This window comes from Colwellia sp. MB3u-41 (assembly GCF_014076845.1).
GTDB lineage: Bacteria > Pseudomonadota > Gammaproteobacteria > Enterobacterales > Alteromonadaceae > Colwellia_A.
The window spans coordinates 173,015-230,685 of record NZ_JACGUT010000084.1; the positions used below are offsets into that span (position 1 = coordinate 173,015).

A 57,671-nucleotide genomic window follows, 5' to 3' on the forward strand; every position below is an offset into this window, starting at 1 on the left:
GATCGCGATATAGCCCAAAAGCTTGTTGGTTCAGAAATATTTGTTAACGAAAGCGCACTAGCAGAATTGCCCGACGGGGAGTTTTACTGGCGCGATTTAATCGGCATGTCTGTTGTTACTGACAAAGGTTACGACCTTGGTCAAGTTTCTGAAATTTTAGAAACTGGCGCTAACGATGTACTGGTTGTAAAAGCTAATCGTAATGACGGTTTTGGTCAAAAAGAGCGTTTAATTCCGTATCTTTTTGAACAAGTTGTAAAATCGATTAGTGCTGAAAATAAACAAATTTGTGTTGACTGGGACCCAGGTTTCTAACTTGAGTAATAGCGTTTCAACAAACAAACGATGGTATGGGGTGATAAGCCTTTTCCCTGAGATGTTTGACGCCATTACAGAGTATGGGGTGACAGGCCGAGCGATCCGTAACGGGTTAATTGAATTTCATAAGTGGAATCCAAGAGACTTTACACACGATAAGCATAGAACCGTTGACGACCGTCCTTATGGTGGTGGTCCGGGCATGTTAATGATGGTGCAACCGCTACGTGATGCTATTAAAACCGCAAAAGCTGCTGCGAATATCGCAACAGATTCTGCAACAGGTGATGATAGTAGTTCTGATAAAGAACAAGTTAAGGTTATATATTTGTCGCCGCAGGGACGTAAACTCGACCAAGCTGGTGTACGTGAATTAGCACAACATAATAAACTGTTATTTATAGCAGGGCGTTATGAAGGCATAGACGAACGATTAATTGAGTCGGAAATCGACGAAGAATGGTCTGTTGGTGATTATGTTTTGAGTGGAGGAGAACTCCCCGCAATGAATATGATCGATGCTATAGCACGTTTTGTGCCGGGTGTATTAGGACATAATCAATCTGCTGAGCAAGATTCTTTCTCAGAGGGGTTGTTAGATTGTCCTCATTACACAAGGCCAGAAGTACTCGACACTTCAACAGAAGCTATGTCGGTACCTAAAGTGTTATTAAGTGGTAATCACGAGCACATAAAGCAATGGCGTATGTTTAAGTCACTAGAAAGAACATGGACCAGAAGACCAGAATTATTAACTAACCTAGCTCTGACAGCGGAACAACAGAAAATGTTAGCTTCTATTAAAGATGATAACAAATAACGTTGTTGATGCCTGTGAACTCTAGGAAGAAGGTATTATGAGTAACATTATTGATATGCTCGAAAAAGAGCAGATGAAAACAGATTTACCAGCATTCGCACCAGGCGACACTGTTGTTGTACAAGTAAAAGTTACAGAAGGTGATAAATCACGTCTTCAAGCATTTGAAGGCGTCGTTATTGCAATAAAAAGCCGTGGCATCAATTCTGCATTCACTGTTCGTAAAATCTCGAACGGTGTTGGTGTAGAACGTGTATTCCAGACACATAGCCCTATTGTTGACTCTATTGAAGTCAAACGTCGCGGTGATGTACGTCAAGCTAAACTTTACTACTTGCGCGAGCTATCTGGCCGTAAAGCACGTATTAAAGAAAAATTGGCAAAAAGATAAGCTCTTTTTAAGCCCGTTTTGCTTTAGCAACACGCATAAAAAAAGCCTGGATAATTCGTTATTCAGGCTTTTTTTGTTTTTGAAGGACTGTTTACGACAAAATAGACATGCCCTGAGTAGAAGAATAATATCAGCAGTTTTTTAATCAAATATTAGATCAATCCCTTCATTCACATAAAGTCCTTACTCTTCAATTGATGCTTTTGTAATTTTCTATATAACGTTCTCACACTTATTTTTAAGCTATCCGCTAGTATTTTTGGTCGGTTACTATATTGAATAAGTAATTCGATGATATATTTTTTTCGTTAAATATCAGATAAGGCGATATATTTTTTACCTGTTTAAGCTAATAATACTGTTAGGCAAGTGCAACGATTGCAAATAGCACAGCGATTACTTCGCTCAGCGAGTGTGCTTACTCTCGATGAACCCACTAAAGGACATTGTAACAATGGAAATACCTATCAAATCAATAAGTATTAATGTGTTAATTGCGAGTATCTTCACGTTTTTACCTTTACTTGCGAATGCACAAGAAAAAGTAGCTAATCAAGATATTCAGCAAGCTCGTGCTTTAGTTAACGCGTTCGGTACTGATTTAAAACAGGTATTAATAACAGCAATAAAGTCAGAAGGACCCATAAAAGCATTAATGGTTTGTAATATTGAAGCGGAACCTATCGCTACAAAACATGCGTCTTTATCAGGTTGGAGCATAGCACGGACTTCAATGAGAGTTCGAAACGAAAAGAACACACCAGATGAGTGGGAATTGGCAGTTTTACAGCAATTTGAAAAACGTAAAATTGCCGGAGAAAATTTAAAAACGATGGAATATGCTGAAACAGTAAAAGAGGGTGATCAATTAGTTTACCGTTATATGAAACCAATACCGATTGTAGGTGCATGTCTAACCTGTCATGGAATTAATTTAGGCGACGAAATTACTGATAAAGTGAAATCGCTATACCCTAACGATCAGGCTATAGGCTTTAAGATGGGTGATATTCGTGGTGCATTTACCTTACAAAAAATAATGAACTAAATTTTTATGATATTAACTTTTGACGTATAAAACTTTAGAGAAGTAAACGTAAATTTTATAGGATAAACAAAGCCTGAATCATTGGTTATTCAGGCTTTGTTTTAGCGTATTAACTTTTTGTTAGTTGTTTTATTTTTGCTTTAGAAAAGAAGCGATATAAAACAGGCAAAACAAATAAGGTTAAAAAAGTCGCTGTCACTAGGCCTCCAACAATAACACTGGCAAGTGGGCGTTGTATTTCTGCGCCAACCCCATCAGACATCATTATGGGGATTAAACCTAATGCAGAAGTCATTGCCGTCATTAAAACTGGGCGCAGTCGAGACGCCGCACCATCAAAGACCGCACTTGACGTTGTAAGACCTTCTTTAATACGTTGATTTATACTTTCGACCATCACCACACCATTGAGCACAGCAACACCAAATAGAGTAATAAAACCAACAGAGCTCGGTACAGATAAGTATTGCTCAGTTAGATAAAGTGAGAAAATACCACCAATAATAGCTAAGGGGACATTAACCAAAATAAGCATCGCTTGACCAACTGAGCCAAAAGCAACATAAAGTAATAAAGCAATTAATGCCAGCGATAAAGGTACAACAAGTAACAGCCTTTGCTGTGCTCGTTGTTGATTCTTAAACTGACCACCAATAACGACCGAATAACCTGCAGGCAAATCCACTTTGTTTGCAATTGTTTTACGAATGTCAGCAACAACGCTGCCCATATCTCGGTCTTGTACATTTGCTTGAATAACAACACGACGTTGAACATCATCTCTGCGAACCTGTGGAGGGCCTGATTCAAATGCGATAGTGGCGATATCTCCCAAGCGCACCCAAGCTCCACTAGGTGACTGTATACGAAGATCTGCAATGGCTTCTGGGCTATTTCTATATTTTTCTGCTAGTCGCACGTAAATATCATATCGCTCGTTACCATTAATAATTTGTCCCGCACTTACCCCCCCAATGCCATTTTTAACGACATCCATTACATCGCCAACAGATAAGCCAAAACGAGAGAGTTGCTGTCTTTTGGGTTTTATTACCAATTGGGCTTCACCAGCAATTTGCTCTAAGGCCACATCTCTCGCTCCATTAACCTGTTTGATTGCTGCTTCAATTTCTTGCCCTTTTTTAGCAAGTGTGGCTAATTCAGGGCCAAATAACTTAATCGCTAATTGTGCTTTTACACCCGACAGTAGTTCGTCGACACGTGTTGCTATTGGCTGTGAAAAGTTAAGCAGTAAGCCGGGTAATTGTGCCAGTTTCTCTGCCATTAAATTTTGCAGTTCAAAGCGATTTTCAGCACTGCTCCATTGTAATAGTGGTTTTAAACCGATATATATTTCGATGTTATTGACCGGCTCGGGATCGCCGCCTATTTCAGCACGGCCGATACGACTTAGTGCATATTCTACCTCAGGAAATTCCATTAGCTTTTTTTCCAGAATAGGCGCAACGGTTAATGCGGTTTCTAAACTTGAAGATGGTGCAAGTGTTACTCTAAGATTAATGGTGCCTTCTTCAAGTTCAGGTACAAACTCGGTACCTATTTGAGGCACTATTGATAAAGCCCACAAAAATAAGAGTATTGAAGTAACAACCACTGTTTTAGTGTGTCTCATTGCCACTTTTAGGCATTGGCGATACCCTTTGTCTATCGGTTTTAAAATAAAGCTCTCCCTTTGCTTTATGCCATTTCTAAACATAAAGCTTGCAAGGGCTGGTACCACTAAAATCGCCACCAAAATTGCTGAAATAACCGCTAAAATAATACTAATAGCCATAGGCTGAAAAAGCTTAGCTTCAACACCTTCAAAGCTAAAGAGGGGAGCAAATACCACCAAAATAATAGCAGCAGCAAAAAATACTGGACGGGCAACCTCTTTTCCTGCCTCTTTTAATCGCAGAGGTACCTCTTGTTCTGCACTATTCTTATTGAGTAAGGGATCTGCGCGGTTTAAATGTTTAAACATATTTTCAACCATCACCACAGACCCATCAACTAACATACCTATTGCCACCGCAATACCGCCGAGAGACATTAAATTAGCCGATAATCCCGTCCAAGACATCACCATAAGCGTGATACCTACAGAAATGGGAATTGACATTAATACTAAAAACGTTGCAGTTAAATTCATTAAAAATAAGGCGAGTATCACCGCAATAAAGATAAAGGCTAAGGCAAGTGCTGCAACTACCGTATCAACCGCCTTTGTAATTAAATCTGCTTGGTCATAGAAAGGTTCAAAACGAACACCATTGGGCAGGGCTTGATTGATCATTGGAATGCGATCATTAATACCGTCAATCGTTGCTTTGGTATTTGCGCCAATACGTTTTAATACAATACCGGATACAACCTCACCTAAGCTTTCAATATTTCCTTGTTTATTTCTTCGCGTCATGGTGGCAGCGCCTTGACGAATTTCACTGCCTAAAGAAACCGTAGCAATATCTTCTATAGTGACCACAGTGCCTAACACCGTTTTAACTGGAACTTGTTTAATATCAGCTAAACCGGCTTCATCACTATTAAACCAACCTGTACCACGAATAACTAACTGCTCTTGCCCTCGGTTCATATACCAACCCCCAACATTAGCATTATTTCTATCGAGTGCTGTGACAATATCATCTTGTGTTAACTGGTAAGAAAGTAACTTACGGGGTTCTATATTTACCTGATACTGCCTAACGCTGCCACCAAAAGATAATACGTCGGTAACACCGTCAACGGGCATAACCAATAATTTAACTAACCAGTCGTTTAAACTTCTTAAGGTCATTGAGTCGTAACCTGAATCTTTATCTCCAATGAGCAAATACTGAAAGACCTGACCCAAGCCTGAAGTATTAGGCCCCATTGCAGGAGTACCTAAACCTTGTGGTATGAGCGCTTTAGCAGCTTGGAGTCGTTCAAAGACGAGTTGGCGAGCAAAATAGATATCGGTACCTTCTTTGAAAACAACGGTAACGCCAGAAAGACCTGTTTTTGAAATGGATCTTACTTGTTCTACATCAGGCAGTGCATACATTACTGCCTCAATAGGGTAGGTTATTAACTGCTCTACTTGTTCTGCGGCTAAGCCTGGAGCCTCGGTATTTACTGCGACCTGAACGTTGGTTACCTCTGGAAACGCATCAAGGTTTAGGTTTGGGATCACTATAATAGATCCTACCATCGTGGTGATGAGCGCGATGATCACCAGTAGTCGATTATCTATCGACCAATCAATTATTTTATTAAACATGGTCATACCCCTAATTAGTGGTTATGCGGATCAAATCCGCCTTTAGCTATTTCAGAAGCAACAAAAAATGCACCTTGAGTAACCACCCGTGTATTGGGGGCAATACCAATGATTTGACGGTAATTGCCTAAAGGTTGACCTAATTCAACTTCAACAGCCTCAAATTCACCGGGATTGTCTTCAACAAATACAGTCCAATCGCCATCAGCTCCCCGCATTAATGCGGTTTCTGGCACCGCTATTACGGGGGTTAGCGTATCAAACTGGAAATTAACATTAACAAACATGCCTGAATGCAAAGTGTCATCTTTATTTTCGACCGACAGTCTGACAATCCTGGTTCGGGTACTTGGGTCGATAGTGTGAGCTTCTTGGATCACTCGAGCATCATAACTTTGGCCAGCAAACTCTATTTCAGCAGATGTTCCTGCGGGTAAATTCAGCTTTTTGTTTGGCGAAACACGTGCTTCTACCCATAAGTTTTCTTCGTTAGCCAAAATCATAATTTTTTCACCGGAAGAAACTCGCTGTCCCTGTGCAAAATCATCACTTAATACGGCGCCAGCACGCTTTGCCACTAAGGTATATTCACCCAAATTTGATGAGTTATTTTTAGCAATATCTTCAATAGCTGTTTTCGTTAACCCAAATGCGGTTAAACGGCCGAAAGCTGCGATGTAATCAGTTTCACTTTTCAGTAAAAGACTTTCACTTACCGTACCTTTACCTAACTTACTATTACGTTGCCATTCGCTATAGGTAACACGATAGTTTGCTTGCGCTTGTGCTACCGATTCACTAAATAAAGTGACCAATGGTTGGTCTTTTTCAACATGCTCACCCAAGATGGCATGACGACTTATGACGACCGACTCTGTTCGAGGCGATACAATATAGCTGGTGTAACCATTCGCTTTTACTTCGCCAGGTGCATAGACGCTTCGAGCAAAAATTCTTGGGTTTAGGGTTGATACTTTAATATTCGCTAATGTTAACTGTTCAATGCTAAAACTAACTCCTTCTGTATGTGCCTCTTTGGTGCTATTAAACGCAAGTGCATTGTTTGAAAAAGTTATCAAGCCATAAAATACAGTGCCCAGCAGGCTGAGCTTTATGACGTTATTAATAGAGTTGGTCATGGTTATCTCTTTATTTAAAAGTAAACGTTGCAACAAAACTAAATTTATTATTTAGTTCAAAAAAAATTGTTGCGGAAAATTTAGTACATTTAAATTAAGCGATGGGGGGGCGTATAGGTTGCTCTGTAAGACTTTTATCTACATGAACAAGATAAAAGTATTGATTAGGGATTAATAGTTTAATGCTTTTAGAGAGTATTCTATTGGTTAATAACCACTGAGTATGTGAACCTTGGCAATGCCCACAGTGATGACAATCTTTGACGTTATGCTTGTTTTCAGCCGTTTCTTGCAATGATTCGAGATAGTCAACTTCATGAGAATGTTTAGTTTGCAAATGTTGAGCGTCAAGTTGATGATTATTGTCTGAATTAGCCACAGCAACAAACGATTGCAATGCAATCGATAGTACTATTAAAAAGCCAAGCCAAATGTTTTTCATTTTTACTGCATTCTTCAATTTACAAATAGAGACCGGCGAATGCTAAGCTAAATCAAACTCTTAGTCAATAAATAGCGAATGGTCGGTAGGTGTTCAATCAGGTTTTATTATACCAAGGTAGCAATATTTAGTGGCAATAGGACTATTTTAAAATAAAAGCATAAATAAGAATATTATTGTGCGGTATCCTTTGGAATTACAATTAGAGAGCGTTTTTAGCCGCTAACTAGACCAATAAAGATCACCGAGGCGTTAACCAATTAAATATCTATAAAGGTAATTATAACGGCGGTGATACAAAAATTGAAAAAGTGATGTCGGTTACTTTAGAACGTAGTGATGACTGGTTAGGTTACTAATATTCATTCGTTTTTATTTATTTTAGCCCATAAAGGCAGGGAATAATTAAGAACCTGCCTTTATGAGTTTTTATGAATTTTTATGCGGTTTTATGCGGTTTTATGCAGTTTTATGAAGTATTTATGTCACAAGCTGCAGCTAAAATAGCAACAGCTAAACCGCTATTTGAAAACCTAAAGTTAGGCGCTTACACCCGCAATGACAAAAATATTAATCAAGATATCGAAATGATCTATAACTATCTTAATCGCTTAAAAGAACGTACTGGATTAGCAGGTTATTTTTCAGGAGGCGAGCAACAAATGTTAGCGAGAGGGCGAGCATTAATAGCGCGTCCTAAAATGATCTGTTTTGATGAACCTTCCATGGGCTTGTCACCACTTTTAGTGAAAGAAGTGTTCGATATTATTGGCAAAATTAATCGTGACCAAGGTATTAGTATGCTGGTGGTTGAGCAAAATTCCAATTACGTGATCAAAGCAGCAGACTATGGCTACATTATGAAGTCAGGAAAAATAGTGCTTGATGGCACGCAAGGTCAATTGCTAAATAATGAAGATGTAAAACAATTCTACTTAGGCGGTGGTAATGAAAATTAGCGATTGCAGTGAAAATGCTAAATTTTATACCCTAGGCGTTAATCTTGGTACTTTTTGTAGTATATCTTTGGTAGGCATTGGAAGAAATATTCACCGCAAAGATGCCACGGAATTAGCGTTAACAGTCGATCTTTTTTTAGTAGCAGACGCGGTACGTTTTGGTTTAATTAATCGTGCAGTACCTACTGATTTTCTATTGGAAGAAACAGAAAAGCTGGCACAAAAAATTGCTAGTAAATTAGCCATCTGCATAAAATTGGGTAAATAAGCTTTTATCAGCAATTAGAAATGCCAATTGAAACTGCTTTCGCTCATGCTGGGCCAGCATGGTTGCAGCGATGCTTTTAGAGAAATGTGTTTGTGCTTTTTTTGATAAACGTGAACCACAATGGGGAGATTTCTGAAATGCACATGTCAATGCGTGAAGAAATAATATATTTTTATTGAATATTTGTTGCTTGTTTATTGAACAGTCATGATTAATAAGCAGTTTAATCGTATAAATATTATCATTTAACTCATCGTGCTTTTAGAGTGTCATTCTCCACTCAATACCGGTTGTATTAATTGATAGAAGTAACCCTTTTTATGCTTATATCAACAACGTGGTCCAAGCTAGTTTTAAGCTATTGTCACGACAAAAGTACTTACATATATTTTTAGTGACTTTACTGGTTTTTTCTATATTAGCCTATGAAATTATTGGTTTTAATTTAAATTAACCTCATTAGAATAATCTCTTGATCTATTTATTTACTCCCTTATATTCTATTAAAATGAGACTATTATTTCTCCGTTATTCTGGCTGAATTATTTACTTATTAAATAATTGCGACGAATTACTGATGTAACTTGTTATTAATAATGTTGAACAGCTATTTTACAATTTAGTGCAAATAAAGCTGTACACCAATAATGAATATTATGGTTATGCCTCATATATAAAGCGTCTTATGCTTTATTGGCATGGAACAGTTTTTTTCGTAATAAACTTGAAAAATTAATTTTTTCGGGTAAGAATGCTGTGAATTGTTATTTTTGTGTAACGATTCGCCGAATTAATTCGGATTATTTAAAATAAATAAATAAATAAATAAATTTATAAATAATAATAAATACTAATACATACTGGAGATAAACATAATAATGAAAAATTCTACTATCAAGCGAAGCTTTAATCGCTCATTAGCTGCTGTTGCAGTAGGGGCATGTTTAGCGACATCTCCTATGACATTTGCTGCTAGTAATACTGTTGGTTCTATTTACGGTGAAGCAAAAGTTGGCGCTACCATTACATTTAAAAGTAATGCTACAGGTTTAAGTCGTACATTAACTGCTGATGAAAACGGCAAGTTTAGCTTTAAAAATGTACCTCCAGGACGTTACACGGTTAAAAGTAGTAACGGTGGCACTTCAACGGTAATGGTAACTATTGGTACTGGTTCATCTGTTATATTTTCAGGTGACAATACTGAAATAATTCAAGTAAGAGGTTCTGCAATCTCTGCAATTGATACTAGCTCTGTTGAGTCTTCAGTTGTATTTACTAACGAACAAATTGAATTGCTTCCTGTTGGTCGTAACAGTACAGCAATTGCTTTATTAACTCCTGGTACAGTGCCAGGTGATGACGATTTCGGTAATTTACCTTCATTTGGTGGTTCATCAGTTGCTGAAAATGGTTATTACATTGATGGTTTTGATGTAACTAACATTCGTTCATTCTTAAGTTTTGCAACATTACCGTTTGACGCTATTTCTCAAACAGAAGTTAAAACCGGTGGTTACGGTGCTGAATACGGTCGTTCTTTAGGCGGTGTTACTAACACAGTAACGAAAAGTGGTACTAACGAATGGAAATTTGCTGCAGCAGCTTATTACACGCCAGACTCTTTAAGAACTGATGGTAAAAATACTATCGATTTAGAAGAACCTGATGGCTCATTATTTACGGGCTACAGAGCAGACGATTACAGTGAATCGTTATCTTATAATATCGGTGTTGGCGGTCCAATTATTGAAGATACGCTATTCATTTATGCCAATCTTGAATTTCAAGATAACAAGCGTGACAGTTACAATCGTACTGAAAGTAATGAACGTAGCACAACCAATCCAAATGGCCTAATTAAGCTTGATTGGTATATCAACGATGATCATTTAGTTTCTGGTACATATATTCAGAACGAAGAAGATATCGACCGCGTTTTCTACACTAACGCTGATGACGAATACTACACTGGTAAGCACGGTGAAGAGTCAACTCGATATACCGAAGAAAATGGTGGCGACATCATGATTTTCAACTACTCAGGTCAAATTACTGACGATTTAAGCGTTAGTCTTATGTATGGTGAGTTGGAAAACAGAAACTCGAATAAGAACCCGCGTAACCCTGACGAAGCCGCTGCATTATGTCCAAGAGTTTTTGACACTCGAGGTGATAAATCTTGGGGCGCTAGAGAAGTTTTAGGTTGTTGGAACACAGCACAATCTACAATTCTTGATATAGAACCAAAGTCAGATCGCGACGAACGTACAAGCTATAAAATTGATGTTAGCTACACGTTAGGCGATCACGAGTTCCGTATGGGTTACAACAATGAAGAATTTACTTCATATACCCTTGGTTCACAGTACACTGGTGGTGTTTACTACCGTTACTTTGAGTCAAACGCTGCTACAAGTACAAGTATCAACGGTGTAGAGCAACCAATAGGCACTCAAGCTGTTCGTGTTATTTATAATGATCAAAAATCAGGTAGCTTTAAAGTAGAAAACACAGCTTTCTACATTGAAGACAACTGGCAAATCACTGACGACATTTTGTTATACCTTGGTGTTCGTAATGAAACTTTCACTAACTATGCTGCAAATGGCGAAGTGTTTGTTGAAGCTGACGAGTTAATGGCACCACGCCTTGGTTTTTCTTGGGATGTTGATGGCGATTCAACGAAGAAATTTTACGGTACCTTTGGTCGTTCATACATTCCAATTGCATCAAACACTAACATCCGTGCAACTCGTGAAGAAGCCGGTTCTCAGTACTACTACAAATATGACGATATAGATGCTGCTACCGGTGCTCCAATTGGTTTAGGCGAGAAAATTGGTGGTGGTTACACTGATGATCAAATACCTGATCCTCGTGTAATTGCTGTTTCTGATTTAGATCCTATGTTCCAAGATGAATATATTCTAGGTTACCAACAAGAAGTTATGGAAAACTGGACTGCTGGCGTTAAGTTGATGTACCGTGAAATTCAAGACGGTATGGATGACATGTGTTCACATGATGGATTCTACAACTGGGGTGTTGATCAAGGCTTTGCTATGGCTAATGAAGGCAATGATTGGGAAACTCCAGAAGGTGGCTTCGACGTTCACTCAATGTCAGGTTGTTTATTAGTTAACCCAGGTAAAGATCTTAATTTATTCATTGATACTAATGGTGACGGCGACGTAACTGCTCAAACAGTATCAAATGATTACTTTGATATTCCTGAATATAAACGTACTTACAAAGGTCTTGAACTAACGTTAGAAAGAGCATTTGCTGACGGTTGGTACATGAACGCTTCTTATGTTTACTCTAAGAGTGAAGGTAACATCGAAGGTTATGTAAACTCTACTTTAGGCCAAGAAGATGCGGGCGCGACTCAAGATTTCGATCACAAACGCTTCCAAGATGGTTCTGATGGTTACTTACCTAACGATCGTCGTCATCAGTTTAAAGTTTATGGTGCTTACCAGTTTACTGAAGAGTTAACGGTAACCGCTAATGTTAACCTTATGTCAGGTACACCACAAAGTTGTAACGGTTTCTTACCAACAGATGCTAGAAATGGCGAAGCTGCTTTCTTAGTAGGTGATGGTTCTACATCATTCGATAAAGGTAACTTCGATCGTTACGGCGCTTCAAGTTTTTACTGTGTAAACGAAACTGGTGAATCTGAGCTATCTAGTCGTGGCGATTACGGCGATACTGATTGGACTTATATGGTTGATGCTGGTTTAAGCTACATCCCAAATTGGGCAGATGATCAGTTAACGTTAAAAATTGACGTATTTAACATCTTTGATTTTGATGAAGCTACAGAAGTTAATCAACAGAAAGATTATTCACGTGGTGGCAGCGAAATCAATCCAAACTTTTTAGCGCCTACAAGCTTCCAAGCACCTCGTAGTGTAAGGTTTACAGCTCGCTACAAGTTTTAATCGTTATTAACTCATCTGTAACACTTATGGTGTAACAGTAAAAGTTAACTAACATGTGCAAACGGCCTTGATTCAATGAAAATTGATTCAAGGCCGTTTTTTATGGGCTAATATATTTTATTGCGCTCTAGTTTCCACCGGGTTCACTTTAACGGCCACTTAACCGGTAAAGTATGTATAGATGAAAATATAAGAGGAATGGGCGGTGCATCAACACACTTTATATTTATTACGCCATGGCGAAATTGCTACTCCAGGTATTTTAGCTGGTAAAACTGACATGGCACTTTCTGAAAATGGCTTACAACAGCTATGGAAATCGAGCCAGCAATTACCTGAAATATCTTACTGTATAAGTTCGCCGCTGCAACGTTGCAGAATTTTTGCCGAAGGGTACTCATTAAAAAATAATATTCACCTTCAACTAGATAGTCAGCTTAAAGAAATGGATTTTGGTGATTGGGATGGAAAAAAATATGAAGATTTATGGAAAATAAAGCCAATGGGTAAACAACCTTCCATCGGTGATTTTTGGCAAGACCCTTGGAAAAATAATCCGCCTAATGGCGAAGCAATGATTGATTTTGTTCAACGCGTTGATGCTTGGTGGCAACAATGGTTAGTCACTGCGCCACATGGAAATACTCTAGTTGTCGCACACGGCGGTGTTATTAAACACCTTATTGCACGAATACTGAAACTGCCTATTCCTGGAACAACTCACATGAGTCATATTGATATTCCATATGCGGGCTTAGTGAAAGTTGAGGTTTATACCGATGAACAAGGTAGAGCTTGGCCAAGAATTGTTTGGTAAAAATGTTGACCGTTCGTCTATAATATCAGCTTTAATAGCAATTAAACCTTGCTATTTTTAGCTAGCTGACCATAATCGCGTGATAAAATTAAATAACTCATTTTTAATGTGGGAATGTGGTAAAAATCCACAACTGTACCCGCAACTGTAAAAGCCTTTTAGTGTTTGTTAAACACCATAAAGCTTGAGTCAGGATACCCATTAATTAAGAGTCACAAGTCTATCTAAAGGGTAGGCATAACCAACAAAGTCGAGCGGGTTTACTCGAACATTGTATGCTCGACTCTTGTCTTCTTTTCAAAGACTAAGAGATTGATTGTGCTCTGTTTGTCTGCTCCCAAAGTGCAAATGACGTGGAGTAGCAATTTTTTGAATAGTAGCAACGAGCAATTCTCATCAATACCTCCAGTTAACACTGAATTACTTTCTGTGCAGCATGTTTATTGGCATGCCGACGGCCAGTTAATCTTAGATGATATTTCTTTTGCTATAAATAAAGGCAGCTTTACCGGTATTCTTGGTCCCAATGGTGCGGGGAAATCAAGTCTGCTTCGTTGCTTATATCGCTACATAAAACCTGATTCAGGTTCGGTTAAATTTAAGCAACAAGATATTTGGCAACAATACGACGCTTATCAATATGCACAAGATATTGCTGTGGTCTTACAAGAAACTCCTACCCATTTTAATTTAACCGTGCACGACATTGTTGCGTTGGGTTTACTGCCACATAAAGGTTTATTTACCCGCGAACAACCTAGCGATAAACAAAAGATAGACTGTGCTATTAAGCAAGTGGGTTTAGTCGCTAAAACCTTACAAAGTTTTGAACATTTATCTGGTGGCGAGAAGCAACGTGCACTCATTGCTCGCGCGATTGTGCAATCGCCAAGCTTGCTAATCATGGACGAACCAACCAGTCATCTTGATGTTCGTTATCAAATACAGGTTATAGAGTTAGCAAAATCATTAGGTATAACTGTTATTGCCACTTTTCATGACTTAAATCTTGCGAGTGCGATGTGCGACCAACTTATTATATTAGACAAAGGTAAACTTGTTGAGCAAGGAACGCCACAAGAGGTGATCACCTCTGAGATGTTATCAAATGTTTTTGGTGTTTGCGCGCAAGTTTCAACACATACACAACACAAGGTTCCCCATATTTCTTATTTTTACGGCTACGACATTCAAGATATAACAGCACAGAGCAGTGAGTTAACGCATGATTAAAATGAATCATTCGTTGATTATTTTCCTTACCTTAAGTTTTGGCATTATCAGCTTTATTGCGTCGTTATCTTTAGGCGCAGCAGATATTAGTTTTAGTGATGTAACTTCAAGCTTATTAGCGAGCTTCTCAACAGATAAAGACGCACGAGACATCTTGTTTTTTGAACGTATTATTTGGGAATTACGTATGCCTAGGGCGATTTTGGCTTTTTTAGCGGGCAGTGGTTTGGCGGTATCGGGGCTTATTTTACAAACGGTAACGCGAAATCCTTTAGCTGATCCTTATCTTTTTGGTATTTCCTCTGGGGCTTCTTTAGGTGTAGTGATTTCGATTGTTTTACTGGGCAGTACTATTTCTTTGGTCACACCAGTTGCCGCTTTTGCAGGCAGTTTAATTGCGATGTTAATGTTGTTGATGATCGCTGGTCGCCGGCAAAGCCAACAAGTTGAATCGATGTTATTGGCAGGTGTCGCTTTGTCATTCCTGTTTAGCTCGTTTACCAGTTTATTGCTTTACCACACTGATCCCCAGGCGGTAACGGCTGTTTTATTCTGGACGATGGGAAGCTTTTCTCGTGCTGAATGGGCAACACTTTGGTTTCCAGCTGTCGTTATTATTAGCTGTGTGGTGATGATGTTAGCGTATCGACGCCAATTGAATGCCATGTTACTCGGTGATGAAAGCGCAACGACGTTGGGTATAAACGTTAATCGTTTTCGACTCGTTATGTTAGTGCTGAGCTCGTTGATCACCGCAACGTTAGTGTCTTTGTGCGGCGGCATTGGCTTTGTAGGGTTAATGATCCCACATATTGTGCGATTTTTTGTTTCTCAGGGCACTACTTTTGGCATTTTATTAACTGCACTTGTTGGTGGTATTTTCATGATTTGGGTTGATGTACTATCGCGTATTGTACTTGAGAATCAAGAGCTTCCGGTAGGCGTCATTACCTCTGCTGTGGGGAGTTTATTCTTTTTATCCTTGTTGTACTTCCGCAAAAATAAAGCATAAAGGGACGATTGATGAGCTTTGCTATTAAAAAAATAACTAATGAATTTGATGAACATATACAAACAACCCTTGATGGTAAAACTAAGCCACTTGGCGCGTTAGGGCAATTAGAAAATACAGCAAAAATAATAGCGCGTGTGCAGTACTCATCGTTAAATAGTGTTTCATCATCGCTTAAACTCAACAAACCCAGTTTATTGATCTTTGCCGGTGACCATGGTGTGGCAGCCGAAGGTGTTTCCATTGCGCCTAGTGACGTTACTTCACAAATGGTGGCTAATTTTGCTACGGGTGGCGCGGCAATTAATGTTTTTTGTAAACAACTTGGCTGGCAATTAAGCGTGGTTGATACCGGGATATTATCACCGCCAGAAAGTTATTTAGGTGTAATTGACCAGCGTTTAGGGACTATTACTGAGCCATTAAATGTATCGCCAGCAATGAGCGAAGCGCAAGTTGAATTAGGTTTTGAAAAAGCGACGACTTTAATCAAGAAAATGCATAAAAGTGGTTGTAATCTTATTGCTTTTGGCGAAATGGGCATTGGTAATACAACGTCTGCTTCGGCGATTATGTCAGCGGTAATGAATATCACCGCTCAAGAAAGTGTCGGGCGTGGCACCGGCGTAAGTGATGAAGTTATAAAACGAAAGCAGCAGGTTATTGAACAGGCATTAACGCTTCATAAAGATGAACTCAACAACGCTAAAGACATTTTACGGTGCTTAGGTGGTTTTGAAATTGTACAAATTACCGCAGCAATGTTAGCCGCTGCAGAGCAAAAAATGCTAGTTGTTGTTGACGGTTTTATTTGTACAGCAGCAGCCATGCTGGCCATAGCACTTAACAAAAATGTAAAAGACTATATGATATTTGCCCATTGCTCTGGCGAGCAAGGGCACCAAAGCATGCTCGATTATTTACAGGTTAAGCCGTTATTAAATTTAGGTTTACGTTTAGGCGAAGGTACGGGGGCAGCATTAGCTTTACCCTTAATTCAAGCTTCAGCCGCTTTTTATAATGATATGGCAAGCTTTGCTCAAGCTGAAGTCACTGATGTAACCGATATTAAAACGAGTGGGGTTGAACATTAAATGACTAAGCAATCACTTGGGCAACAATGCCAACAGCAATATTATTTATTGTTACTGGCATTGAGTTTTTTTACTCGTGTACCGGTACGTTTACCTGAGGTTGTTAAACCTGAGATGCTGCATCAAGCGAGTCGATATTTTGCCTTGATTGGTGTGTTTATTGGCGCGGTCACTGCCTTAATTTTAGTGCTGTTGGCGAGTTTCCTACCACTTTCTTTAGCGGTACTCATTTCAATGGCATGTAGTTTATTACTCACTGGGGCTTTTCACGAAGATGGTTGGGCTGATGTGTGGGATGGATTTGGCGGTGGCTGGACCGTCGAACAAAAACTCAATATTATGAAAGATAGCCGTTTAGGCACTTATGGTGCAGCAAGCCTGTTTTTTATTTTAATGACTAAATATCAAAGCTTAGTTTTATTAGGCACGCACAACGAAAACCCGGTGCTATCCCTCTCATTCGCATTAGTTTTAGCACATACCTTGAGTCGAACGGTAAGTACGAGTCTAATTTTTAGCATGTCTTATGTTAGCGAAGATGCACAGTCAAAGGTAAAACCTTTAGCGCAACATTTATCAATAAAGGGGTTAACTATTTTATTAATAACTGGCGCAGTTGTGCTATTTACCTTCTTACCGCTCTTACACGCCTTTGTGATGATTGTGTGCTTATGGATAATACGCATTTTACTTATCTTATGGTTTAATCGTCAGTTAGGCGGTTTTACCGGCGATTGTTTAGGGGCAGCGCAACAAATTTTAGAAGTTGCTGTTTATATTATCTTGTTGGTATTAGTTTTACCTTCAACAGTATTTTTAGCTGAGGTGCGCTAATGAGCAATACTAACTTTAGCTGCCCGCCTTTAAGCCATAACAACGAGAACAACCTGTATTTTATTTTAGGTGGCGCGCGCTCTGGAAAATCTCGCTTAGCTGAAAATATAGCGAAACAAGCTGAGTCACAAGGGCGAACTATTTGTTATATCGCTACAGCACAAGCTCATGATAAAGAAATGAGCCAGCGTATTTTACGCCACCAAGATGATCGTCCCGACCATTGGTCCTTACTTGAATCACCACTGTATTTAGCCCAAGCGCTTACACAAGCATTACAGGAAAGTGATTGTGTTTTAGTTGATTGTTTAACACTGTGGTTAAGTAATTGTTTGTGTCATCAAGATAATGACTTTTATAAACAACAAAAAGCAATGTTCATCGACTTTTTAAAAAACTTCCTTAGCGATAAAAGCCCTTATAAAGCGAAAAAGCTTATTTTTGTCAGTAATGAAGTGGGCCACGGTATAGTGCCTATGGGGGAATTGTCTCGAGAGTTTGTTGACCAAGCGGGTTGGTTGCATCAAGAGCTTGCCCAATTAGCCGATCAAGTTGATTTTGTTATGGCGGGATTACCCATGACATTGAAAGCTAACATTTCGCAGCATAACGTAGTGGATGAAAAAGACGTATGAAAACATTAATGGTGCAAGGCACAACGTCTGATGCAGGAAAGAGTACTTTAGTTGCGGGTTTATGCCGAGTATTTGTAAATTTAGGTTATAAAGTTGCACCGTTTAAGCCACAAAACATGGCGTTAAATAGTGCCGTTACTAGCGATGGTGGCGAAATTGGCCGTGCGCAAGCACTTCAAGCTATTGCGGCGAATGTTGCGCCACGTGTTGATTTTAATCCAATATTACTTAAACCCAATAGTGATACAGGTGCACAAGTTATTGTTCATGGGCGAGCAATATCGAATATGGAAGCCACTAGTTATCACGATTATAAAAAAGTAGCGATGGACGCGGTACTCGATTCTCATCATCGCTTAGCTAAAGAGTTTGAGCTGTTAATGGTTGAAGGTGCAGGTAGCCCCGCTGAGATAAATTTACGGGAAAATGATATTGCCAATATGGGCTATGCTGAAGCCGTTGATTGTCCTGTTATTCTTGTCGCTGATATTGACCGAGGGGGTGTTTTTGCGCACCTAGTGGGAACCTTAGAATTATTATCAGCTTCTGAACAAAATCGTGTTAAAGGCTTTATTATTAATCGCTTTCGTGGCGACATTACATTATTAACATCAGGGCTTGATTGGCTGGAAGAAAAAACCGGCAAACCCGTTCTGGGCGTATTACCTTATTTACATGACTTAGCCCTTGATGCTGAAGATGCTGTCGTGATTGAAAACAAGGTTGAACAAGCAAAAATAAACATTGTTGTGCCGTTATTGCCTCATATTAGTAACCATACTGATTTTGACACTTTGCGCTTAAACCCCGAAATAAATTTACGTTATGTCAAAATAGGCGAACGTATCACAGATTGTGACTTAGTTATTTTACCTGGCAGTAAAAATGTAATATCTGATCTTAAGTTTTTTAAAGAGCAAGGTTGGCAACGTGATGTTGAGCGTCACTTACGTTATGGTGGAAAGGTCTTTGGCATTTGTGGTGGTTATCAAATGTTAGGAAAAACCATCAGCGATCCCCACGGTATTGAGTCAAATATTAAGTCGATAACAGGGCTAGGTTTACTTGATCTTGTTACGGAGTTAACCCCCAAAAAAATATTAGCACAAATAACGGCTACCATGACGTTAGGTAATGATAGTTGCCTTGTTAAAGGTTATGAAATTCATTGTGGTATTTCTAAGGTTATGATAAATGAGGAGAAAATGGTGGTGCCACTCCTTGTTAATAAAAGTGATAATCAAGCAACTGATGGCTGTATTTCAGATGACAACAAAATAGCAGGCACCTACCTGCACGGTATTTTCGATGAAGGCGATGCAACACAATTATTAGTTAATTGGCTCGACAGTAATAATGACATTCAACAGACTATTCATCTTGATGAGCATCGAGAGCATCAGCTTGAACGGTTGGCTGATGTTTGCCAAAAACACTTAAAAATATCAGTCATCGAAGATATTATAAAAGACAGTAAAACGACCAAAGCATAGCATAGCGGTGAAAAACGCATATTCAACAAACATAAAAGGCTAAATAACATGACCAAAAGATTTTTATCGCTGACCCTGGTAAGTTTATTATTAATAGTAATAACCGCTAAAAGCTTTGCTGAAGAACCTAAGCAGCGCATAGTCGCCTTAGCGCCACACATCGTTGAAATGCTATTTGATATTGGCGCAGGTAAAAAAATTGTTGGTACTGTTTCTTACGCTGACTACCCAAAAGCGGCATTAGATATTCCACGTGTGGGTAGCTACCACGGCATGCAAATAGAAAAATTGTTGGCATTAAATCCTGATTTAGTGATTGTTTGGAAGTCAGGTAATTCGCAAAGTGATATTGATAAAATGCATCGTTTAGGCCTAAATGTCGTTTTTAGCAACCCTAAAGATATCGATGATGTTGCCACCGAACTGCGTTATTTTGGCAAATTAACGGGACACAAAGAGCAAGCGGAAACGGTCGCTTTAGCCTATGAACAACGGTTAAAAAAGTTACGTCTTGAAAATATAAACAAACAACCGATAACTGTTTTTTATCAATTGTGGTCAGAGCCGATGATGACTATTAATGGCACAACATGGATAAATCAATTAATTGAAGTGTGCCAAGGGGTAAATGTTTTTAAAAGTAATGCTACACCGTACCCTAAAATAAGTACGGAGAATGTGATTGTTGCTCAGCCACACTTAATGATTTTACCGGATGAAAATTCGGATAAGCCACAACCTATTATTAACTGGCAAAAATGGCCAGAAATACCCGCAGTGAAAAACAATAAGTTTATTCACGTGGATGCAGATTTATTACATAGATTTAGTACCAGAATGTTAAGCGGTGTTGAAGATATGTGTGAAAAAATTGATCAGCAAAGATGGCCCTTAATTTAAGTCCACTATGCTGTTATTACACGATCAGGTCTTGATGAATTAAACTTTCATATTACATCGAGCTAGCGAGTACTATCACCGCAGGTTATTCATCTTAAATGGCAAAGTGATACAACAAAAAGTATCTGCTGAGTTTAGCTACTGTATTAGTTCTGCAGACGTAATTGCTATGACTGTATTATAAGGTTCAACTAGTTATTGGTAGGCTTACAGCAAGAGACACGTGATATAACGTTAAATAAGGTCGTTCTCGAAGTAAGACGGGTGAATGCAATTAAACCATTTAATATGGTGCGTTAACTAACACTTAATATAGTAATGATGAGATAAAATTAGCCAGTGAAAATAAAATAGATAAGGCTAAGCTTAACGATGAAGCTAGCGTAATTCCCACAGATAACGTAATTAAAATACCTTGGCGGTATTAACAATTATTGCTGATTGGGTTTTGTTGACTAAAATGATTATTAATTTTTTAGGTTTTATCAACTTATAGCCATATGATAATAAAGGCAGTATAACCAAATGCGATAAACTTACTCGGTATAGTACAGAGTAAAAATAAAAAAAGGGCACTTAAGTATGTGCCCTAAATCAAATTATTTTTTAATGTCTTATTTTTAAGCAAATCTTATTCAATAAAGGCAATGGCAGATGGGTTTAATTCTGTTGCAAGTCTTGGAAATGCTTTAAGGTTAGTTTCAGTATTTATAACATCAACGCCTGGCTTCTCTGGATTACTTACGCTAAGCCAAAGAAAGTTTGCAGCATCTAAAGCAATATAGCTAATTTGTTCAGTACCCGTAGCGGCTATCTTTTCATTAGCAATAACACCCGTTGTTGGGTTAAAGGTATATACCGTTGAAAGCTCATAATAACTTGGCGTAAAAAATGTTTCACTGGCAACAAAATAGCCTTTTGTTTCGGATACAACGACGCTTGAACCAATAAAAGCACCGGTATTATTTTCAATATCTGCAGCAGACAAAACACTGCTCAAGTTATAATCACTTGTTGCAATCGCTTCGATGCGACTCATAGTTAAGTCAGTACTGGTATATGAGTTACGTGTTGTAACATATACCGTATCTCCTTGACTCACTATACTATGGCTCAGTGGGTTTAAGCCTTGAAGCGGAATACCTTTAAGATTATCATTTTCATTAGCATTTGTTTCAATTTCTTGGTCTGTCGCTGTATCAAAAACGGCTACATAAGCGGTGTTTGGTGAAAAAGAGTCTGATAAACGTTGCATAACAATAAACAGTTTACCGTCAGCAATTGTCGCTGAGGCAGGGTTTGGTGTGCCATTACTATTGTTATCAGCGATGTAGCTAGATAGATCTAATTGACCCAATTTGAAATCTTCAAATTGTGTTGCCTGAGGATTAACAATCCAAACTTTGTCTGAACCGTAACGTAAAAGATAAGCTTTGCTTTCATTGACCGACACTAAGTCATAGGGATTTCGAGTATTTGAATCACCAGTATCTTGGGTTGTATATGACCAAACTTCTGTATCAAGGGCATCAGCATTATATTTTGAGATAGAATCAATGTTATAACGGCCAAGGTGAAAAACGTCTTTATTGTAGCTACGAACAGTATAGTCAGAGGCATCTTTAATATAATAGCCTTTGGTGACTTGCTCTGTAATTGGGTCTAAGGTCACAACTTCAGAGCCTGAAAAATCAGGTGCGACTGTTTGAACAACCGCGAACGATGGTGTGTCTTTCACATCACCTACACTTACTTGAATAGCCAATTCTCCCGTTAAGTTCTTTTTACTGTCATCCGTTGCAACAATTGTGATGGCGAAAGGACCGACTTCACCGCTGTCAAAATCAGGAGCATCCATAAAGCTTAATTCACCACTTTGTGTGATGCTAAATAAACCACTTGAATCACCCGTAAGTGAAAGTACTATAGCGTCTCCATCGGCATCAGTAGCACTATAGGTGCCAACAGCGGTTGTGTTTTCTTCTATCGTTGGGCTACTTGCGCCGGTAACTATGGGTGCGACATTACTTTTTGAACTTCCGCCACAGCCTGCAAGAGCAACAGTGCCCAGTACTAAACTTAATGGTAATATGTGTTTTTTAAAGCGAGTTAACATTTAAAATCCCTTAATGGTGTATTTTATTTTTAAGCTGCGACCCTGCGATGTTCTATTTGCAAGATCTTGGTATTTATCGTTAAATAAATTATTGGCGGCAAAAGATATTCTATGTTTGCCTTTTTTCCAGTTGACTGAAAAATCTGATACGGTGCGGTTGGCTGGATTACCATTACCTATATGACCGTTATTATTTTGAATTCTGTTAATGAGATTGAAGTACAAGTCTTTATCTTTACTGACTTTAAATGACATGTTCCATGCGGAATTTACCTTGTATTTCAACGCTACGCTGTACTGTTGATGATATATACCCGGTAGTTTCTTCTTATTAAATGCGACAAATTTTGATGTGGTTTCACTGTCTATAATATTGGCTTGTAGCGCGAAAGATAATTGTGTTAATAATTGATAATTTGTTTGAATTTCAATGCCTAACAAGTCTGCATTACTGACATTTCTATAGCTACCGACATTACTTGAATTAAAAATGGCGACAATTGAATTTTCTAATTTTTGTTGGTAAATAGATGAAGATATAGACAGATTTTTGTAAAGGTATTGCCCACCCATTGAGAGTGTTTTTGCTTCTTCTGGCAATAAATTATCATTACCCTTAAAGGAGCCTCTATCACCAAATAATTCGTACAATGTCGGTGTTCTTACACCATTACTTAAGTTACTGGTAACTTTTAAATTACCTTGTTTAAAGCTTAACCCGACTTCAGTTGTTTGATAATTATCATTGGCTACAAACTTAGCTGCACTGGAATGATTAATCGCTATGTTTGAGTTTTTCTCTTGTAGGTTACTGAACAATGTATACACTTCTATGGGGAGTGACTCGGGTTGCCACTCGATGCGGGAGCCTATGTTGAGTTGTTCTTGTTTTGCTGAAATATCACATGACGCTATACCATTACATTGTGTTGGTTTTCCGTTGTGTTCGCTAACAGAGCTGAAATTTTGTTTATTAAAACTGACAAATGGCAATAGATTAAAGTCTTTCCATGTAAGGTAAGGTTTAAAGCCGATATGTTTTTTTGTTGTTTCATAATCATTGATATCAAGTTTTATCGAGTCGGGACTTGAAATATAACGCTCATCTTTATTTTCAGCGTAGGCTTCAAATTCAATTGAATTTAGCCAGGGTGATTTGCTTAACCATTGATGTTGATAGCTATAGCGTAAGTTTTCAGAGCTTAACGTCGAATTGTTTTCAGGGGAGTTGTTTTGGTAATTAGGCAGTGCTTTATCTTGATCGTTATATTGTACATTGACTCTGATCTGATGTTGATTAAATTGGAATATGTTGTTTATAAAAAAAGACTTTTTTGTAAACTCATTATTTCTTAATGCTTGCCTATCAGGCGTATCACTATTACTAAAGCCCGCAGGAACGATAAAATCGTAATCGTTGTCACTGTTAATATAATGACCACCAAAAGACAGGCTGTGAGTTTTAAATGCTTTATTATAAAGCGCATTAACTTCTTGATAGCCAAAGGAGCCCATGGCCAGGGTTAATTTACTCGAGTCTTCAGTGGGGTTATAAGTGTTAATGCGAATGACTCCACCGATAGGGGTAGCGCCAGTACCAATCGCTTGGTTTTTACTGATTTCAATACTTTCTATTTGTTCAGTGGGTATTTGGTTTAAATCAAAACCACCGAATTGACTATCGTTAATAAGTTGACCATCAATATAAAGTTGTACCTGCTTACTGCTCGACCCTCTAATTGAAATAGATACAGGGTTACCAATACCACTTATTTCCCGAATTTGAATGCCATTTATCGACTGTAAAATATCAGCAAGCGTTTGCGATGAGTATATAAAGCTTTCGCGATGTAATACTTGATAATTAGGTGTATTAAATGACTGGTCATTAACAACTTCAATGACTTCTATATCATTACTTAACACAACTTCTGCTTGCGCAAGTGCAGGCATCACGATGGAAATAATAACAAATGTATAACGTAAATAAGAAAACATAACACCTCAAAAAATTTTGAGGGAGGTACGGAAGGGTTATAACAAATAGCTATTGCTAATGTCATTAGATTTCCGTAGCGCCCACCGCACTGCAAGTCATTTGATATTGTTTAGGCCGGTCTCCGGGCTTAACTTCACGTAGCGTAAAGTATTACCGTTGCGGGGGCAGCGTTAGAATTATGCATTGCATGTACTAACTTCCCGATTATCTCTAATTCATACCTTGTTAAAGTATAAGTGTTGAGCACCTAATCAATTTTAAGGCGCTATTCTGAGTTGATTGATATAGCTTGTCAATAGTTAGAGTATTAAATCTATAGTTTATGGCTAGTTAGCTCTAATCGTTTGACTGGTTTTAAAGCAACGTCATTTACTCTTTATTTTGATCCAGCCCTTTAAGTTCAGACGTAAACCATGACCTATCATCAGAAAACTTTGTTGTCAGACTATTTTATCTGATGGCATTAACGATGATCTGGCGAGGAATTTTTTGAAGTTACTGAGATTTTAGTTACGGGAAGTTATTCTTTTTAATTAATAACGAGTCGTTTAATGACAACCGATAAAACCTAGGCTCTGCTGTAGATTTTTATTGTCTATTTTAATCTCTATTAATTTTATCTAGGCTGTTTAATGGTGAGTTTGGCTAGTCATTATCAGCGATAATAGTCATTGTTATTTATTCGATATATCCACTGATTTTAAGGTTAATTTTTCAATAATATTAGCGAGCTGATTTTTTTCTTCAACACTCAAAACAGACAATAATTCTTCTTCACGTTGTAAAGCCATCGGTATTAATTGTTGATAAATAGCTAAGCCATGCGCTGTTAGTTTTAACAATGAAGATCGTTTATCGCTTTTATCAGTATTTTTAACTAACAAGCCTTGGGTCTGCATTTTTGCTATTGCGCGGCTTGCTGGCATTTTTTCTAAATTTGTTTGCTCGCCTATTTGCTTTGCTGATAGCAACTCTCCGTTACCTAAACTGGCTAAAACACGCCATTGTTGACGAGAAAGTTCAAACCTTCCTGTATAAATTTCAGCAATATTATCACTCACTTTTGCTTGTAGTTGAGTGAGCTGATAAGGAAAAAATTCTGTTAAGTGTAAGCTTTTCATCGTCTATGTATTCTCAGCTAATCTTGTGAAGGTGTATCGTTATCCACTCTAAATAATTCTGCATTCAAGTGATGTTTTTTCAATAGTTTATAGAACTCTGTACGATTCCGCTGTGCTATTTTGGCTGCTTGTGAAACATTACCTTCGGTAGTCTTTAATAATTTGGCTAAGTAGTCGCGCTCGAATTTTTCTCTCGCTTCTTGAAAAGAAGGCAGCTGTGCACTTTGAGTACGCAATGCATTATTAATTAAGCTTTCACTGATTAATGGCTCTGTTGATAAAGCGACACATTGCTCAACGACATTTTGTAATTGTCTAATATTTCCTGGCCAGTCAGCCCTGATTAAAACTTCCATCGCTTCTTGGCAGAAACCATTAATTTTATGAGACGTATTTTCGATCGCTACACTTAAAAAGTGCTGGGCAAGTAAAGGAATATCTTCACGGCGCTCAGCGAGTGTTGGTAAGGTGAGTTCAACCACATTTAAGCGGTAATAAAGATCTTCACGAAAGCTTTTATCAATAATGGCTTCTTGAAGGTTTTTATGGGTTGCAGCAATAATACGTACATCAACTTTTATTGATTGTGTACTCCCGACCGGGCGAACTTCTTTTTCCTGCAGAGCTCGTAATAATTTCACTTGAAAGCTCATTGGCATATCACCCACTTCATCAAGAAATAAAGTGCCGCCATCGGTTGACTGAAAAAGTCCTTGGTGGTTTTTATCAGCGCCAGTAAAAGCGCCTTTGCAATGACCAAATAACTCTGACTCTAACAATTGTTCGGGTATGGCCGCACAGTTAATGGCGGTGAATTTTTTACTGTTACGCTTGCTTGCTAAGTGAACCGCTTTCGCTAATAATTCTTTACCGGTTCCGCTTGCGCTATGGATCAATAGACTAAAATCACTTTGAGCAACCTGATAGGTTTGCTGTAATAATGACGACATCACAGCGCTGCGACTAATTATCTTTTTACGCCAAATGTCAGCTTTTGCATTGGTATTGTGCGCACTATTTTGTGGTTGTAAACGTATGGCTTCTTGTACAGTTGATAACAGCTCTTGGCTTTCAAAAGGTTTGGTTAAAAAGCTAAAAACCCCTTGTTTTGTCGCACTAATAGCATCAGGAATAGTACCGTGGGCGGTCATAATGATGACAGGTAAATTGGGTTGTTGTTGACGAATTATTTCGAAAAGTGCCATACCGTCCATGCCTTCCATGCGCAGATCGCTGATCACTAATTGTGGAGGAAAAGTTTCTAATATGCCTAATGCCATTTTGGCACTACTTGCTGACTCGATTTGATAACCTGCCGCTGATAGCCGAATACCCAGTAATCTTAATAAGCTGGGATCGTCATCAACAAGCAGTATCTTCTCGCGTTGTTTTTCATCGATTTTTTTGTGATTATTGGTTAAAACCATCGTCTTTACTGTCCATGTTCATTAATAGTATGTTCTATTTTTTTTAGCTGAAGGATCTGCTGCTGTAATGCTTTAAATTGCTGCTGTTGCTGCACGGAAGCTTCTTTTATGGCGTTAAGCGCTTTCTTTGCTTGTGATAGATCATTGAGACGTAACACTTGTTCATTGAGTTGTATTTTTAGCATGCTATAAAAGGCAAAGTCGGCCTCAGTTATATCGCTGTTTTTGAGATCAATGAGTGAAAGCTTGTTTAAGATACTTTTTGCGGTAAACGGATTGTGAACAGACGAATGAGGCAGTGAAAAAAGCAATACTGATTTTAATTGCCATTGAATAGCATCGTTATTATTCATTTTATTTTGCGTTACAGCTTCATTACTGTCGAATAAGACTAACTGATGTTGGCGAACTTTATCTGCCAATTGACTGTCAGTTAAGGTTACTAAAGATAAATAATACTGCGTATAGTCAATGATTTTACTTTCAACAGTTATATCTGGAGTTGTTTTATTTAGTAACTGACAACCACTTAATATTGAGAGTAACGCTAGTGTAAAAATAACGAGAAGGTTTTTATTGGTTGAAAATATCATCAAGCCTTTACTCCCATTTTAGTTTCCACTAGAAAAGCATGAGGCAAGGTGATTGTCATTGCGGTACCACTATTTATACCGGTATTACTTTTTATTTCAATGGTGCCATTGAGTCGCATCAGTAGCTCCTTTACAATGGTTAGTCCTAGACCACTGCCTTTGATTTTTGCATTTTTTGCAGGAATGCCTTGGTAAAAAGCATCAAATATTTTCTCTTGTTGGCCGTCAGCTATACCGATACCTTGGTCAATAATACTCAACAACAACGTATTATCATTGAGTGAGCACACTATGTTAATAACGTTGTTTTCATCAGAGTACTTAATCGCATTTGATAAGAGGTTATCTAAAATAACACTTAATTGTTTCCCGTTAGCTTTGAGTTTTATTGCCGCACTTTTATACACAACTGTTAAGTTTTTCTGTTTAATATCTAAACTTCTTTGTTGTAATACTTGCGCAACTAATAATGATAATTCAACGGTTTCAGCATCTTGCAAACTGGTTGAATCAAGCACAATATTGAAGTCTAGTAGGTCTTCAATTAAGCGTTGTAAGCGGGTAACACTACGACGAATAATATTAGAAATTTCTTGTTGTTCAGCATTTAATTCCCCAACACTGTGATCATAAAGTAATTCGGTGCCTTCTCTAATTGCCGCCAGTGGTGTTTTTAGCTCATGAGAGATATGACGAATAAAACTTGATTTTTGTAACTCCAGTGCGTGCAAGCGATTACGCATAACTTCTAAGGCGTCAGCAATTTCTTTCATTTCGGGGGAGCCGTTAAATGTGACTTCACTGTCGAAGTTTCCTAATGCTAAATGCTGTATTTTCTTTAATAATTGTTTGAGCGGCTTAGTTATTAAAAAGATAAAAATTGCTGCGATGATTAAAGTGAAGGGAATGATCATCAGGCTTTTTAGCATGTCGTGTCTAACATCGTTGGCCGATGCTTTAATCTGCTGTGCTTGCGAGATTAATAAATTGTTACTTTGCTCAGCTATTTTTTTTCGGATAGAGACAAGTTCAGTAAAATGTACTTGTAGCGATGCTAATGACGACGTTTCCAATGGGTGCAACGTTAAATAACGGTGAACTAATTCAATCGCTTGAGAAAATTCTTTACTTAGCCGATTTAAGTTGTTGTCTTTATTAAACAATGGATTACTAGCCATGGCTTTTAAAATAGCTTGCTCGTGTCTTAAATAAGCAGTTAATAAGTCTTGATCTTTTAGTATCAAAAACTGACTAGCACTTCTTTCCATTTTGGCTAAGGTAAAATTTATTTGCCGATTTGTTTTAACGAGCTCAGCGACATTAAAAATAGCCGATGTACTTTGATGAGAAAGTAATGAAATTTGATTCGCACTATACAGTAAAGCTATTACTAACGGCAAAGCAACCAAAGAAAAGCCTAAAATGCTGAGCTTTTTAATAGAATACGCGTTAATCGCTAGAAAATGAGGGAAGTTTAATTGTTTCATGGATGCCACAACGATTAATGAGATGAGTAGTTTAGTTTTATTAAAAGAAAAAACAACCATGTCGTTTATTTGAGACACTACTTTAAACCCTGTAATAGCGGGTTTTGAAATTTTATTATGAGTTAGTTACTGTTTTACTTCAATTATTTTATCCATTGTTAGTGTTAACGTTTGCTCATTATTTTTATCAACAGTTTTTCTGTTGCCAAATGGCGACACATTGGAGAAGTTCTTGGGTAGCTTTTAAGTATTTATCTAATAATATCAGCGTTTTATATTTATGGTTCAATTCCTGCTATGTCTATTGTGTTAACCCTTATATTGATTAAAATAAATCCATGAACTCTATGAATAAAGGAATTAAAATGAATTCTATTAGCTTGAAAAAAGTCACTCTACTTGTTGGTACCTGTGCATTAGCTTCGTATTTTGTAAGCGCAGAAGATAACGTTGCAAGTCTTGAAGTTTCCGTGGTTGAACAAGTTGTTACTAAGCCTGCTGCGACTCAAGTGTTGTCTGCTGATAAATGGGTTAAGGTCGACAAAAGTATCCCTACATTATTGACACAACTTGACCATGATAAAAATGGTTCACTTAATGAAGCAGAAGTTATTGCGAGTAAAGATGATCAATTAGTGAAGCACTTTAAAGATATTGACAAAAATGCGGATACTGAAATCAGTGAAGGTGAGCTAAAAAGTTATCTGGCTGCGTTAAAAATGAAAATGAAAATGAAAATGAAAAATTAACTGTATCTTTTTAACATTATTAGACACGAACTTCCGACTGTTGCCACCTACGCAGTTGGATTTTTTCTCACATGTCATACCCAGTAGAAGATTATTATGGACAACAAACTCACTAACAAAGTACCCGTAGAATCAATGCCTCGATTTGTACAAGTTGATGATTGGATTTTTGAGATAAAAACTGTGCGCGCTCTTCGTGTTGAGGAGTACGGTAAACCTTATACGGCCATTGCCAATCTAACGGTAAATGGAGATAACGCTTATATTGATGGTTTGCTGACACGTGAGGATGAAAAATTTAGTCGCAAAGATTTCCAAGCCTTTTATAAAGTTTGTCAACAAATGACAATAAAAAAAGCACACTTTGACCGCTTTAAAAACAATAAACTGATTGCTGAGAGTGTCGATATCACGCCAGTAAAATCAGTGAAACAACAAACGATACTTAAGCTCGTTCGTTAAAGCCCTCTTACTGACTTTATACATTAAGTACGTATATTCACTTTATTTTTAATGTAATAGGTATAACATAGCCAGCACTTTAATAGCGCGATAAAATAAATTCCTACTTATGTCATTAAGCACCGCTCGTCTCGACCGCTTTATCAGTGAACACTGCAATATTAGCCGTAGATCTGTACGATTGATGTTAGCGCAAAAACGGATATGCGTAGATGACTGTGTATCAAGTGATATTGGCGAGCGTATTGATAAATTTTCAAAAATAACACTTGATGGTCAAGTGTTACAAGATAACCAAGCGCTCTATATAATGCTGCATAAACCCATTGGCGTCGTGAGTGCGACGATAGATAAGCAACATAAAACTGTTATTAATTTACTTGAAGAACAAAGGTTATTCTCTGAGGATACCAGTGAAGACAAAAACAATTTACATATTGTTGGTCGCCTTGATCTAAACACTTCAGGTTTATTGTTGCTGACTAACGACAGTCGTTGGTCAGAACGGCTCACCTCTCCCAAGCATAAAGTAGAAAAATGTTATCAGGTTACCTTACAAAACCCATTAACGGATGATTATGCCCTAGCATTTGCGAAGGGGATGTTTTTTGAATTTGAAAAGATTACCACTAAACCAGCAAAACTAAAGATTATTACTAATCAGGCTAATGAACAAAGTCATCAATATGTTGCAGAGGTTAGATTAACAGAAGGACGATATCATCAAATTAAGCGGATGTTTGGCCGATTTCGTAATCCCGTTATAGGCTTGCATCGACAAGCCATCGGAAACTTATTACTTGATGAAGATTTGGCTCTAGGAAAGAGCCGATTTTTAACTGACAAAGAAATCAGGGACATTTTTACTACGGCTGTTACAGAATCAGAATAATAAGCTTAATCAAGTTCATCGGCATCACTAATTCGCTCTAATCGCTCCTGTTCTTCTGCAAATGCCGCTTTTATTTCCTCTAATATTGTATCAACATCTGCTGATTTAGTATTTTCTTTAAATAAACCGGTCAATTGAGTTTCAGGTGTTAATTCTGCTTTTTCATATAATGCCCACATTTCCTGAGCATATTTGCTTTTTGCTAATTCAGGAGCAAATTGAGCATAATACTCGGTGATATTATTTACATCGCGAAGTAACATGCTTTTAGCATTATTATTTGCCGAGGCATCAACCGCTTGTGGTAAATCAATAATTACCGGGCCGTATTCGTCAACAAGTACATTAAATTCTGACAAATCACCATGAATGATACCTTCACAAAGCATGATCTTTACATAATTCATCATAATTAGATGGTCTTCTATAGCGTGTTCGCTTGGTAGAATAATATCATTTAGGCGCGGTGCAACATCGCCTTCCCCATCAGTGATCAGCTCCATTAATAGCACACTTTCAAAACAACCAAAGGGCTGTGGAACACGTACACCAGCAGCAGCTAACGTATAAAGGGCTTCAACTTCGGCATTCTGCCAAGCATCTTCTTGTTGTTTTCTACCATACTTTGAGCCTTTTTCCATCGCGCGTGCACGACGGCTATTACGGCTTTTTCGACCTTCTTGGTATTGAGCGGCTTTTTTGAAACTGCGTTTATTGGCTTCTTTATATACTTTGGCGCAGCGAATCTCATCGCCACAACGTACCATGTATACAGTGGCTTCTTTACCACTCATTAATTGACTGATTACTTCGTCAACCAGTCCGTCGTCAACCAGGGGTTGTAGTCTTTTAGGTATTTTCATTATTTAATTAAATCGGCTTTGAAGTTATTCTTCGTCAAGTTCATCGAAGTTTTCGTCTTCACCAAGCGGTTTTATCGAACGGAAACCTTCTTTTACGACAATTTCTAAATAGAATGAAGTTAAGCCAAGCTTTTCAGCTTCGTCGATATGTTTATTGAGTGCAGATAAGTGTACAACTTCTGCGTCTGCTTCAGTAATACCATATTTAGAGTCAAAATCCCAAAAATCAACGCCAGTAGGCAATTTTTTGTTTCTTTCTCTTTTTATGTATTTTTTCACATCATGTTTTACACCTTCAAATAAGCGAGCAACTTTAATTTTTGGGTGAGTGATGTTGAATGTTTTTTTCATGACGTTCCTAAATGATATTGTTAAGAGAATTTGTTACATATGAACCGCATTTTACGTTAATTTTTCCTTGGGTGCGACAGTTACTCTTTGCTAAAGTGAACTTGGTTATATTTTTCGATGTTTTATTCAATTTTTTATAAGGTTTTTCTGTTATGTCATCCGTTATTAAACGTTTCTCTCAGTTAGTTTTTGCTTCATTAACAACATTGCCCTTAGTAGTGAATGCTTCGGGTAATAACAATTTTACTCAATGTATCAATAATTTGCAGGTCAAGGCCAAATCTTCTGGTTATTCAGGTTATATTGTTAATGATATTATTCCAGCGCTTGCGCCGATAAAACGCGTAATTGAACTCGATCAACGCCAACCTGAATTTAGTCAAAGCTTTGCTGATTATTTAAAATTACGCTTAACTAATTATCATATCCAAACTGGTAGAAAGAAATTAGCTGAGCATAAAGAGTTGTTTGATAAACTGTCTAAAAAATACGGCATTCCTGCACAGTACTTAGTGTCTTTTTGGGGCTTAGAAACTAACTTTGGTAGAAACAAAGGGAAAATGTCGGTGTTAAACTCTTTAGCCACATTAGCCTGTGATGAGCGACGTAGTGAATACTTTACCGCTGAATTATTTGATCTGTTTTATTTGATCGATAATAAAACGATCACCACCAAGCAACTCGCTGGTTCCTGGGCTGGAGCCATGGGGCATATGCAGTTTATGCCCTCAGCATTGAAAAAGTATGCCTTAGATGGCGATGATGACGGTAAAGTAGATGTTTGGCAAAGTGAAGCCGATGCATTAACGAGTGCCGCTAATTATTTAAATAGCATTGGCTGGTTAGAAAAAGAGCGTTGGGGTCGACAAGTACAGCTGCCAAAAAACTTTGCTTTTCAACAAGTCGAGTTTGATCAGTTCTATCCCTTAGCAACCTTTAAAGCTTTAGGTGTAACACGTACTAATGGTAGTGCTTTATCTGATTATAAAATTGAGGCTGAGTTAGTCTTACCTGCTGGCGCTGGTGGACCTGCATTTTTAGTCTACCCTAATTTTAATGTCATTATGAAATGGAACCTATCTGAGAATTATGCGCTTTCTGTTGGGTTATTAGCGAATCGTATTCAAGGCGCTGCGGGATTAAAGATAAGCGATAAAAGTCAGCGTAATTTATATAAACCTGTGGAATTACAAGCCCTACAAAAAAAGCTTAATATGATGGGGTACAATGTTGGTAATCCCGATGGCATCTGGGGGCCAAAAAGTCGAAAAGCCATTCGCTTATATCAATTGCAACATGGCTTAGTTGGTGATGGTTTCCCTAGCCGAGCGGTATTAAATAAAGCGGGTATTAAAGGATAACTCTTTTTATCTCTTAGATAAGATATTTATGGTTATATAATTGAGTGAGTACTTTCTGGTTAAGTATTATAAAGACGCTTATATGCCCCAATTAAGAAGATGGCGCCGAAGAAAGGGGAAGTGTTAAGTAGGTTGAGATTACTGAGTCTGTCTATGCCCAGTAATGTCTTTAACGTAATTTTTCTTTTGTCGTTTAAATGAATTGTTCGTTAATAACTAACGCGTTATTGCCTACCTGACCTAAATGAATAAAACCGACAATATGCCGGCTTTATTTTTATTGAGTTCATTTATAGCTTAATAAGGTTGATTACTTTAATAGGGTATTCACTAACCAAGCTGAAATATCGCTCAGTTGCTCTGGCAATACGCTATGAGGCATACGGTATGCTTGCCATGTTGCATGATATCCAGCATCAATCAGTAACTTATTGGCCATAACACCTGAACTCATTGGCACTACGTCATCTTGCTCACCATGGTTTTGTAAAATAGGTGTCTGTTTATTAGCAGTGTGACAGTTATCAGGTAATTTATCAGCGGTAGGTAAATAGCACGATAGCGCTAAAATACCGGCTAATTTTTGAGGAAACCTGAGTCCCGTAAATAAACTGACCACACCACCTTGGCTAAAACCGGCAAGTATAATTTTATCAGTTGAAATACCTAAATCAATTTGCTGCTGAATAAGCACATGAATCGCTTTTTCTGATGCTAACACGCCTTCCATATCTGCACGATTATGCAAATCCATACTCTTTATGTCGTACCAAGAACGCATCACATAGCCTTGGTTAATCGTTACGGCCTGCTCTGGTGCATGTGGAAAAATAAAGCGAATACCATGATTTTTTGGTAAATTTAATACAGGAACAATCGGCGCAAAGCCATCGCCTGAATCGCCAAGTCCATGTAGCCAAATAACACATGATGTGGCTGTTGATTTTGGTTCTACCGTAACGCGCGCTAAGGGTTTTATTGACATCTACTTTACTTATCTTAATAAATTGATATTTACTCTATGATAACAGCTTGAGTTAATATTAAAAATCTATATAAAAAGAGTAAATAGACCAAAAATTTAAGACCTATTCACTGTAGGATTTATTTTTTGATGGGATCGCGTTTTAGCTTGTTCCATAAATGCCACATCTTAACTTTTACTTTGTGTCGTTTTCGACACAGTTTAATGCTAAAGTAATTAGTCTGGGTTTTTGTTGTTAAATAACAGTTACTTATATCTAGTTTGAAGTTGGCATGTCCTTTGTATTACCTTACTTAATTATTATTTACTAAAATGAAATCATCAGAGTATGGATATCCAACGAGAAAAAAAAATAATACCTTTGTGGCGTAAGTACTGGTATGTACCCGTTGTACTGATGTTAGCTTTTGCAACGTATAAATTAAAAAGTGTGATGGGTGATGCTTCTTTTATTGTTAAACAAAATGAATTAGTGACCGCTGTTGTTGAACAAGGTCGTTTTCAAGTGAATGTTCGCGCAACAGGGGTTTTAAAACCTGTCTATATTCGTTGGGTTTCAGCACAAGTTTCTGGTCGTGTTGAACAAGCCTTTGTAAAAGCAGGCGCTCATGTCATTAAAGGGCAGATGCTGATGCAACTTTCTAACCCTGAATTACACCGTGAATTAGAAAAAGCCCGTTGGGAATTCGAGGCAAAAAAAGCAGAAAATTATGCTGCTTATATTGCGCTTGAATCTCAATTGCTTGACTTAGAAAATTCAGTCGTTGAAGCTGACTATAGTTACCAAATCAGCAAGTTAAAACTTGATGCTGAAACACAATTACTCGCGCAAAAAAATGCCACCGTATCAGCGCTTGATTATCAGCATAGCCAACTGACCGTTAAGCAACAAAATCAATACTGGCTATCACAAAAGCAAAAAGTTGAAAAAATGAAAGCGAGTTTACTTGCCTCTAAAACTGCTCAACAAGCACGATTGGGCTTAGTTGAAAATAACTATCAGCGTATTAAAGATCAAGTCGATGCTTTAGCCGTAAAAGCGACAACTAATGGGGTGGTTCAGCAGGTTTCTCTTGCGTTAGGCGAGCAAGTTCAAGTCGGTGGTAGTGTCGCTTTGATTGCGGATCAACGTTCGTTGTTTGCTGAGCTTCAAGTACAAGAAAATAAAGTGAGTGATATTGCATTAGGTCAAGCCGTTGTTGTTGATACGAGAAGTAATAAAATTTTTGGTAACGTTATTCGCATTGACCCGGCAGTAAATACTGGCATGGTTCAAATTGATGTGCAGCTAAATAGTGAATTACCCAATGATGCCCGACCTGATTTAACGGTAGATGGCTTAATTGAGGTAAGTGATATTGCGGATACACTTTATGTCCAACGTCCGGTATTTGCCCCTCGTTATAGTGATGCAGGTTTATATAAATTGATTAATGATAAAAAATTTGCTCAAAAACAAAAGGTGAAGTTAGGGCAGAGTTCAGTCAACCAAATTCAAATACTTTCTGGTTTAGCCGTTGGAGATGAAATTATTATTTCCGATACAAGGAGTTGGCAAGAGCATCAAGAAGTGATGATTAACTAATCATAATTATTTATGAAGATAAGAGTAACAGACAAATTAAAGGAAATAAAAATGAGCACATTAATCGAATTGAAAGAAATCAGTAAAAGGTTTTTGACTGAAGAAATCGAAACACGCGCTATTGATACGGTTAATTTAACGATTAAAAAGGGTGAGTATATTTCATTAAGTGGACAGTCTGGCTGTGGTAAATCTACATTATTATCACTTTTAGGTTTACTTGATTCTCCAACCCATGGCACTTATGCACTAGATGGTGTTGATGTTTCATCATTATCAAGAGATCAACGAGCAAAAATTCGCAGTGAACAAATTGGTTTTGTCTTTCAGTCATTTAACTTAATTTCTGATTTGACGGTTTTTGAAAATGTGATGCTACCGTTAACGTATCAAAAAGGTTTATCAAAAAGTGAAATAGAGGGCAAAGTACAGCAGGTATTAGAAAAAGTTGAAATGTCTCACCGAAAAGATCATTTCCCATCACAGCTTTCTGGTGGTCAACAACAGCGAGTCGCTGTAGCTCGTGCTTTAGTTAACGACCCCGCAATTATTCTTGCTGATGAACCAACCGGTAATTTAGATTCAAGAAATGCTGAAGCTGTATTAGCCTTGCTTGATAAACTTCATCAAGAAGGATCGACAATATGTATGGTGACACACGACCCTTCTTCTGCAAAAAGAGCAGACCGCTGTTTAGAGATGTTTGATGGCCGTTTAATTGCTGATAATATCAACATAAAAAACAATGCAGGTTCAATACCTGCACCTGCATTAGTGGTAGGTTAGGAGGATACATGTCTACATTTATCGACATCAAATATGCCTTTAGATTACTTTTTAAGTCGCCTAAGTTCACTGCGATGACTTTAGCTGTTCTTGTTGGGGGGCTTTCCATCAGCTTATTCACCTTTTCATTTTTGTATTCAACTATGCATAAAGACTTAAACTTACCTAACGGGGAAAGCATGCTGTCGGTTAATGCAGAATTTAATGGTGAATTTCAGTTATGGACTTCCTATGAATTCTTTATGATAAAGGAAAAACAAACAGTACTCAGTGAATTTGGTATTTATGATAAACAAGACTTTAGATTGTCTTTTGAAGATAGTGGAAAGAATGTTTATGGGACTTATGTTGACCAAGGATTTTTTAATTTCAGTGGCACAAAAGCGGTGCTAGGTCGAACACTGCAAGCTGCAGATATAGAAGCAGGTGCTTCTCCCGTTGCCGTTATCAGCACTCAGATTTGGGCGAGTGATTATTCATCTAGCAAAGACATTATTGGTAAGACTATTATTGTGAATGATATTGTTACCGAAATTATTGGTGTTATGCCCCAAGGGTATCTTTTTCCTGGTTCGAGTCATGTTTGGCTGCCGATAGAACAATCACTCATAAAAAAGACAGCGAACAACCCTAATCATGTTCATCTTTACGGTCGTATTAAACCTGATATCAGTAGAGCTAAAGCTGAACAAGCCTTAAGCCAGCAAATTAATACGATTTATCAACAAAATGCTACGCAATACGATTTAGAAAAAGGTGATAAGTCAGTACGTTTCTGGTCATTTCCTTTTGCGCAAATGGGAGGTGAAGGTACGGTGATTTTTACCTTTTTAAATGTGATCGCTGGAATGATCCTATTACTTGCGTGTATTAATGTTGGAAATCTTTTACTTGCTCGGGCTATAGAACGTCAAAAAGAAACCGCGATACGAGCAGCATTAGGCGCATCAAACACTCGTTTAGTGAGTCAGTTAATGTGGGAAGGCGTTATTATTACTTTATTAGGTGGCGTTTTATCGGTTTTACTTGTAGGTGCTGCTTTACATTACACCGATATTATATTGCATTCATGGAATTCCAAAACGCTAGTGTTTTGGTGGCGTTGGGGTATGGACAAAGAAACACTATTAATGGCGGCCGTCTTTACTATAGTGACAATTTTTTTATCCTCATTTTTACCCGCTTGGCGCTCTGCCAATCAAGACATTAATACAACATTACGTGATGGAACTCGTGGCGCACAAGGTAAAAAAGCAGGGCGTTTATCAAGATTCTTAGTCACGACTCAAGTATTTCTTGTCGCGATATTAATGCTTATTGGTTCGATGTCAGGGTATATATCCAATAAACTGGTTAATTTAGAAACGGGAGATGATTACACTAATGTGATGAGAGCTAGGCTCAGCCTACCTGAAAATAAGTATGCAGAACCACAGCAGCAAATTGCTTTTTATCAAAACTTAATGACAGACATCAAAAGTCACCCTCGCGTTGCGGGTGTCGTTATGAACAATTGGCTTGGAAATTTTCTCCTAACACTTGAGGGAATTGATTACACCGATGAAAAAAGTAAGCCATCTGTTGATACGCTAAGTGTGATAGGGAAAACAGATACCATTGGTGTTAACCTGGTTGATGGGCGTTTCTTAAACCATCAAGACAAAAAAGGTAATCGTAACGTCGCTTTGATTAGTCAGTCAATGGCGAGTCGATACTGGCCTGGGGAATCTGTCATTGGTAAAAGCTTTCAACTTAAGATCGATGAAAAAAACGAAAAACTATTTATCGTCGGCGTTGTAACAAATCGCATGAATCCTAAAACCATGCTCGGTAAGCTTGATAGCGCCGATGAAGTTTATACTTCAGGTTTACAATTTATGACGGCTTTTCAAAACTTTTTTTATCTAATAGAAGGCGAATTAATTAATAGTGAAGAAATATTTTATCAAGCCTTGTATAAAATAGATCGAAATATTGCTCTCTTTTATGCGGTTGAACCGGCAGAGAAAAATAGAGGTATGATGCGTGATGTAATGCAATTAACGTCTAATATCACTTTTGGTACAGGCTTCTTTGCCCTAATCTTAGCACTGGTTGGCATTTATGGTTTAACCGCTAATTCGGTGGCACAACGTACTCATGAAGTTGGTATTAGACGCGCAGTGGGTGCTACTGATAAAAGTATTGTGAATATGTTTATGAAACAAGGGGCGAAACAATTAATTAAAGGATTAGGTTTAGCCTTAATCATTTTTGTATTAATTGCCTTTGGTTTTAATAAAATGTCGGAAGGTATATTCCCAACGTATTTATATGTGGTTCTTGCAGTAACGGTAGTTATTGGATTATCTGCTATTGTAATGTTAGCGATATATGCACCAACGCGCAGAGCCGTTAAAATGGAACCAAGCTCAGCTCTTCGTTACGAATAAGACGAAGGAAGAAAAGCTATCGCCCTTAATGTTAGGGCGATAGAGTAATATTAATCAATGGTGTAACTATAATACTGTGAAAAATAATAAAATCTTAATTGCTGATGATGACCTCAATATTATTGCCAGCTTAAAATATATGTTGTCAGAAGAGAATTTTGATATTTTAGCGATGTCCACGCCTGAAGCTGTTTTGGAAAATTTAAAGCGTGAAAATGTAGATCTCGTTTTAATTGACATGAATTTTCAGCAAGATACAACCTCTGGTAGTGAAGGGTTACAGTTAGTTGAGGCTATTCAACAGTTTGACGAAACTCTGCCTATTATTGTTATGACCGGCTGGGCAACTATTGATATTGCCGTTGATGCTATGCGAGCCGGCGCAAAAGATTTCATCCAGAAACCGTGGAACAATGAACGTATGCTAAGCGCTATTAATACGCAATTGAAATTAGCCAGTATCGATAAAAAGCTCAACCGACTCAATCAAGAAAACAAGCTACTCCGCTCACAATCGTTTCCTAAAAATAATGGCATTATTGCGCAATCACCCGCAATGAAAACATTGTTGTCATCGTTAGAAGAGCTCGCAAAAAGTGATATGAGCATTTTACTTACCGGTGACAATGGCACGGGGAAAAGTATGCTTGCTTCTTATGTGCATCAACAGTCATCGCGAGCTGAAAATTCTTTTGTTCCGGTGAATATGGGCGCTATTCCAGAAAGCTTATTTGAAAGTGAAATGTTTGGTCATTTAAAAGGGGCATTTACAGATGCTAAAGAAAACAGGGTTGGCCGTTTTGAAATGGCAGAGCAAGGCACGTTATTTCTGGATGAACTTGCCAATATCCCAATGGCTCAACAAGCTAAGTTATTAAGAGTATTAGAGGAGAAAAAATTTGAAGTGGTCGGAAGTAGTAAATCGCTGAGCGCGGATGTACGTATTATTTCAGCCACCAACTGTGACTTGGCAAAAGCTATTAGTGAACAGCAATTTAGGCAAGATTTATTTTACCGTTTAAATACCATTCAATTACGTATACCTTCATTGCACGAACGTATTGAAGATATTGAGCCTTTAGCCCATTATTTTTTACAACGCTTTAGTGCTAAATATAATATTGTCGCCCCTGAGTTATCATCGGATGCTGTTAATAAGTTACAACAGTATACTTGGCCGGGTAATATTCGTGAGCTAAGCCATCTTATGGAAAAACTGCTTTTTACCTGTAAAAAAACGGTGATAGGTGGACGAGATTTATTACTTGAGAATATTCATCCTTCAGCAAGTGAACTTGATGAGAATAGAGGTGATAAACTCGCTAATCATTCGTCATTATCTTTAGATGAAATAGAAAAAATATCGCTAATCAGCCGTTTGAAACACCATAGAGGTAACGCCACAGAAACGGCCAAATCTTTAGGGTTAAGTCGCAGTGGCTTTTATCGTCGCATGAGTAAACACGGCCTTGACTAATCGACAACGAAAACAAAAAAATGATCATAGCTTGTTAGCTCTTTTTTTGTGCTTGCCTTGTTTGATTATAACCACCGTAGCACTTTATATAGCCAATGTATCTGCTTATTTAATTGCTTTTATACTTATTATTTTGGCGTTAATTGCTGTTTTCATTGTTGTCATTTCTGAGCAACGTTCTCAACAACAAATAAGAACCTTGGCTAATATTCTGGAATCAATGATTGATGGCGATTATAGTTTGCGTGGCCGAGAGCAAGAAAATAAGGCTTTTCAAGAACTACTCACACTCGTTAATAATCTCGCAGACACACTGGCATTAAGTAAAATTGAAGCGAAAGAGAGTCGGCAGTTGCTTGAGCGAATAATGCAACAAATGGATGCAATGGTTTTAGCGGTTGATGAACAAGGTCGGATTGTATTGGCAAATGATTCGGCCCAAAAATTATTACAAATAGATATGTCTCAACATGCTCATTTATTGCTGACAAGCCTAATGATAGGGAAAGTTATTAGTGAAGCACAAAGCGGTATTATTGATTTTGAACAACCCCAGCTTAGTGGTGAACACTTCCTTTTTAAAGAATACTTTTTAAGTGAAGGCAAGCAACATCAACTCTTTTTAATCACCTCAGCACAACGATTATTATTAGAAAAAGAACGCAAATCTTGGCAAAGTTTATTGCGTGTTTTAAGTCATGAAATGAACAATTCTTTAACACCTATCTCTAGTATTAGCCAATCGATAAGTTCTAAATTACAAGACGGGCACAAAGCCTTAAATCGAGAGTCTTTATTAACGGGGGTTGATATTATTAACGAACGAGCAAGTTCGCTTAGTTCCTTTATTGCCAGCTATAGTCAGCTTTCTCACTTGCCTGAACCCAATAAAAGTAGATTTGCCCTGCAAGGCTTTATTAGCCATTGTATTGCGCTCTTTAGTGATTGTCGTATTCTATTTCCAGATAATTCTATTGATTTAGAACAGGTAAATATTTACGCAGATAAAGCTCAGCTTGAGCAAGTCTTTATCAATGTCTTTAAAAACGCCAAAGAAGCCATGCAGAGAACTCGTAGCACAGACAAAATTATTGAAGTGTTTTGTCATGTGGATGATAAATATTTTCACATTCACGTCTGTGATTCAGGTAGCGGGATAGCTAACAAAAATAACTTATTTGTCCCTTTTTATACGACAAAACCACAAGGCAGTGGTATTGGCTTAACGTTATGCAAACAAATATTATTTAATCATGATGGACTTTTATCGTTAAAAAACAGAGAAAATGTCGCAGGGGTTGAAGCTGTCATATCGCTTCCTAAAGGTTGATACGATAAATTATCAGTTACACTCGATATATACCAATATTACCGTTTAGATATTTCCAGCAATACTTTGGTTAATATTATAGAGCTTCTGCTTATAGAGCTTTTTTTCATCAAGCTCATAGGTCCACTCTAGTGCTTTAACTAACATAGCTTGGGCCATCTCCATTTTTTGTTGCTTTGTATAAATACGGTATAGCCCCATATAGGCTTGATTTAAATAGGGCGCTTTCTTCAATGCCTTTTTAAAGTGTCTTTCTGCTTGTTTAATATCATTATTTTTTGTTGCGATATAAGCCTGAGTTAACGATTTATAGGGGTTAGGATCGTCTAATTCTTCCATCTTACTTTGCAGAAAACTCACTTCTTCCATTCGCTGTTGAGACTTAAGTAGCATAATATAATTACTTAATAGTGCTATGTTTGGTTTTCCTCGATCTAGACCTATTTTGTAGATTGCTTCTGCCGTTTTTACATCACCAGCCCTTCGGTGAATAACGGCTAATAAATTAATTGTTTCGATATTTTTAGTGTCATATTTATAGGCGGTATTAGCATACATAAAGGATTTCGCTAAATCTTTATCAGCTAAAGCGTCAGCAGCAATATTCTTATAATACATCGCTACAAAGGTATTATAAGAAAACGTTCCTTTTCTGCGATTATTTTTACTTGGGAAGTAATCAATGGCTATACCGGGGGGAGAAAAATAGAAAAAGTTATCATCAGCAACAAAAGAGGGATCATAAATTACTGTTTGTACATGCGAAGAGGATAAAATAACATCTTCTTTTTTAGAATAAATAGGTAAGGTATACACGTTACGATATGAGAAATCCAATCCCAACAGCTTAGCATAAGCAGTGGTTAAAATAGCCAAACTCATACAGTTCCCTTTATTAAGACGCATTGCGGTAGTGGCATTATATGTTGCACCATAATAGGTGAAATTGGCCATGTTCTCGGTAAGTATCTGATAGAGTGCTTTGTGAGGTTCATAGCCCATAGCTACTTTTTTCTCAAAATCTATTTTTACCTTTTTCTGTTGGTCTTGCGTTAGGTAAAACAGTTCTTGCTCATTTAATGGTGCTATTTTTGTTTGTTCAAATAAATTGTAATTAATAGGAATATTGATGTGTTGTTTAAGATCAGATTTTGAGCCATCTATAGACGTAGTTGAACAGGCTGAAAAAACAAAAGATAATATCAAAAGTAAAATTATTCTTATGCGATGCATTTGTCATCCTTAACATTCGGGTATATTTTCTATCTCGTCTTACCACGGGATAACTTAACTACGAAAAACTCTGTACTTAAATTAACAGAATAATAACTTATAATAAAGTGTTGTTGAAAATTAATCATTACACGTCACTTTTAACCGTTCCACTTAACTACACGCTTTGCTTAATCGATGCTAATTATAAGTTGGGTGTAGTAGATGCCTAATCATTTACATCACTGCATAAAGATTAAAGTTAGCGAGCGTTTTTTTTCGCAGATTAAATCAACAAAACACTCCCCATTTGCTATAATCGGTATTATCAATTGCAATGCCTTAATTAAACCGCGTAAATTTCGCGATTTTTTTTACATTATTTCTAGTCGGTTCTTAAATGTATGACTAGTCATAGTTCCTTATACTGGAGTTTATATAGTTTCATGAGAAAGTTGTTATCGTCACCTGTTAAAATGCCCCTGTCTGATGCTGAAAATCAGGTTTATCAAAATGCCCTTAAATATATCACGCCGCTGAGCTTAAATTTAATGGCGGTTAAAGTGACACATCGTCCAGAAGATTTTCTAGGTTGGTGTGGTGAGTTAAACCGTCTTTGTCGTGAAGAACTTAATAAGGATCTTTTAGAAGATGAGCAACTTTTACCGCTTAAAAAACTACAAGATATTCTTGAAGCTGGGATAACGCTTAGCCAGTTTAAAATGGCTAGAATTGCTCCTTGGACAATATTTGCTGATTTTATTGAACAGCAAACTAGTATACATGCCCTAGACGAGCGTTTACGTTTGCTTAACTATCTTGACGAAATTCGTCAACAACCTTTAGCAGACTTAATTGTTGAAGACCGCCTCGCTTTTTCTGGTAAGCACACTACTCAGCACGACTACAGTATTTATAATTTTGATGTTGAATGGTTTGCTGGTACTAAAGGCGCCAAGGTTTTTCATACCTTACTTGAGCAATCACCAGAAAAATTTGATGCTGCATTAGCGCATATCCCTTTAACAGGTGATGTAAATCATGCTGATTATCAACGGTTTGTTAGTGACTTCCAACAAATCTTTAAAGAATATACACAGGTTAAATCTCAAGGTGAAAAAGCACCGTTAGCGGCTGCTACACGCTTGTTAGCAATGCGCCGACCGGATCAATTTATTGCATTAAACAATAATAAAATTGATATTCTTTGCCAAGGTTTATCAATTGCTAAACTAAAAAATACTGATTTTTCTTCATACTGGCATGACATGATCGGTACTATGCGTACTTTTGCATGGTGGCATCAAGCACAACCAGAAATTGTTGAAGAAACTTGTGTTGCAAGTGATAGCGAAGCAAGTGAATCAGACAATAACGAAAGCGAAACGCCAGAGAGTAAAAGTAAACGTGAGCAGACGTTATGGAAAAATCGTGCTGTACTCATCGATTTATTTTTATTTGCTGATGCTGACTTAGCGCCAAACTCAAACTATATTCGTTTGCGCGATAAAATGCTTAACAAAGCGAAAACTAAGTCAAAAGCTGTACCTAAAAAACGTAGCAAAGAGTCAGCTGAAATTTTGGTAGATAAAGCGCTTACTTCAGAAGATCTACCAACCTACCTATTGGGTAAACGTGACTCAATTATTATTCAGGTAAAGAATGGTAAAAGTGTTGAACAAGCTATAGGTTTAATGCGCGCCATTTTTGGCTAAAGGTAATAGCGGGTCAACACTTTTTATCGACCGTTGTTAATTATTAAATATAAAACCAGAGGCTGCAAAGCCACTGGTTTTTTTATGTTCAGGATGAACGGTATGTCGTGATGCCATGGATGGCAAGGAACGACGATGTTCAGGATGGCCTTTCTCAGACATCCTGTCTTTCAAGGCATTAGTGCATCCTTGCACGTCAACGGTATGTCGTAATGCTGTGACTTCAGGGATGCAGGAAGTAGAGTAACGCAGGTGCAGTTACCGAGATGGCAAGGAACGACGATGTTCAGGATGGCCTTTCTCAGACATCCTGTCTTTCAAGGCATTAGTGCATCCTTGCACGTCAACGGTATGTCGTGATGATGTGATTTCAGGGATGTAGTAAGTAGAGTAACGCAGGAGCAGTTACCTAGATGGCAAGGAACTTTTTTAGAAAAACATAAATACCTACCTTCTTTTAGGCATAAAAAAACACGAGGATGACATAATCATACTCGTGTTTATTTAGTCTATGGACAGTCTATCTATTATTTTTTATAAGTAGAAGCAATGTTATCCATGCGTTCATTAGCATTATCAACAGATGATTTAACATCTTCTATTGTTGCTTTAGTCATTTTTTGCTGGCTTTTTACGTCAGCAACATCATCAGTTAAGGCATTAACTTTATTTGTTAGTGTATCAACTTTTTGGTTTAGGCTACTTACACTTGCTTCTAAAGCGTCGGTGTTAGCACAACCTGTTACTGTCATTACCAGTGCTACTAGAGCAATATTTCTGATTAACATAGTGTTCTCCCTTTATTATCACGCTTGTAGCGTATTATGGCACAAAATTATATACAAAAATCTAAAATTGTAACTTATCTCTCTTTATAGAAAATTTGTTTACTATTTACTTAGCTGATTTGTGAATAACTTCTTCAATCTTACTGACTAATAAATCAATTTTTATTTCGAGTTGTTTATTATGATCTAATATTTCTTTATTTTGTCTGCGTAATTCTCTATTTTTAACATTAGTGTTAGAAAAACCAAAAAAACGATTAATAAATTGTGCGCCAATAAAACTCATTAAGCCTACACCAATATAAAACATGCACATAACAACGACTCGACCCGAGGTTGTTACTGGGTAATAATCACCAAAACCTATAGTGCTAGAGCTCATTTGAAGCGCCCAAAAGGCATCGTTATAGGTTTTAATATTTGCTGTTGGAGCGGGCAATTCAAAATGCAGTAAAAGCTGTGCAGCCCCTGCCATGATCAAATACAAGGTGAAAATAGTTAAGATCAAAATATATCGAGATTTGTAATTCTTAATACCAAATTCATCGATAGTGTAATGTTTAAGTCTATGGGTAATCATCATAATTTTTATAAATTCGCTGTTGTGCAATAGCGCTTACTATTCACTGTATTGTGTAACGTGTAAAATTAAATCATCCATTAATTTACGCTTTATTTCAAGTTGTTGTTCTGGAGATAGATTATATTTTAACGCTAATATTTTGTAATCATCGTGTCCTAAGCTTACCGTTAAACGAGGTCGCTTAGGTCTTTTATTTGTTGGCAGACCTAAAATATCACGAATTTGATCAGATGGGCTCAAGCCAGCATGTAGTGCTTGAGTACGGATCGCTAATTGAATTTTTTCATCCATATCAAAAGCCACTTGCACAGCTTTGACTGCTTGTATTGAAGATTGCCATTTCTCAGGTAATATTCTGCTCACAATTTAGCTCCCTGGGAAAATATCAATAATATCAGAAGTTGGACGATATAATGTGATAAATAGGTCGGTTTCACCATCTTGCCATACTTCAATATCAATACCGCGTGATTGTTCTTCATCAAGTAAGCTATAAAGTTCAAATTGCTCACCGGCTTCATTGCCTTCATATGCACTTAAGCTTTCTGTGCGATTATCTTTACGATGAAAGTAACCTACTTTTGCAAAAACGCGTTGCTGGTATTGTGAACTACTCCAGCCTGAAGTTAATGATGAATCAGACTTTCTCTCTAGAAATGCTTGTCCCGGATCATCAAATATTGTTGCAAACTCATCTAGATCAAAGAGAGACTCGATATCTTCATGCTGAATTTTAAGGGCAAATTTAAGGTAAGTTTGATCGTCTTTTTCGATGGTTAAGTAAAGTTCAAGGTTGTTTTCACCCTGCAATACCCATTCAGTCTCTGTCTTACTCTCAAACTCGTAACAGTTGATAGCTGAAACTTGAAACTGTTGTGTTCGTAACGATTCAGGTAACGCGAAACTATCGGTAAGTACGATAATATCTTTAATCTTTAACTCTTCAGCTGAGTTAACTTGGCGTTCGTCTTCTTTCTTATTAAATAGTCGTTTTAGAAAGCTCATATTCAGATCCCAAAAATCCGCCTAGTTGTTGGGAGGATAACAGCTAGGCGGTTAAAACGGTGCTAGTAAGCCAATAATGGCTCACTAGCGGGCACATATTACTTTTGTTTCGCTTTTAAACGGTCTAATACTGAGTTTGCACTATTATCCGTACCACCAATACCAGCTTGCTTAAGTTGCGCAGCTAATGAATTATCTGAATTTTCAGACTCAAGGACTTCTGCAGCCTTCATTTGATCATCAAATTTTTGTTGCTTTGCTTTAATGCGCTCTAAAGAATCTTTAGCATTTAATAACTTAGAGTTGCTTGATGAAAAGTTATCAGTGATTGCCGATGTTGCTTTTTGTACACTTTCAGTGGTTTTAACCATCGAAAGTTGACGTTTATATTCACCAACCTGACGTTCACTCTTTTTCACTAATTCTTTTAAGCGATTGGCACTACCTGAAAAGCTATCAAGCGCTTGCTGCTGTGATGCGAGATCATTTTCTAAGGTAGAAATTTTTTCAGCTACAGCCAACGCTAATGTTTCATCACCTTTTTCTAAGGCTTGAACGGCATAACCTTCATGTTCAACCACTTCACGTTTTAAGCGGTCAACTTCACGGCTTGATGACATTTGTTGAGCCATGACACCGGTAAGGTCGCGTTTAGCTTTTGTTAAGTGATTTTCTGAATCACGAATTTCTTGTTCAAAAATACGGGTAGCATTTGAATCAACAATTGATTCTCCAACTTCTGAAGCGCCACCTCGAATTGCGGTCATTATCTTTTTAAAAATACTCATAGTTTTTTCCTTAGGGTGGTTAATTAAATTAGGTACTCGCCCATGTCATCTATAATTTCCATTGCGTTATTATTTAAAACGCCTAACTCATGCTCGATGTCATGAAATGATGAATTAATAGAAAGGGCACCGAAGATGACGTATTTCTCACCAATTTTTGAAAATGATGATAATGGCATCGGTATATTCATTTCTAACATGCTAACGTGCATATCTTGGAGGCAATCGGGTTTAACTTCTTCTTCGCCCCATAAGTAGGTAATACACAGTATTTGGTCATCGGTTACAGAAACAAAAATGGGTAACTCTTCACGGTCGATAACAGTGATCTGTAAAACGTCAACTTCGCCTGAAATAGGCTGACAATCGAAAACCATCCCGGTTTCAGAGTTGTCTGCTAAGCTATTTAAGTGATCAGCAATTTTATGAATATTCATGTGATTCCTTAGTCTGTTTTTCTTCGTTAATAAATCTAAAAGTTAATATCTCTCAGACATATTATGTCGTTGAGGTAAATTTAGCAGTTTGACATAATATGTCAAGCGTCAATTTGCATTATTTTCTATTTCTTTATCACTCTTGTAAATATGCGTTGTTTAAACCTTGTTGATCTCGCCATGCCTTTTGATGTAATTGATAAATACTATGGCTACCTAAATAATTAATAGGTACATCAGCTTGGTTTGTATAAAAACTTTTTGAAAACTCAAAAGAATTAATAATCATCGGTAAGCTTAACCAGTGATGTTCAATAGGAAGACTTTCTAGAGACTTCAAACGATTAAGTGGGCTAGCTCCGCGTTTTGAGGCTATTGTCCAGCCCCATTCACCAAAGCTTGGCACGTTATCATGATATTGCTCAACATGAGCGAATTTTGCAGCGCGTACGGTTTTTCCAATAGCAATAAAAGCGTCTTTGGCGTGATAAGGACTCGCTGATTGTATGCCGATCAAGCCGTCACCCGCGAGTAACTGTTGTAAACGTGCATAAAAATTCACCGAGTAAAGTTTATTTAAATCTGGATGGCTAGGATCAGGCAAGTCAACAATGATGCTATCGAAAGTTTTTTGTTGTTTTAATAACAGATCAATCGCTAAAAAAGCATCTTCATTGAGAATAGTGACACGGGGATCTTGTAAGCTTTTTTGTGTTAATAGGTTAAGTTGAGTGGCTAACGCTGGTTTTAATTTTTCAGCAGGATTTATAAATATCTGCATTAATTCGGCATCTAAATCAATTAATGTCACTTTTTTGGGTGACCATTTCAGGACATCACGTAATGCTAATCCGTCGCCACCACCAATAATTAATATATTATCGTGTCTTGCTGAACCGGCCATAACCGGATTAACTAAATAACTGTGATAAATATATTCATCGGAAGATGAAAACTGTAAACGGCCATTAAGATAAAAATTTATCACACTCGGCTGTTCAGTGCCCATATGGCGTTGAGTAAAGGTAAGTTGCTGATAGCGAGTTTTATCTGTGTAAACAACGCTATCTAAATAGAGTAGGTTGCTCATTTGGTTTAGCCAGCTATTACCCGAGTGATAAATAATACCAATGGCAAGGAGTAAAATAATATGAAGTGTTACTAAGGTTTTTCGCCAGGTCAGTTTTTCCCAAAAATGAAAGATGAAAACGCCACCCACAATAAGATTTAACGCGGCAGTTAACGCACTGGCTTTGCTAATATCAATAGATAAGAGAAAAATAACCCATACTGCAGCGCCGATTCCAGCCCCCACATAGTCAGCACCATAAATAGTCCCTAAATTATTTTTTAAATGTTTTTGGTGGATCGATTCTCTAATGCGTGCAATTAAAGGGATTTCCATACCAATGAAAAATCCTAATATAAAGCCAAAAAAATAGGGGCTATTAAAAGCGATCTGCGAAAGTTGTTTAAAAAAACCACCTTGTGGAAGCGAGTCGGGGGGTAAATTAAAGGTGTCTGCTAATACTTGTGGGAATGTTTGAGTTAACGCTATTAACCCACCAATAATCAAAATTGAACTGCAACCTAAAAAAGCAATAATCAGTTCTAGCCAGACAAAACCTTTGAATGCACAATTAATGCCTCGTGCGGCAAAAGCACCTATCCCCATGGCAACGATCATCAAACCAATCATTGCATAAATCGTGCTCTCCATAGCGCCTAGAACACGTCCAGCATAATGAGATAAAAGGTATTCATAAATTAAGCCACAACCAGCTAAAACAGCCATGGTTAGAATAAGTAGTGTGTCGTTCCAAAATAATTGTTTTTTATTCATATTAATATAATTTCTCGCTCTTTCACTTTTTTGTGATCGCGGCTTAACGTTTACGTGCTGGGGGGCACTAATGACTTGAAAAACAGGATGTATGAGCAGGGCCACCCTGAACATTGTCGTTCTTTGCCATCTTGGTAACTGCTCCTGCGTTACTCTACTTCCTTCATCCCTGAAGTCACAGCATTACGACATACCGTTGACGTGCAAAGATGCACTAATGCACTAATGCCTTGAAAGACAGGATGTCTGAGAAAGGCCATCCTGAACATCGTCGTTCTTTGCCATCCATGGCATTACGACATACCGTTCATCCTGAACATAAAAAAGCTTTAAGAGCTTATGCTCTTAAAGCTTTTTAGTTATTGAATAAATGAAGATTAAGCCATTAAGGCCGTAAGAATAAGCGCAATTGAAATACTGGTTGCCATTTCAACACAAGCAACACCAATGTTTTGCTGTTGATCAACTTCTTCAACCAAGTTGATACCCCAAAGGACGATACGTTTGGCAATAGCCGTTAAAACAGCCACGAGTAATGTCATTACAATTGCAAATACAAACCAAGAGATTAAATTCGTGAATAAGGTATCAGGTGAGTACGTGAGAAAATGACTCGCTGCAGTGACGGCTAAAGCGGTACTTATTAACTGACCCGCATAGCGAATAGCAATGGCAGTTTGTCCTTTTGAGAAAGCTTCTTGTAAGCAATTACCTTGATTATTTTTGGCATACTGGCGTTCTTTTAAACGAGTAACCAATAATAAGATAGCTTGAGAAATAATAAAACCGGCAATAATAGCAATAAATGTATCTACATCTAAACCATGTACCCACAATAAAACGGCGCGGATAATAATCGCGGTAGCAATTGCGCCTGCGGCATCAACTATACCAATGGTTAAGTTTTGTTTTAAAATTTCTTCAGTTTTATTGATATGTTGTAGTGATAACTTGTCATGTATAACACGGCCAATTTTTATCAATATTAAGCCTAATGTCCCATAAGCCAACATGCCAACAAATTCCATCCAATAGCTTGGCGCATTTTCACCACTTATTGCGCCCGTAAGAACAATACCTAAAGCGGCGACACTACCCGCGACACTTATACCAAAAGCAAAGTTGTCTTTTTGGGCGAGTTCTTGCGTTGAGTTAACTTTAGCGGATAAGCCTGAAATAAAGCGCATGGCGCCCAGTAAAAAAATCGCGATGGTAATATCAATAACTAAGTAAATTAATAGATCTTGATTTAAGGCTGTAATTTCAAAAAATTTATTCATGTTAATTCCTATATCCTACCCGTTATTTACCGCGTCTAAAACTGCGAGATGTCGTGCTTTTGCTGTTTCTAAAGCTTGAGTTTTTTGAGTAGCTAGATTTTTTTGCATATGAACTTTTGTTGATACTATTTGTGCTAAAACGCTTGGCACTTGTTTGTGCGGTGCTACTTTGTCTGGAAAGGCTAGATGAGCCCGTTCTACTTTTACTGTAAGTGCTATTGTATTTTTGTCCGCGACTTTGGAATGACTTCTTCGTACGCGTATCTAAATTATTCTGTTTTTTCAACTGGCTTGGCGAACTATACCGAGTGCGACCATAATCATTATAATAGCTGTAGTTCCTTGACCGTCCCCAATCATTATACGAAGTACGACGAGAGCCAAATACATCGCCCATCATGGAATACATGCCATACCATGCCCAAAAAGACATACCATTACTGCCTTGCGTCCAACTACCGTAACTTGGGTTACCAATTAGTTGTTCACCTGTACCGAAATCTTGAGCGTTATTGGCTTGTTTGCTTTGTGCTTTAGATAATGAATTGACTCGTGGTAAGACACCATCAGACATATCAGCAAGTACATTCAGGGGATCGCTTAAAGCATCTGAATAAAGTATCGGATCGGCGGCAAGATAGATATTAACCAGTTCATTGAATATATCTTCTTTACGGGCAAACATATTGGGTTGATTTTTAACGGTTGTTAGTCGGTCGAGTAACGACAAATACATCGGACCTTTTGTCGTTGCATCTTTGTCAAATTGATCAATTAATTGTGTAAGATGAGGTTTTTGCTGTTTCAGTTTTTCAGCGTATTGATGGATTAAACGGGCATTACGTACCTGACCACCGGTTAAAGCGTCGGCTAATTGTTGAATGCGAAGTTCAGTGATCGGCGTTTGTTGATTAATTTTTTCTTCGAAGGGATCAGAGCAACCGACTAAGAAAATAACCAAGCTTAAAAAAGCGTATTTGATGTGCTGCATTCCTGCCATAGTGTCCTCAAAAATGCTATGATAAATATATACTCAGGTGGTTTGAGTACGAATTTGTTATGTATATCCGTTGCCTTTTTCAATTTGCTAAAACCTGCGTCTTGAATTGGTAAGAGTATATAATAACCCGATATTAATAGCATTAAAGACATAATATGTCTATTGATTCGTGATTTCATTTTATATTATTTCTCCTTATCTTTTACATCGTCAATAAAGTGGCCATTAAATGAATAAATCAACTAACTTGTCAGCGCTCCTTTCTCTTCAAAAGCAAAAAAGTACTCAATTATTTAATCAGCAATACCCTGATGCAACTGCACATTTGTCTGAGCAGCAATTAGCAGATTTTCAACACGCTTTAATGGCTAGCGATTTTATTTTAAACAGTACATTGCAGTGTCCGGAAATTGTGGTGTCATTATTTTCAAGTGAGCGGGTGTACCAAACTGATTGTCCAAATTATCAACAAATGCTTGCTAAGCTAATAACGCCTTGTGAAAGTGAAGATCAGTTACATAAGGTCTTAAGACAGTTTCGTCTGCAAGAAATGGTGAATATCGCGGTTGCTGATTTACTTTTTGAACTTGAGTTAACCTTGTCGTTAGAGCGTTTATCTGAACTTGCTGACCAGCTTATTTTAGCGGCGTTAAATTGGTTAACGTTATTCTGCCAAGACAAATGGGGAATACCGACCAGTCAAAGTGGAGAGGTTCAACAACTACTTGTATACGGCATGGGTAAACTTGGGGGGCGCGAGTTAAATTTTTCGTCTGATATCGACCTTATTTTCACTTATCCTGAAATGGGCGAAACGCAAGGTGCTAGGCGAAGTCTTGATAATCAACAATTTTTTATCCGTTTAGGCCAAAAATTAATAACGGCTTTGCATCAAAAAACAGCTGATGGCTTTGTTTATCGGGTTGATATGCGATTACGTCCATTTGGTGAGAGTGGTCCACTCGTTTTAACTTTTAATGCGATGGAATCTTATTATCAAGAGCAAGGGCGTGATTGGGAGCGTTATGCCATGCTTAAGGCGCGTCTCATTGGGCAAGGAATATATCATGATCAACTTTCTACCTTACTGCGTCCTTTTGTCTATCGTCGCTATATTGATTTTAGCGTAATAGATAGCTTACGACGTATGAAAATGATGATTGCCCAAGAAGTACGTCGTAAGCAGTTAAAAAATAATATAAAGCTAGGTGCTGGTGGTATTCGAGAAGTTGAATTTATAGTACAAGTTTTTCAACTGATCCGTGGTGGACGTATAAAAGAATTGCAACACCGACGTTTATTAACTGTGCTGCCTATTTTAGTTGAGAAAAAAGAAATTACCACTGAGAATGAAGCGGTACTCACCAATGCCTATTGTTTTTTGCGGCGAGTAGAGAATATTATTCAAGCGCTAAATGATCAACAAACACAGACGTTACCTGATAACGATCTTGACCAAGCACGCTTAATATGGGCACTTCGTCATGATAAATGTGAAACGTGGTTAGCTTTCCTTGAATATTTAGCACTGCAAATGAATGGCGTTCATCTTGAGTTTTGTGCACTTATTGGTGAAGAAAGCCCAAATCATCAAGCGAAAGATCAACATTGGACTGCTTTGTGGGACAGCCAATGGTCAGATGAAGAAAGTATTGCTTGGATAGAACAAGTTAGTGTTTTTGTTGATGCTAAGAAAATTTGGGGGCTGCTTGTTGAATTTAGAGCAGATATGGAAAAACGCAGTATTGGTCATCGAGGGCGTGCTGTACTCGACAAATTAGTACCTGTTCTAATGTGGCACATACAACAAGAATATAGCGAGCATTTCACACTAGAACGTGTGCTCATCATCTTTAATAAAATTTCAACGCGTACCGCTTATATTGAATTATTGTTTGAAAATGAAGGGGCGTTAAAGCACCTAATTAAGTTGTGTCATCAAAGTAGCTGGATAGCAGAGCATATTGCTAAATACCCGATATTATTAGATGAATTAATTGATCCGAAATTATTAAATAATCCTCCTGAACTTAGCAGTTACTCCGCTGATTTACGACAAGCCATGCTGCGAATACCCGAAGATGATCAAGAAGCGCAAATGGACAGATTACGCCAATTCAAACAAGCACAACACTTACGTATTGCTACCGGAGATATTTGTGGAATACTACCTGTAACTAAGGTTAGCGACCATTTAACGGCACTTGCCGAAGCTATTATTGAAGAAGTTATACATTTGGCTTGGCAACAAATATCACAACGTTTTGGCGTGCCAGCATCAACGGTTGGTCAAGACCATAGAGGTTTTTCTGCGATTGGTTATGGCAAAATGGGCGGAATAGAATTAGGTTATAGTTCAGACTTAGATTTGGTTTTTCTGCACAATAGCCAAAGTAATGAAGAGACAAATGGTTTAAAGAAAATACCCGCTGCGCAATTTTATATGAAACTCGCACAACGTATCATGCATATTTTTAACACGCGTATGGCGAGTGGTATTTTATATGAGTTAGACATGCGACTCCGCCCATCAGGAAACTCTGGTTTATTGGTTATACATATTGATACCTTTGCACAATACCAACGAGATGATGCATGGACATGGGAGCACCAAGCTTTAGTAAGGGCTCGAACTGTTTTTGGCTATCCTGAGTTAGCAAACAAGTTTACAACCATAAGGAAAGAGATCCTGACTCGTGTACGTGAACGGGCAAGTGTCAGTACTGACGTGTTAAAAATGCGAAAGAAAATGCGTACCCATTTAGACAAGTCAACATCTGACAACACTGATATTAAACAAGGACAAGGTGGATTAGTTGATATTGAGTTTTTAGTGCAGTTTCTGGTACTTAGTGAAAGCTCGAAATACCCTGATTTATGTAAGTATTCTGATAATTTTCATTTGCTTAAAGCACTTCAGCACTTCGGTGTTATTAGTATCGAGCAGCAAAAGCAGTTAACGATCAGTTATTGCACTTTACGTGATTATGGTCATCACGCCACATTGAAAAATGAGCAACAATTATTAACCAAGGTGGATTTCCAGGATATCGCTGAAAATGTCAACGGTATTTGCCAATCCTTATATGAAAAACCTTGCTAAATAATGACAGGGTAATCATTGATTAAGGGAGTGCTTATCTTCGTTGAGCGTTTACTGGGAGTAAAATGCACTCTTCATCAAGGTAAGGTATATTCAAATCAATCAGTACGAGTGCGCGCTGTTGATGACAAAAATAAACGTTAATACCTTCTGGAAAGTGTCCTTCAACAGCTTTACCTACTTGATATGCTGTTTGGACGATTTCTTTATTGATGCGAAAAGGGTCTTTAACTAAAAAGTCTCTATTTAGCCACCAAATCACTTCTAAGCCTTGATCGTTTGCGTATTCCGATAGTTTTTGAAACAGCGTTTCACCCAAACGAAAAGGGTGATTTTCATTGGTACCACGCCAGTTTTTTCGTAATGGGCGAGTGACCATGCGACGTGCTTCCAGTAGTTTGACAATATCGCCTTTTGGAGGTTCTAAGTAAACGATGTTATTACGGATCTTCGGACCTGAACTGCCATCATCGCCATGTAAATTAGCGTAAAAACGAGATAAGCCATCAGCGGCTGCATTCTTACTTTTTTTTATTGGACGAGGAATCTCTTTTGTTATTGTTGCTTTATCTGAAGGGTCAATGACAGTGACTTGTTCTGTTACTGTACTTTCTTCATTTAAAGTAGAGAAAAGCTCTTCTTGGTTGTCAAATAATAGAAAAGCTAAAACAATTAAGATTGAGCCCAAAATAATGTTACGTAACCAAAAATTCATAGAGTACTTTCTTTCTTATGAGGCCACATGGAAAATTCCAGTATGGTGTAAATACAATAAGTATATACCATACTGAAAAGTTGTTATTTATACAATGTTGATGATTTTTAGTCTGAGATTATTTATACAGAGAGGGATCATCTTCATGAGGTCTGGTTTTAAATCGTCGGTGTAACCACATATATTGCTCAGGTTTGTACAATATCGCTTTTTCTAGCTCTTGATTGATACGAATAACGTCAGCTTCATCATCGCCAGTAGGGAAATTTTCCATCATCGGCTTAATTTCGAGAGTGTAACCACTGCCATCATCATTTCTCGTTGGAATGAACATGTGATTTTGAACGTTCTTTTGGCGAGCAAAAATGAGTGTCCCCGTGGTAGTGGCAGCATCAGGAACCGCAAAAAATGGCACAAATAAACTCCGGCGTCGTCCGTAATCTTGATCGGGTAAATAAACACAGACTTCCTTATCACGAAGTGCTTTCATTAATCCTTTAACGTCACGTTTACCTAACATGTACTTATTAGAGCGACCTCGTCCTCTAAACTGAAAAAACTCCATCAG

Annotated in this window: 51 protein-coding genes and 2 riboswitches (2 of these 53 running past the window's edge); of the genes, 26 read left to right on the top strand and 25 right to left on the bottom strand. The window is 37.7% G+C overall.

Going from position 1 to position 57,671, the window contains the following annotated elements:
- From rimM to H4J73_RS17460, 4 genes are all read left to right on the top strand, one after another.
- Positions 1-315 carry the 3' portion of a ribosome maturation factor RimM gene (rimM, locus tag H4J73_RS17440; protein ID WP_404842677.1) on the top strand. It extends 216 nt beyond the left edge of the window, so 315 of the gene's 531 nt are visible here — the last part of the coding sequence; its start codon lies off the left edge, out of view; it ends in the stop codon at positions 313-315.
- A gap of 1 nt (position 316) precedes the next feature.
- Positions 317-1,138, top strand: coding sequence for a tRNA (guanosine(37)-N1)-methyltransferase TrmD (gene trmD / locus H4J73_RS17445; RefSeq protein ID WP_259366505.1), 822 nt, complete (start codon positions 317-319; stop codon positions 1,136-1,138).
- Positions 1,139-1,175: 37 nt separating this feature from the next.
- Positions 1,176-1,529: a 50S ribosomal protein L19 gene (gene rplS / locus H4J73_RS17450; RefSeq protein ID WP_070375882.1), complete on the top strand. Its 354-nt coding sequence runs from the start codon at positions 1,176-1,178 to the stop codon at positions 1,527-1,529.
- A gap of 454 nt (positions 1,530-1,983) precedes the next feature.
- Entirely contained in the window at positions 1,984-2,577 is a 594-nt protein-coding gene (locus H4J73_RS17460; RefSeq protein WP_182181765.1) for a DUF3365 domain-containing protein, read from the top strand.
- A gap of 109 nt (positions 2,578-2,686) precedes the next feature.
- On the opposite strand, the gene H4J73_RS17465 is transcribed toward H4J73_RS17460, so the two are convergent.
- The 3 genes from H4J73_RS17465 to H4J73_RS17475 form a co-directional block, all read right to left on the bottom strand.
- Positions 2,687-5,842 carry an efflux RND transporter permease subunit gene (locus H4J73_RS17465; protein ID WP_182181766.1) on the bottom strand — a complete coding sequence of 1,052 codons (3,156 nt, stop codon included), beginning with the start codon at positions 5,840-5,842 and terminating at the stop codon, positions 2,687-2,689.
- Between the two features lie 14 nt (positions 5,843-5,856).
- Positions 5,857-6,981, bottom strand: coding sequence for an efflux RND transporter periplasmic adaptor subunit (locus H4J73_RS17470; protein WP_220460121.1), 1,125 nt, complete (start codon positions 6,979-6,981; stop codon positions 5,857-5,859).
- Positions 6,982-7,075: 94 nt separating this feature from the next.
- Positions 7,076-7,423, bottom strand: coding sequence for a DUF2946 domain-containing protein (locus tag H4J73_RS17475; protein WP_182181767.1), 348 nt, complete (start codon positions 7,421-7,423; stop codon positions 7,076-7,078).
- Between the two features lie 431 nt (positions 7,424-7,854).
- Between H4J73_RS17475 and H4J73_RS17480 the strand changes: the two genes are divergently transcribed.
- From H4J73_RS17480 to H4J73_RS17530, 11 genes are all read left to right on the top strand, one after another.
- Entirely contained in the window at positions 7,855-8,382 is a 528-nt protein-coding gene (locus H4J73_RS17480) for an ABC transporter ATP-binding protein (RefSeq protein WP_259367952.1), read from the top strand.
- On the top strand, positions 8,372-8,650 hold the full coding sequence (locus H4J73_RS17485; RefSeq protein WP_182181768.1) for an enoyl-CoA hydratase-related protein: 279 nt from the start codon (positions 8,372-8,374) through the stop codon (positions 8,648-8,650). The genes H4J73_RS17480 and H4J73_RS17485 overlap by 11 nt, the downstream gene beginning before the upstream one ends.
- A gap of 878 nt (positions 8,651-9,528) precedes the next feature.
- The gene (locus tag H4J73_RS17490; protein WP_182181769.1) at positions 9,529-12,600 is read left to right on the top strand and encodes a TonB-dependent receptor; all 3,072 of its coding nucleotides are present in this window, start codon (positions 9,529-9,531) and stop codon (positions 12,598-12,600) included.
- A 205-nt stretch (positions 12,601-12,805) separates the two neighbouring features.
- Positions 12,806-13,417 (top strand): histidine phosphatase family protein, encoded by a 612-nt coding sequence (locus tag H4J73_RS17495; protein ID WP_182181770.1) that lies wholly within the window; start codon positions 12,806-12,808, stop codon positions 13,415-13,417.
- Between the two features lie 63 nt (positions 13,418-13,480).
- Positions 13,481-13,638, top strand: a riboswitch (cobalamin riboswitch).
- Between the two features lie 127 nt (positions 13,639-13,765).
- On the top strand, positions 13,766-14,650 hold the full coding sequence (locus H4J73_RS17500; protein ID WP_182223304.1) for an ABC transporter ATP-binding protein: 885 nt from the start codon (positions 13,766-13,768) through the stop codon (positions 14,648-14,650).
- Positions 14,643-15,662: an iron ABC transporter permease gene (locus tag H4J73_RS17505; protein ID WP_182181772.1), complete on the top strand. Its 1,020-nt coding sequence runs from the start codon at positions 14,643-14,645 to the stop codon at positions 15,660-15,662. The genes H4J73_RS17500 and H4J73_RS17505 overlap by 8 nt, the downstream gene beginning before the upstream one ends.
- Positions 15,659-16,756 (top strand): nicotinate-nucleotide--dimethylbenzimidazole phosphoribosyltransferase, encoded by a 1,098-nt coding sequence (cobT, locus tag H4J73_RS17510; protein ID WP_404851963.1) that lies wholly within the window; start codon positions 15,659-15,661, stop codon positions 16,754-16,756. The genes H4J73_RS17505 and cobT overlap by 4 nt, the downstream gene beginning before the upstream one ends.
- Positions 16,757-17,590, top strand: coding sequence for an adenosylcobinamide-GDP ribazoletransferase (locus H4J73_RS17515; RefSeq protein ID WP_182181774.1), 834 nt, complete (start codon positions 16,757-16,759; stop codon positions 17,588-17,590).
- On the top strand, positions 17,590-18,225 hold the full coding sequence (gene cobU, locus H4J73_RS17520; protein WP_182181775.1) for a bifunctional adenosylcobinamide kinase/adenosylcobinamide-phosphate guanylyltransferase: 636 nt from the start codon (positions 17,590-17,592) through the stop codon (positions 18,223-18,225). The genes H4J73_RS17515 and cobU overlap by 1 nt, the downstream gene beginning before the upstream one ends.
- Positions 18,222-19,718: a cobyric acid synthase gene (locus H4J73_RS17525; RefSeq protein WP_182223306.1), complete on the top strand. Its 1,497-nt coding sequence runs from the start codon at positions 18,222-18,224 to the stop codon at positions 19,716-19,718. The genes cobU and H4J73_RS17525 overlap by 4 nt, the downstream gene beginning before the upstream one ends.
- A gap of 48 nt (positions 19,719-19,766) precedes the next feature.
- Positions 19,767-20,618: a cobalamin-binding protein gene (locus H4J73_RS17530; protein WP_182181777.1), complete on the top strand. Its 852-nt coding sequence runs from the start codon at positions 19,767-19,769 to the stop codon at positions 20,616-20,618.
- 631 nt (positions 20,619-21,249) lie between these two features.
- Here H4J73_RS17530 and H4J73_RS17535 read toward each other — a convergent pair.
- The 6 genes from H4J73_RS17535 to H4J73_RS20845 all read right to left on the bottom strand — a co-directional run bounded on the left by H4J73_RS17535 (position 21,250) and on the right by H4J73_RS20845 (position 29,439).
- Positions 21,250-22,734, bottom strand: coding sequence for a cadherin repeat domain-containing protein (locus H4J73_RS17535; protein WP_182181778.1), 1,485 nt, complete (start codon positions 22,732-22,734; stop codon positions 21,250-21,252).
- A complete protein-coding gene (locus tag H4J73_RS17540) occupies positions 22,735-24,732 on the bottom strand; it encodes a TonB-dependent receptor (protein WP_182181779.1) in 1,998 nt (665 codons plus the stop codon). It lies immediately after the preceding gene.
- Positions 24,733-24,827: 95 nt separating this feature from the next.
- Positions 24,828-24,999, bottom strand: a riboswitch (cobalamin riboswitch).
- 408 nt (positions 25,000-25,407) lie between these two features.
- Positions 25,408-25,854: a MarR family winged helix-turn-helix transcriptional regulator gene (locus tag H4J73_RS17545; RefSeq protein ID WP_182181780.1), complete on the bottom strand. Its 447-nt coding sequence runs from the start codon at positions 25,852-25,854 to the stop codon at positions 25,408-25,410.
- Between the two features lie 17 nt (positions 25,855-25,871).
- Positions 25,872-27,281 carry a sigma 54-interacting transcriptional regulator gene (locus H4J73_RS17550; RefSeq protein ID WP_182181781.1) on the bottom strand — a complete coding sequence of 470 codons (1,410 nt, stop codon included), beginning with the start codon at positions 27,279-27,281 and terminating at the stop codon, positions 25,872-25,874.
- 5 nt (positions 27,282-27,286) lie between these two features.
- Positions 27,287-27,877 (bottom strand): hypothetical protein, encoded by a 591-nt coding sequence (locus H4J73_RS17555; RefSeq protein WP_182223307.1) that lies wholly within the window; start codon positions 27,875-27,877, stop codon positions 27,287-27,289.
- The gene (locus H4J73_RS20845; RefSeq protein ID WP_182181783.1) at positions 27,874-29,439 is read right to left on the bottom strand and encodes a HAMP domain-containing sensor histidine kinase; all 1,566 of its coding nucleotides are present in this window, start codon (positions 29,437-29,439) and stop codon (positions 27,874-27,876) included. The genes H4J73_RS17555 and H4J73_RS20845 overlap by 4 nt, the downstream gene beginning before the upstream one ends.
- 287 nt (positions 29,440-29,726) lie before the next feature.
- Here H4J73_RS20845 and H4J73_RS17565 point away from each other — a divergent pair, with 287 nt between their 5' ends.
- The 3 genes from H4J73_RS17565 to H4J73_RS17575 all read left to right on the top strand — a co-directional run bounded on the left by H4J73_RS17565 (position 29,727) and on the right by H4J73_RS17575 (position 31,464).
- Entirely contained in the window at positions 29,727-30,110 is a 384-nt protein-coding gene (locus H4J73_RS17565; RefSeq protein ID WP_182181784.1) for a hypothetical protein, read from the top strand.
- A gap of 96 nt (positions 30,111-30,206) precedes the next feature.
- Positions 30,207-30,572: a hypothetical protein gene (locus H4J73_RS17570; RefSeq protein WP_182181785.1), complete on the top strand. Its 366-nt coding sequence runs from the start codon at positions 30,207-30,209 to the stop codon at positions 30,570-30,572.
- Between the two features lie 109 nt (positions 30,573-30,681).
- Positions 30,682-31,464: a pseudouridine synthase gene (locus tag H4J73_RS17575; protein ID WP_182181786.1), complete on the top strand. Its 783-nt coding sequence runs from the start codon at positions 30,682-30,684 to the stop codon at positions 31,462-31,464.
- 5 nt (positions 31,465-31,469) lie between these two features.
- Here H4J73_RS17575 and H4J73_RS17580 read toward each other — a convergent pair whose 3' ends face one another.
- Together H4J73_RS17580 and H4J73_RS17585 are read right to left on the bottom strand one after the other, a co-directional pair.
- A complete protein-coding gene (locus tag H4J73_RS17580; RefSeq protein ID WP_182181787.1) occupies positions 31,470-32,327 on the bottom strand; it encodes a PA4780 family RIO1-like protein kinase in 858 nt (285 codons plus the stop codon).
- A 24-nt stretch (positions 32,328-32,351) separates the two neighbouring features.
- Entirely contained in the window at positions 32,352-32,678 is a 327-nt protein-coding gene (locus H4J73_RS17585) for a DUF6172 family protein (RefSeq protein ID WP_182181788.1), read from the bottom strand.
- Between the two features lie 152 nt (positions 32,679-32,830).
- Between H4J73_RS17585 and H4J73_RS17590 the strand changes: the two genes are divergently transcribed.
- Positions 32,831-34,039: a lytic murein transglycosylase gene (locus H4J73_RS17590; RefSeq protein WP_182223308.1), complete on the top strand. Its 1,209-nt coding sequence runs from the start codon at positions 32,831-32,833 to the stop codon at positions 34,037-34,039.
- Between the two features lie 310 nt (positions 34,040-34,349).
- Here the strand turns inward: H4J73_RS17590 and H4J73_RS17595 are convergent, their stop codons facing one another.
- On the bottom strand, positions 34,350-35,024 hold the full coding sequence (locus H4J73_RS17595) for an alpha/beta hydrolase (protein WP_182181790.1): 675 nt from the start codon (positions 35,022-35,024) through the stop codon (positions 34,350-34,352).
- A 328-nt stretch (positions 35,025-35,352) separates the two neighbouring features.
- On the opposite strand from H4J73_RS17595, the gene H4J73_RS17600 reads away from it, so the two are divergent.
- From H4J73_RS17600 to H4J73_RS17620, 5 genes are all read left to right on the top strand, one after another.
- A complete protein-coding gene (locus H4J73_RS17600; RefSeq protein ID WP_182181791.1) occupies positions 35,353-36,609 on the top strand; it encodes an efflux RND transporter periplasmic adaptor subunit in 1,257 nt (418 codons plus the stop codon).
- Between the two features lie 51 nt (positions 36,610-36,660).
- Complete coding sequence (locus H4J73_RS17605) at positions 36,661-37,395, top strand: ABC transporter ATP-binding protein (RefSeq protein ID WP_182181792.1); 735 nt, start codon at positions 36,661-36,663, stop codon at positions 37,393-37,395.
- Positions 37,396-37,403: 8 nt separating this feature from the next.
- A complete protein-coding gene (locus H4J73_RS17610; protein WP_182181793.1) occupies positions 37,404-39,827 on the top strand; it encodes an FtsX-like permease family protein in 2,424 nt (807 codons plus the stop codon).
- Between the two features lie 76 nt (positions 39,828-39,903).
- Positions 39,904-41,304 (top strand): sigma-54 dependent transcriptional regulator, encoded by a 1,401-nt coding sequence (locus tag H4J73_RS17615; protein ID WP_182181794.1) that lies wholly within the window; start codon positions 39,904-39,906, stop codon positions 41,302-41,304.
- Between the two features lie 31 nt (positions 41,305-41,335).
- Positions 41,336-42,634 (top strand): PAS domain-containing sensor histidine kinase, encoded by a 1,299-nt coding sequence (locus H4J73_RS17620; protein WP_259367953.1) that lies wholly within the window; start codon positions 41,336-41,338, stop codon positions 42,632-42,634.
- A gap of 45 nt (positions 42,635-42,679) precedes the next feature.
- Here H4J73_RS17620 and H4J73_RS17625 read toward each other — a convergent pair whose 3' ends face one another.
- Positions 42,680-43,867, bottom strand: coding sequence for a lipopolysaccharide assembly protein LapB (locus tag H4J73_RS17625; protein ID WP_182181796.1), 1,188 nt, complete (start codon positions 43,865-43,867; stop codon positions 42,680-42,682).
- Positions 43,868-44,292: 425 nt separating this feature from the next.
- Here H4J73_RS17625 and H4J73_RS17630 point away from each other — a divergent pair, with 425 nt between their 5' ends.
- Positions 44,293-45,561: a hypothetical protein gene (locus H4J73_RS17630; RefSeq protein ID WP_182181797.1), complete on the top strand. Its 1,269-nt coding sequence runs from the start codon at positions 44,293-44,295 to the stop codon at positions 45,559-45,561.
- Between the two features lie 36 nt (positions 45,562-45,597).
- On the opposite strand, the gene H4J73_RS20690 is transcribed toward H4J73_RS17630, so the two are convergent.
- The 10 genes from H4J73_RS20690 to H4J73_RS17675 all read right to left on the bottom strand — a co-directional run bounded on the left by H4J73_RS20690 (position 45,598) and on the right by H4J73_RS17675 (position 53,285).
- The gene (locus H4J73_RS20690) at positions 45,598-45,723 is read right to left on the bottom strand and encodes a hypothetical protein (RefSeq protein ID WP_259366507.1); all 126 of its coding nucleotides are present in this window, start codon (positions 45,721-45,723) and stop codon (positions 45,598-45,600) included.
- Positions 45,724-46,088: 365 nt separating this feature from the next.
- Complete coding sequence (locus tag H4J73_RS17635) at positions 46,089-46,349, bottom strand: Lpp/OprI family alanine-zipper lipoprotein (protein ID WP_182181798.1); 261 nt, start codon at positions 46,347-46,349, stop codon at positions 46,089-46,091.
- Between the two features lie 106 nt (positions 46,350-46,455).
- Positions 46,456-46,932, bottom strand: a complete 477-nt coding sequence (locus tag H4J73_RS17640; RefSeq protein WP_182181799.1) for a potassium channel family protein — start codon at positions 46,930-46,932, stop codon at positions 46,456-46,458.
- 36 nt (positions 46,933-46,968) lie between these two features.
- A complete protein-coding gene (locus H4J73_RS17645; protein WP_404851866.1) occupies positions 46,969-47,298 on the bottom strand; it encodes a hypothetical protein in 330 nt (109 codons plus the stop codon).
- The gene (locus tag H4J73_RS17650) at positions 47,299-47,937 is read right to left on the bottom strand and encodes a hypothetical protein (RefSeq protein WP_182181801.1); all 639 of its coding nucleotides are present in this window, start codon (positions 47,935-47,937) and stop codon (positions 47,299-47,301) included. It lies immediately after the preceding gene.
- A 98-nt stretch (positions 47,938-48,035) separates the two neighbouring features.
- Positions 48,036-48,725 (bottom strand): PspA/IM30 family protein, encoded by a 690-nt coding sequence (locus H4J73_RS17655; protein ID WP_146796233.1) that lies wholly within the window; start codon positions 48,723-48,725, stop codon positions 48,036-48,038.
- Between the two features lie 23 nt (positions 48,726-48,748).
- Positions 48,749-49,162: a YjfI family protein gene (locus H4J73_RS17660; protein ID WP_182181802.1), complete on the bottom strand. Its 414-nt coding sequence runs from the start codon at positions 49,160-49,162 to the stop codon at positions 48,749-48,751.
- Positions 49,163-49,298: 136 nt separating this feature from the next.
- The gene (locus H4J73_RS17665; RefSeq protein ID WP_182181803.1) at positions 49,299-51,005 is read right to left on the bottom strand and encodes a polyamine aminopropyltransferase; all 1,707 of its coding nucleotides are present in this window, start codon (positions 51,003-51,005) and stop codon (positions 49,299-49,301) included.
- Between the two features lie 377 nt (positions 51,006-51,382).
- Positions 51,383-52,285: a DUF350 domain-containing protein gene (locus H4J73_RS17670; protein ID WP_182223310.1), complete on the bottom strand. Its 903-nt coding sequence runs from the start codon at positions 52,283-52,285 to the stop codon at positions 51,383-51,385.
- A gap of 22 nt (positions 52,286-52,307) precedes the next feature.
- Positions 52,308-53,285, bottom strand: coding sequence for a hypothetical protein (locus H4J73_RS17675; protein ID WP_182181805.1), 978 nt, complete (start codon positions 53,283-53,285; stop codon positions 52,308-52,310).
- Between the two features lie 229 nt (positions 53,286-53,514).
- Between H4J73_RS17675 and glnE the strand changes: the two genes are divergently transcribed.
- Positions 53,515-56,388, top strand: coding sequence for a bifunctional [glutamate--ammonia ligase]-adenylyl-L-tyrosine phosphorylase/[glutamate--ammonia-ligase] adenylyltransferase (glnE, locus tag H4J73_RS17680; protein ID WP_182181806.1), 2,874 nt, complete (start codon positions 53,515-53,517; stop codon positions 56,386-56,388).
- Between the two features lie 34 nt (positions 56,389-56,422).
- On the opposite strand, the gene H4J73_RS17685 is transcribed toward glnE, so the two are convergent.
- Both H4J73_RS17685 and lpxL read right to left on the bottom strand, forming a co-directional pair.
- Entirely contained in the window at positions 56,423-57,103 is a 681-nt protein-coding gene (locus tag H4J73_RS17685) for a TcpQ domain-containing protein (RefSeq protein WP_182181807.1), read from the bottom strand.
- Positions 57,104-57,221: 118 nt separating this feature from the next.
- Positions 57,222-57,671, bottom strand: the 3' portion of a protein-coding gene (gene lpxL / locus H4J73_RS17690) for an LpxL/LpxP family Kdo(2)-lipid IV(A) lauroyl/palmitoleoyl acyltransferase (RefSeq protein ID WP_182181808.1). 489 nt of this gene lie beyond the right edge of the window; the window shows 450 of its 939 coding nt (coding positions 490-939); its start codon lies off the right edge, out of view; it ends in the stop codon at positions 57,222-57,224.

Coding starts and splice junctions, on each gene's coding strand:
- H4J73_RS17605 (WP_182181792.1), top strand. CDS start 36,661: ATGAGCACATTAATCGAATTGAAAGAAATCAGTAAAAGGTTTTTGACT.
- H4J73_RS20690 (WP_259366507.1), bottom strand. CDS start 45,723: ATGTCTGAGAAAGGCCATCCTGAACATCGTCGTTCCTTGCCATCCATG.
- H4J73_RS17670 (WP_182223310.1), bottom strand. CDS start 52,285: ATGAATAAATTTTTTGAAATTACAGCCTTAAATCAAGATCTATTAATT.
- H4J73_RS17600 (WP_182181791.1), top strand. CDS start 35,353: ATGGATATCCAACGAGAAAAAAAAATAATACCTTTGTGGCGTAAGTAC.
- H4J73_RS17535 (WP_182181778.1), bottom strand. CDS start 22,734: ATGTTAACTCGCTTTAAAAAACACATATTACCATTAAGTTTAGTACTG.
- H4J73_RS17665 (WP_182181803.1), bottom strand. CDS start 51,005: ATGAATAAAAAACAATTATTTTGGAACGACACACTACTTATTCTAACC.
- H4J73_RS17465 (WP_182181766.1), bottom strand. CDS start 5,842: ATGTTTAATAAAATAATTGATTGGTCGATAGATAATCGACTACTGGTG.
- H4J73_RS17530 (WP_182181777.1), top strand. CDS start 19,767: ATGACCAAAAGATTTTTATCGCTGACCCTGGTAAGTTTATTATTAATA.
- H4J73_RS17610 (WP_182181793.1), top strand. CDS start 37,404: ATGTCTACATTTATCGACATCAAATATGCCTTTAGATTACTTTTTAAG.
- H4J73_RS17505 (WP_182181772.1), top strand. CDS start 14,643: ATGATTAAAATGAATCATTCGTTGATTATTTTCCTTACCTTAAGTTTT.
- H4J73_RS17590 (WP_182223308.1), top strand. CDS start 32,831: ATGTCATCCGTTATTAAACGTTTCTCTCAGTTAGTTTTTGCTTCATTA.
- H4J73_RS17475 (WP_182181767.1), bottom strand. CDS start 7,423: ATGAAAAACATTTGGCTTGGCTTTTTAATAGTACTATCGATTGCATTG.
- H4J73_RS17525 (WP_182223306.1), top strand. CDS start 18,222: ATGAAAACATTAATGGTGCAAGGCACAACGTCTGATGCAGGAAAGAGT.
- H4J73_RS17660 (WP_182181802.1), bottom strand. CDS start 49,162: ATGAATATTCATAAAATTGCTGATCACTTAAATAGCTTAGCAGACAAC.
- H4J73_RS17545 (WP_182181780.1), bottom strand. CDS start 25,854: ATGAAAAGCTTACACTTAACAGAATTTTTTCCTTATCAGCTCACTCAA.
- glnE (WP_182181806.1), top strand. CDS start 53,515: ATGAATAAATCAACTAACTTGTCAGCGCTCCTTTCTCTTCAAAAGCAA.
- cobU (WP_182181775.1), top strand. CDS start 17,590: ATGAGCAATACTAACTTTAGCTGCCCGCCTTTAAGCCATAACAACGAG.
- H4J73_RS17625 (WP_182181796.1), bottom strand. CDS start 43,867: ATGCATCGCATAAGAATAATTTTACTTTTGATATTATCTTTTGTTTTT.
- H4J73_RS17580 (WP_182181787.1), bottom strand. CDS start 32,327: ATGAAAATACCTAAAAGACTACAACCCCTGGTTGACGACGGACTGGTT.
- H4J73_RS17630 (WP_182181797.1), top strand. CDS start 44,293: ATGAGAAAGTTGTTATCGTCACCTGTTAAAATGCCCCTGTCTGATGCT.
- H4J73_RS17470 (WP_220460121.1), bottom strand. CDS start 6,981: ATGACCAACTCTATTAATAACGTCATAAAGCTCAGCCTGCTGGGCACT.
- H4J73_RS17565 (WP_182181784.1), top strand. CDS start 29,727: ATGAATTCTATTAGCTTGAAAAAAGTCACTCTACTTGTTGGTACCTGT.
- H4J73_RS17585 (WP_182181788.1), bottom strand. CDS start 32,678: ATGAAAAAAACATTCAACATCACTCACCCAAAAATTAAAGTTGCTCGC.
- H4J73_RS17480 (WP_259367952.1), top strand. CDS start 7,855: ATGAATTTTTATGCGGTTTTATGCGGTTTTATGCAGTTTTATGAAGTA.
- H4J73_RS17460 (WP_182181765.1), top strand. CDS start 1,984: ATGGAAATACCTATCAAATCAATAAGTATTAATGTGTTAATTGCGAGT.
- H4J73_RS17655 (WP_146796233.1), bottom strand. CDS start 48,725: ATGAGTATTTTTAAAAAGATAATGACCGCAATTCGAGGTGGCGCTTCA.
- H4J73_RS17675 (WP_182181805.1), bottom strand. CDS start 53,285: ATGGCAGGAATGCAGCACATCAAATACGCTTTTTTAAGCTTGGTTATT.
- H4J73_RS17635 (WP_182181798.1), bottom strand. CDS start 46,349: ATGTTAATCAGAAATATTGCTCTAGTAGCACTGGTAATGACAGTAACA.
- H4J73_RS17685 (WP_182181807.1), bottom strand. CDS start 57,103: ATGAATTTTTGGTTACGTAACATTATTTTGGGCTCAATCTTAATTGTT.
- rplS (WP_070375882.1), top strand. CDS start 1,176: ATGAGTAACATTATTGATATGCTCGAAAAAGAGCAGATGAAAACAGAT.
- H4J73_RS17595 (WP_182181790.1), bottom strand. CDS start 35,024: ATGTCAATAAAACCCTTAGCGCGCGTTACGGTAGAACCAAAATCAACA.
- H4J73_RS17550 (WP_182181781.1), bottom strand. CDS start 27,281: ATGGTTTTAACCAATAATCACAAAAAAATCGATGAAAAACAACGCGAG.
- H4J73_RS17500 (WP_182223304.1), top strand. CDS start 13,766: ATGACGTGGAGTAGCAATTTTTTGAATAGTAGCAACGAGCAATTCTCA.
- H4J73_RS17575 (WP_182181786.1), top strand. CDS start 30,682: ATGTCATTAAGCACCGCTCGTCTCGACCGCTTTATCAGTGAACACTGC.
- H4J73_RS17485 (WP_182181768.1), top strand. CDS start 8,372: ATGAAAATTAGCGATTGCAGTGAAAATGCTAAATTTTATACCCTAGGC.
- H4J73_RS17570 (WP_182181785.1), top strand. CDS start 30,207: ATGGACAACAAACTCACTAACAAAGTACCCGTAGAATCAATGCCTCGA.
- H4J73_RS17650 (WP_182181801.1), bottom strand. CDS start 47,937: ATGAGCTTTCTAAAACGACTATTTAATAAGAAAGAAGACGAACGCCAA.
- H4J73_RS17515 (WP_182181774.1), top strand. CDS start 16,757: ATGACTAAGCAATCACTTGGGCAACAATGCCAACAGCAATATTATTTA.
- H4J73_RS17540 (WP_182181779.1), bottom strand. CDS start 24,732: ATGTTTTCTTATTTACGTTATACATTTGTTATTATTTCCATCGTGATG.
- H4J73_RS17490 (WP_182181769.1), top strand. CDS start 9,529: ATGAAAAATTCTACTATCAAGCGAAGCTTTAATCGCTCATTAGCTGCT.
- H4J73_RS17640 (WP_182181799.1), bottom strand. CDS start 46,932: ATGATGATTACCCATAGACTTAAACATTACACTATCGATGAATTTGGT.